The organism is Acinetobacter sp. YH12049 (genome assembly GCF_013419875.1).
Classification (GTDB): Bacteria; Pseudomonadota; Gammaproteobacteria; order Pseudomonadales; family Moraxellaceae; genus Acinetobacter; species Acinetobacter amyesii.
On the sequence record NZ_VOZH01000004.1, the window covers coordinates 1 to 57,671 of the forward strand.

Consider the following 57,671-nt stretch of genomic DNA (forward strand, 5'->3'; position numbering starts at 1 on the left):
TGTTCAAATGGCTATTCTACGTTTGATTGGTTTTGGAAAAAAAGAAGAATTTAAGAAAGTGCTAGCAATTTTAAGAAAGAAAAAGCCTGATAGGACAAGGATCCTATGAAATTTGTCGTGTACAGAGGTGGAAATATTAGAAATGAATAAAGCGACGTATTCAAAGCAGATCGTCAGTCCTTAAAGCCTTTATTCAATGCGTTGAGTAATGCAACTCTATTCACAAATTCAGCATGATGAAAGAATGATGAAATCCGACTTCGGTCGGATTATTTTTTATTGGAATTATTTATTGAAAATCATTTTCTTAGTGATTAAATTTTAAGCCTTTACACTGATCAAAAAAGACATTGAAAAATGTGACCGAGTTCATTTATATTCTGTAGATCAGGTTGAATTTCCAACAACAAATCCTGATCGAATAATAGAGAAAACAATGAAAATGAAGGGGTAACATATGTCGGGATGGTACGAGATCAGTCATTCTAATGATCAGCAGTTTCGTTTTGTATTAAAAGCAGGGAACGGTGAAATCATTTTAACGAGTGAATTATATAAAGCGAAAGCATCAGCCCAAAACGGGATTGAGTCTGTACAAAAGAACAGTGCAGATGACAGCCGTTTTGAACGACTGACGGCCAAAAATGGCAAACCATATTTCAATTTGAAAGCGGCAAACCATCAAATTATTGGGACCAGTCAATTTTATGCCAGTGAGCAATCGCGAGATAAAGGCATTGAATCAGTTAAAACCAATGGTGCAAGTACCCAAATTAAAGATCTAACGGCTTAAATTTGAAACAACCTGATCGAGACAGTCTTAGCAGGATGAACAAAACCTGAAGGCTCGTCAAAATCACTAGGTCAAAAGCAATATGGTTCTCAGATAAGTGCTGTTGGGTTGGACGCTATTCAATCAGATCAGGCTTATTTGACGGTACAAGGAAGTACCACAACTTCACTGGCTAGAGTGGTGAACGATGAATAAGCAGAATCATATTTTGTATTATGGGCTCATTACGATTTTGATCATCGTCATGGGTTGGATGATTGCGTCTCCGTATTGGGTGTTGTATCAAATACGTCAAGCCTATGAGCACAATCAACCTGAAAAAATTGCTCAATATATCGATTTTGCGGCAGTCAAATCGAGTCTAAAACCACAAGTTGAAGACCTCATTCAACAGAAAACTGGGCTACAGCATTTACCCGAATTTGCCCAGTCTTGGGGTGGGCAGCTCAGCACAGTCCTCAGTGCAACGCTAGTCGACAGTCTGGTCAATCCAACCAGTATCATGCTGCTTTTACAAGGCAAAGCATTAAAAGAGTCGATCCAACTACCAGAAATAACCAAACTGACCAATCCGAGCATGATTAGCCCAGGGATTGAACTATTCACGCATGCTGAAAATAAGGTCGCAGAACAACCTTATGCGTCAACACTATCCAAAAATGACGAAACTGCAACCGCTGTTGCTTTAAAGCAAAGCCAGCCACTTGAACCCAAAGCCAGCTATAGCGCTTGGAATCGATTTGATCTGTATGTGCCGCTCCAAGGCCTAAGCGAAGAAAAATATACCGTATTTAGTATGCAACGCCGCGGTTGGAGCTGGAAGATCGTTAAAATTCAACTTCCAAACGCCGCCCAGAACAATGCTTCATAAAAAATAAAATAAATAGGTGCCAGAGATGCAAGATAAAATCAAAATAGTTGGTGACCAACAGGCCGCTGACGAAATTCTGCAATTTTTAGCCAATTGGGATGAGGTCATCTGCCAATTGAAAATTGAAAATATTGCTGAATCCTGCGCAGCAGATGTGTACTTTTTTGATGCCAGTTGTGAAATGCGTGGCTTAATGGCATATCAAAAAATGTGGGAATTTTATCGGGAGTATTTTCGTGAAGGCTTAAAGGTATTTAGGCGGGAATTGGTCATCCATGCAGATCCTGATATTGCCTTTCTGCACTGTTATTCCAAAATTGATGATCAGAGCGGGATACCGACGCCGGGGATCTCGTGGTGTCGTAATACCATTGGGATGAAAAAAACGCAGTCTCAATGGAAGATCGTTCATCAACATATTTCTGTTCCCGTGGATATTGTGACTCATCAAAGTAAAGTAATTATCTTTTAATTCATCTGAAAACACAGTATGAAAACAGAGCCATGTCGCTCTGTTTTTTTTTTGCAAATCATTACATGAAATTCGTATGCAGTTCTAAAACTTCAGCCTAAATTAAAAAATAATGACCATCGTTCAGGATAAGAAAATGGATCATAAAAATAATAAATTAGCGCAAGATTTTGAATCATCACCATCAGGTCAAAAGTAAGGCTTGCAAGATCTGAACGCATCGAAGCAAATGCCCCCTGCAGATTTACATAAAGTGATTCGAATCACGGCAGGATTTATCATCGGTAGTTTGCTGATTGCCGCCTTATATCTTGGCAAAGATATTTTTATTCCATTGGCACTCGCAATTTTATTGGCTTTTTTAGTTGATCCTTTGGTGATGAAACTCCGTGGTTGGGGACTACCACAGATGCCATCTATATTTATTGTGGTCGGTTTGGCTTTGGCGATTTTGTCCGGCGCAGCCTCATATTTGGGTTATCAACTGGGGCAATTAAGCCAAGAATTACCGCAATATCAGGGCACAATTCAAAAGAAAATGGATTCTATTCGTCAATTTGCACGCGGCCCAAGTGTTTGGGATGGCGCAAAAACCACCATAGATACCGTTGAAAACTCGATAGATGATGTGGTGCCTGAAGAGAAAAATCCTAAAGTGCAGCAAGTGAAAGTGGTGGGGCAACAACAAACCACGGCTGAAGCAGTCATGGCTTGGAGTGAGCGGGTACTCAATCCTTTAGCAACTGCGGGTATTGTTTTTTTGTTTGTGATTCTGATTTTGGTTAATCGGAAAGATTTGCATGATCGGTTCCTTAAGCTGCTGGGCGGAAATTTAAATATCGGAACAGACGCCTTAGATGAAGCGGCCAATCGTATAGGTAAATATTTACGTATGCAGCTGATGGTCAATGTGACCTACGGTATTCCGATGGCCTTGGGACTATGGTTTATTGGGGTTCCGGCAGCAATTATGTGGGGAATGGTGGCGATTGTGATGCGCTTCGTTCCCTATGTCGGCCCGATGATTTCCGCGATTTTCCCCATTGCATTGGCTTTTGCGGTAGATCCCACATGGAATATGGTGCTGTGGACAGTCGGCTTAATCCTGCTCTTGGAATTGGTCAGTAATAATATTATTGAGCCTTGGTTATATGGGGGAAGTACTGGACTTTCGACCTTAGTCATTATTATTGCCGCCATGTTTTGGACGGCGGTGTGGGGGCCAATTGGTTTAATTTTATCGACGCCTTTAACCGCGTGTTTATTGGTGCTTTCGAGCTATGTGCCATCCTTAGGTTTAATTAAAACCCTGATCGGTAGTACACCTGCATTGGCGCCGCATGAGCGCTTTTATCAGCGATTGGTCGCTGATGATGTGCAAGATGCCATGGATGTTGCACAGACTTTTATTGCTGAAAAGTTACCGAAAGATGCCATGGATGAAATTAAGGCACGTCGGGTCAATGCGTTTTATGCCAAAGTGGCGATTCCAGCCATACGGATTTTTTCGAGCGGACACAACACCGAGGCTAGTGCAGAGCATCGACTACGCTTACATCAAGGCTTAAAGCTGTTTAATCATAGTTTTTAACGGGCATATCCAGTGGCACAAGAGGATCAGAAAACTGAGGTTTTATGTATCGGCGCACGTTGGGAAATTGATGTTCAAGTATCGGCTATGTTGGCGCATGGGCTAAGTTTAAGTGGTATTCAGGCTCAGGCATTTAGCGACGTATTGATTCAAAATCAGCATCAAAGTATGGATGATATCCAAGAGGATATTCAGATCGTATGTATTTCGATTTTCCATACGGCACCAGAAGCTCAAATTCGCCTACTAAGCCATGTTTTTAAGGCACAGTTTCCGGATAAAAAACTGATTTTTGCACTTTGGAGCTGTGATGAGATATCCCAATTAGATGCGATCAAAGAAAATTTCACCGTCGATGCTGTGGTCAATAATATGAATGACTTGTTATTAACCATTGAAGCTTTTCAATTGAAGCAGGGGGAATCTTGGTTGGATGAGCCTGATCCTAGCGTTGAAGTGCAGCGCTTAAAAGCATTAGAAGAACTGGATGTTTTGGATGAGCGGAATTTGCCGATCTATGAACAATATATTGAAGAAGCCCGACAAGCCTTCGATGTGAAATATGCACAAATCTCTTGGGTCAAGCAAGACTGGGTCTATACCCCAGGTAGCCCTTTGGCTCAGGCTACCGAGCAACCGATGCAGGTGCGCCAGTCCAAGCAAGACTCGATCTGCAGCCATTTGGTGTATCAAAATGAACGCTTGATTATTGAAGACCCACAACGTGACCCACGCTTTGCGCATTTACCTGAATTGATGCATAACCGCATTCGCTTTTATGCAGGCGTTGCACTTAGAGACCGTAATGGGGTCGCGTTGGGAAGTTTTTGTGTTTTAGATCGGCAGCCGAATCAAATGACCGATGATGATATGAGTCTGTTAAAAGGCCTTGCGGCAGATTTGATGAATACGCTCAGTGATGAAAATGTGAAGCGAAAAAAATGTGAGGAGATACAGCAACTGAATGATTCGTCTTCATAATTTCAAATGATGCAGCAGATCTTTTTAGACTGGAGTTTCAGTGAAAAGCATTTTAAGATGGTTCTAATATAATTATTTTGAGCCAAAGACATGAACAAAAATAATGTCATCTGGCAACTTCTATTAGGCTACGTTGCTGCATTGGGTTGTAGTGTGAGCTTAGCTCAAATTCAAGGAAACTATTTTTCACATAAGGATTGGGAAATCGCTTGTGATAATACGGGGACTTGTCGCGTTGCAGGTTATCAAGCGGAGGGCAATCAGCCCGCTATTTCTGTGTTATTACAACGTGCTGCCGGCGCTCAGGCGCAAGTCAGCGCACGAGTAAAACTCGATCCTGAAACGTTAAGTGTGGCAAATAAACCACTTCAACTTTACATTTTAGGTAAAAATCAGGGAACTGTGCAGCTTGATGCCAAAACCGCGGAGGGTCAGTTAAGTGCAGCTCAAACTCAAAAACTGATTCAAGCCTTACAAGCCAACCAACCAATTGTGTGGAAAGGCAACAACAAAACATGGTTATTGTCCGTGCAGGGCGCTAGTGCAGTTTTACTCCGTATGGATGATTTTCAAAAGCGCATAGGGACAAATTCGGCATTATTGCGTAAAGCCAATAACAGTTCGGTCAATGTACTCAAACCGAAAAGTATTCCGAAAGTGAATATTCAAAATTATAGTAAGGGCTTACAAACACGGTATGCCGTCAATGCGCCCACCGCCAAACAATTATTTGGATTGATAAAGAAGAAAACCACAGTAGAAGATTGTCCTCAACTCTTTGATGCAAATTTCTTAGAGGATGATCGGGTCGTGGTGTTTCCAATCAATGGGAAAAATGCCTTGGTCGAAGTGCCATGTTGGCGTGGGGCATATAATAGTGGTAATGGCTATTGGTTGATGGATCGAAATTTAAAGCAAATCAAACAATCCGTGACCTTTTCTGGAAGTGGTTTTAGCGAAGGGCAAATTTTCTCCAACCAACGTGGACGAGGCATTGGCGACTGTCATAGTACAGGTGAGTGGTCGTGGAATGGTCAGCGTTTTATCCAAACCTATATGGCAAAAACCACACAGTGCAAAGGATTTGCTGGCGGTGCGTGGGAAATTCCAACATTGGTCTATCGAGTTCAACTCGACTCTTGATCTGAAAAAGCCCTGATATTCAGGGCTTTAAATGATATAGCGTTTTGTTTATCGGGTTTAAATAAATAACCGAGAACTTTAAAAACGTTTTGGAATTTTCTGTCCGCCCACAACAGGTGATTCAGCGATTTTCAACACACCAAATAGCCATGTTTCGGCATGATGAACAGCCGCTTTGAGCTCATCACCTAAGGCTAAACGCCCAGCTATAAAACTCGCCAATGAGCAGCCTGAGCCGTGATATTCCCCATCTAGTCGTGGACAACGGGTTTCAGAAACTAATTCACCCTGAATGTACAACGAGTTTTGGATATAGTCTGGCGTATTTTCATGGCCACCTTTTACTAATACCGCTTGAGCGCCCATCGCAAAAAGTTTTGCTGTAGCTTTAGATATGTCGTCTTCACCTGTGAGTGCGCGTAATTCTACGGTATTAGGTGTAAGCACAGTGGCAAGCGGAATCAATTCCGCAAAGGCTTTGACCAACGTTGCTTGATCGCCCAAAGAACCACCACTATTGGCAACTAAAACGGGGTCGAGAACATAATGATATTCGGGATGTTCACGTAAAAACTCAGCGAGAGCCGCGATATTTTCAGTCGTTCCTAGCATTCCTGATTTTACACAGCGAATAGGGAGGTCACCGACGACAGCATGTGCTTGAGCCAACAATAACTCACGAGAGGTTGCTTCAAACGAATACACTTGTTGTGAGTTTTGAACGGTTAACGCTGTACACGCAATGGCAGCATGTGCGCTACTTTGACCAATGGCTTCAATGTCCGCTTGCAGTCCTGCACCACCTGAAGGGTCAAGACCTGAAAAGCACAGTACAGTAGGGCGCACAATGATGTCCTTATTACACAAAATTTGCGATAGTATAGGCAACTTTGAGCGAACACTCGATAGTATTTTTGCAGAAGTGATTGGATAAGGTAAAAGCTGTGATTAAGAATATATTGATCGATCTCGATGGAACATTAACAGATCCAAAAGTTGGCATTACCACTTCAGCACGCTATGGACTGGCGAAAATTGGACATCCCATTTCGGATGAGACCAATATCGATTGGATCATTGGACCACCTTTGAAAGCCTCTTTGGCCAAAATCCTCAATGTCGATTTGCATAATGTACTTGCAGATCAGGCTTTACTTGGTTATCGCGAGCGCTTTGCCGTTACGGGCTTATTTGAAAATAAAGTGTATCCTGCGGTTGCCGACACTCTAGCAACTTTACAACAGCAAGGCTTTCACTTGTACGTCGCTACAGCAAAGCCGACGGTCTATGCCCGCCAAATTTTAGAACATTTTGATTTGGCAAAATATTTTACTGTGATCTATGGCAGTGAACTGAACGGTGAGCGAACCAACAAAGGCGATTTAATTGAATACATTTTGCAGCAAGAACAGTTGGATGCGAAGGAATGTGTGATGGTGGGAGACCGTGAGTACGATATTTTAGGCGCGCGCCGTAATGCTGTGCCGAGTATTGCTGTGAGCTATGGTTATGGTAGTACAGAAGAAATTCAAATGGCTGCACCAGCGCTAGTAATTGACGGTTTTAACGATTTGATTTCGAGTATTGAGCAATTGCAGCAGCAGAAAGTGTCGTAGTTGCACCGAACCTAATGAATGATGCTGATTATTTAAAGATAATCAGCAAAATGAGCAAGATCACCCCACAGAAAAGCCATTTGAGCAAAGGAGACTCATCATTTTTGATGGTTTCTGCTTCGAGTGCGATGCCATGTTTATCGTAGACAAATACAAAATGTGCATTTGCGCTTAGAGCCATTTCTTGAATGGCTTGTAGCTCGAGTGCGCTGACTTCTTCACTTAAGCGTTCTTTTAACTGAATAAAAATAACCGGCTGTCCAAACTCATACCACTTGAAGTGGATCTGTTGTATGAGTTGGTTGAAGCACTGTTCTGCAACATGATAGTTTCGGACAAAACTTCCACGTTCTATAAAAGCCAGAGGGCAGTTTTGTTCAGCTACAATTTGATGATCACGCGTTAAAACTTGCATTTGATCATAATGAATCTGTACCCAAACTGCGTCAGGAAAAGACGCTAATTTTTCTTCTAACATTACTTTTAGGTTTCATTATTATTTTAGTGGATAGCAGTATGTCATTAAAATTTAGAGAAAAATATAGCTGAGATATAAAAAACACATCGATCTATCGAGTTTTTATCTTAAAACGTCTTTCGCAGTTTTGTCACTTTGAATTTTTAACTTCTACAATTGAAATATCTAAATCTTAAGTGTGTTTTTAAAGCCATTATCCTTTTTCTAGAAAACTGTTTCTCATCTGATTTATGTAATCGATCTTGTAACTGTTTCAGGCTTTTGAAAAAATTCAGACAGAAAACAATAAAGCTGAATGCTATGTCCAAATCATTTTTATTCCCTAGTCAGTGGCTCAAACCTTTGCACCCACGTGATCCACATGAGCATCATCGTGTCGCGACCTCTTTAGAATTGCTTTTTGACTTGATCTTTGTCGTGGCGATCGCAACAGCAGGGCAGCAACTGCATCATGCCATTGTTGAAAATCATTTAGCTCAGGGTTTAACGCTGTATGGCATGGTGTTTTTTGCCTTGTGGTGGGCGTGGATGAACTTTAGTTGGTTTGCTTCGGCGTATGATAATGATGATGCGCTCTATCGAATCTTAACTTTCGTACAGATCATTGGTTCTTTGGTCATTGCTGCAGGTATTCCAAGCGCTTTTCAAAAGCAGGATTTTGACGTAATTGTGATTGGTTATGCCATTATGCGTCTGGGCTTAGTTACAGCAGTGGTTTCGCGTTGCAAAGCATGATCTGTCCCGTCGGAAAACAGCATTACGCTATGCTTTTGGCATCATACTGGTGCAAGTGGGGTGGCTGTTCTTTCATTTTTCACCGCTGCATTTCACCGTTTATCTTTTCATTTTGCTCGCAATTGCTGAACTGTCTATCCCAGTTTTTGCAGAAGCTGCAAGCCGTACACCTTGGCATGCGCATCATATTGCAGAGCGATATTCACTGCTTACCATTATCGTTTTAGGCGAATCTATTGTCGGATGCTCGATTGCCATAACCGATGCATTAACAAATCAGCGTTTTAGTACTGAACTGATTTTTCTGATGGTGGGCGGTCTGATGATGATGTTCACCATGTGATGGTCTTATTTTGATACCAGTATTGCAGAGCGTTTAAATAGCCGAAAAATGGCATTTACTTGGGGTTATGGACATTTCTTTGTCTTTATTAGTATTGCGGCGATTGGTGCAGGTTTAGCTGCCGCAGTTGATGTGGTTTCGCATGAGGCGCTGATTAGTTCTGAGAAAGAAAGCTACTTTGTGGCGATCAGCCTCGTGATTTATACGACAAGTTTATATTTACTTCATGAATTGCATCATCAAAGTGGTTTTAGAAAACTTTTATATCCTTTAACCGTGGTGATTGTTTTATGTATTCCGTTGTTTATTACTCCTGCGGGTTATGCAATATTTGCGATGGCAGTGGTATATGCATTGAGATTGATGTTTACAAAATGCTATTTGGCAAGATAAGTTAATGATATGATATTCATCAATAATTCGTTATATTGCTGATGAAAATAACGTCCAAGAATCATCAAATAAAGATAAAACATAGAGGATTATATGAAAGGGCAAATACTCGATTTTTCTGTTCAAAATAATACAGGCATCATCAGCGGAGATGATCAGAATCGTTATCAATTTTCTGGAAGCGATTGGAAAGGACAAACTGTTCCTGCTCGTGGACAATTTGTTGATTTTGAGACAAGTGGAATGGGTTACGCAACCGATATTTACTTAGTCGCTGTGCCGAATGCTTTAGGCACGCAATACGGTCAAAAGAGTCGTATTGTTGCTGCACTCTTAGCATTCTTCCTTGGTGGATTTGGTATACATAAATTCTATTTGGGTCGTATTGGATGGGGGATTGTGTATCTGCTATTCTGTTGGACCTTTATTCCATCCATTGTTGCTTTTATTGAATTTATTATTTATCTATGCACTTCAGATGAAGATTTTGCGCGTAAATATGGCTAAAGTTTTTTGTTAAAAGATAAGGCGCATTGTGCGCCTTATTTTATTGTTGCAGATCTCTAGCGGGTTGACCCCATTGGTTGTTCTCGGCTTTGGTGTCTGTAGCCCACCATATAATCAGTGGAATGATTCCAATGATTGTGAGCATTAAAAGTTGCCACCAACCTGAACGTCCTGTGTCATGTAGTCGACGTGCGCCAACAGCTAAGCTAGGAATGAGTAAAACGATATTGGTAATATTTTCTAGCCAAGGTTCACTGCCAATAACGAAATCGCAAACAGAGGCAAGTATAATGACCAATATACAAAATAGCCAAAAGAACCAGAACTCTTTACGTCGAGCACGTCCTTCAAATTCAGCAAACTTTTTCAGTGGTTTGAATGACCACGCGAAAAAGTCATAGTTTTCCTCTTCTTCACTGTAGTTTGTTCGCGTATTCGTGGAAAAACTTTGTTGGCGTAATGCAATATAGACTTGAATTGCTTGCCCACTTTCATCCAAAGCAAAATCAACCTGTTTTCCACGTGTAGGTGGTCTTTGACCTCGCCATTCATGACCAGCAAATTGATAGTGTTTTCCATCTTCAGCACTAATCACCCCAGTATTAGTTTGAATCGAAAAATCTAGTATTTGTCCTTTCATATTTTTCCTGAGTTAATGTGCTGTAGATAGGGTGGCTACATAAATAGTAGCCACGATTTTTTATTTATTTGGCAGGTTGTCCCCATTGGTTTACTTCAGGTTTGGTTTCTGTTGCAAGCCAAATTAGAACCAGAATTGGTCCAACGAGCGGAATCATTTGTATTAACCAATACCAACCAGATTTATTAATATCATGTAAACGACGTACTGCAACGGAAAGGGACGGAATAACCATTGCTAAGATGAAAATACCTGTGAATATTCCTTTGGTTCTAAGCACTGAATCGACAATCAGAGTAATAATCATTGCGATAAGATAGACCAATACAAAAAACCAATATTCTTTACGGCGTGCACGTCCAGTAAAGTTGGCATAATTTTTTAGACATTTGACAAACCAATCAATCATGTTGAATTTTGATTCAGCTTGGTCTTGGTTTGAAATTTTATCGAGTTGCTGTGAAATTTGTTGAATAGGATTACTGCTGCCAAGAGCATTGAATACTTGAACAGCTTGACCTTCTGGACTGATATCGAAATCTACATGATCGCCGCGTTTAGGTGAGTTTTGGCCACGCCATTCTGCACCTGTAAACTCATAACGGTTTTGATCATCTCCACTGATAATGCCTGAATTGGTTTGTACTGAATAATCTAAAATCTGACCTTTCATTCTGTCCTCTTTTATTATGTGATTTTTATTAATTGATGTATTTTTATACCGTTTTATATTAGCAGAATATGAATTAAATTAAATGCATAGATTTGCTTGGGTGAATGAAATTCTTCATAAAAAAAGCGGAACACTTTGTTCCGCTTTTGATATTTCGCTGAAAAATTTATTACCAGCTTAACGCTCCACCAGTTTGGTAGTCAGTTACGCGAGTTTCAAAGAAGTTCTTCTCTTTACGTAAGTCCATCATTTCTGACATCCACTGGAATGGGTTATTCACACCAGCAAATTGTTCAGGTAAGCCTAATTGGCTCAAACGACGGTTACAGATGAACTTCAAGTATTCTTCCATCATGCCTGCATTCATACCCAATACACCGCGTGGCATAGTGTCACGTGCATATTCGATTTCAAGCATTGTACCTTCAAGAATCATTTGAATGATTTCTTCTTGGAACTCAGCAGTCCATAGGTGAGGGTTCTCGATCTTGATTTGGTTGATCATGTCGATACCAAAGTTCAAGTGCATAGATTCATCACGTAAGATGTATTGGAATTGCTCAGCAACACCATTCATCTTGTTACGACGACCCATAGACAAGATTTGGCTGAAACCACAGTAGAAGAAGATTCCTTCAAGTACGCAGTAGAACGCGATCAAGTTGCGAAGCAAGATTTGGTCGTTTTCAGGTGTACCTGTTTTGAACGTAGGATCACTTAAAGATTGTGTATATTTCAGACCCCAAGCTGCTTTACGAGCCACTGAAGGAATCTCACGGTACATGTTGAAGACTTCGCCTTCGTCCATGCCTAAAGATTCGATACAGTATTGGTAAGCGTGCGTGTGAATCGCTTCTTCAAATGATTGACGTAAGATGTACTGACGGCATTCAGGGTTGGTGATGTGACGGTAGATTGCAAGAACCAAGTTGTTTGCAACCAATGAATCCGCAGTCGAGAAGAAACCTAAAGAACGCATAACAATGGTACGTTCATCTTCGGTTAAGCCATTTTCAGACTTCCAAAGTGCGATGTCATGGTTCATGTTCACTTCTTGCGGCATCCAGTGGTTTGCACAACCGTCTAGATATTTTTGCCAAGCCCATTCGTATTTGAATGGTACAAGTTGGTTTAAGTCAGCGCGGCAGTTGATCATCGCTTTATCGTCAACTTGAACACGCTGAGCACCCATTTCTAGCTCCTCTAAGCCAGGTGCAACGTCTAGATTTTCTAGAGCGTTAGATGCTCTTGCCAACGGATCGGTTGGATCTGTTGGTCGATTTGTACTGGTTCGAGCGGGTTGTGCAGCTGCCAAATTCGGCGATGAGTGCTGTGCATTAGATACCACTTGCGAATCAGTCGTTTTTTGCGGTTCGACGGGCGCAGGCTGGTGAGCTTGTGCAGCTTGTTTCGGTTCATCATCTTCGAAATCGTCCCAACTTAGGATAGACATATCAATTCTCACAAATTATACGCTTCACTTATTTACAAAGCATGAATGAGTGTGTGAAAAAACAATCAAGCATTTGTAAAGTTAGGCGATTTAGTTATTTAATAAATTTGGGAGCTATTGTAGTTTTTATTGGCCTAATTTGATAGATGAAATAGTTGTTTAATTAACCATTGAGGTAGTAATTGTCATCTAATTTTTTGATTTTAATAATATTAATATTTGTTAATAATTAATTGAAAAAAACAATAAAAATCATTTGGTTATATATTTTAAATACGATTAAAAACCTCGGAATTAGAGGCCTTGTTTTAAATGTAGACTGTGATGAAATGGTCTGTTTTATCAGTTTTTGGACACTTAGCAGGTTTTTTTAAATTTAAATAAATGGACAAAAATATTATTTATTTTGATTACGCGATTTATATGCCTTGAACCAGAAATAGGCGATCGGGACATAAAAAGTCAAAATAAAGGAAACCACCAAGGCAATTAACCCTAACTGATAGTTATGCGTCATATGTGGCATGGTGGTGTCCTTGATTGTTAAATATTAAATCCTCCCCAAACCCCTCCTTTAATAAAGGAGGGGATTTCCGTGAATTATTTTGTTTTCACGGAAGTCCCCCTTTGGAAAAGGGGGATTTAGGGGGATTAGAAATATAATTTGTTGAATTATATTTCCTTGTGAGATTTAGCAACTTGAGTCACTAATGTCTCTTCAATATCTTGAGCTTGAATATCTGAGGAGTGTCCAGCGCTTCCACTTGTCATTAAGTAACAAACTAGAAGTACTCGGTATATAACTCTTTCAGACTCTTCAATAACTACACGCACTTTCTTCCGAAAATCTTTCAACTTCTTCGACATGTTCGCTCCTAAACGGAATCAATCAATACGAAGTAGCAAGAGTGAGTTCTTATGCTAACCACTCATAAGAATCAACCATTGCTAGATCGCAATGATGAGATAAATCCCGGTTGATTCCTAATTCAGTTAACTTACTGACAAGCCTCACAATCAGGGTTGTCAATTGAACATGCCATTGGGACTGGAGCTGCTTGACCAAAACCTTCTTCTTCAGCAGCAACTTCAGCTTTAGGTTCTTCTTTCGCAACTGCAGTTACAGGTGCTGCAACAGTAGCAGGTTTAACTGCATTTAACGCACCTGTGTTAATTGTAGATTTCTCAGCAGAAGTCGCACCTAATGCACGTAGGTAGTAAGTCGTTTTTAGACCACGTAACCATGCCATTTTGTACGTCATGTCGAGTTTCTTACCGTTTGCACCAGAGATGTAAAGGTTAAGAGACTGAGCTTGGTCGATCCATTTTTGACGACGTGATGCAGCATCCACAATCCAACGTGGCTCAACTTCGAACGCAGTCGCGAAGATTGCTTTAAGCTCTTCAGGAATACGTGCAATTTTTTGAACCGAACCTTCGAAGTGTTTCAGGTCGTTCACCATTACAGAATCCCAAAGACCGCGATCTTTTAACGCACGTACTAGGTACGGGTTGATCACTGTAAATTCACCAGAAAGGTTAGATTTCACATACAAGTTTTGGAAAGTTGGTTCGATTGACTGTGATACGCCACAAATGTTCGAAATGGTTGCAGTTGGTGCAATCGCCATCACGTTTGAGTTGCGCATACCATCTTTTTGAACTTTAGTACGTAAAGTATCCCAGTCCAAACGTGTTGTACGGTCAACTTCGAACATACGGTCAGGACGTGCTTTTTGTACGATATCTAAAGAGTCAATTGGCAAGATACCTTGATCCCAAAGTGAACCTTTAAATGTCTCGTAAGTACCACGTTCAAGTGCCAAGTCGCTAGACGTTTGGATCGCGTAGTAAGAAATCACTTCCATCGATTCATCAGCGAACTCAACCGCAGCATCAGAACCATAAGCCAATTTCATTTCGTATAAAGCATCTTGGAAGCCCATGATACCCATACCCACTGGACGGTGTTTCAAGTTCGAGTTACGTGCTTGTGGAACAGCGTAGTAGTTGATGTCAATTACGTTATCAAGCATACGAACAGCAGTTTTAACTGTACGAGCAAGCTTTTCACGATCTAACACACCGCCTTGAACGTGTTGTACAAGGTTAATTGAACCTAAGTTACATACTGCGATTTCATCTTCGTTCGTGTTCAGCGTAATTTCTGTACACAAGTTAGAAGAGTGAACTACACCAACGTGTTGTTGTGGTGAACGTAAGTTACATACGTCTTTGAATGTGATCCAAGGGTGGCCAGTTTCAAACAACATTGACAACATTTTGCGCCATAAGTCTTTCGCACGGACTTTCTTATGTAGCATGTTGGTTTCTTTCGCAATGCCTTCATAGTAAGCATAGCGTTCAGCAAATTCTGCACCTGTTAGGTCATGCAAATCAGGTGTTTCAGATGGTGTGAATAGAGTCCATTCAGCATCTTCGAATACACGTTGCATAAACAAGTCAGGAACCCAGTTCGCTGTGTTCATGTCATGGGTACGACGACGGTCATCACCGGTGTTCTTACGAAGTTCTAGGAATTCTTCGATGTCCAAGTGCCAAGTTTCAAGGTATGCACATACTGCACCTTTACGTTTACCACCTTGGTTGACTGCAACAGCAGTATCGTTGGCAACTTTAAGGAACGGTACAACACCTTGTGACTTACCATTCGTACCTTTGATATACGAGTTAAGCGCACGAACAGGCGTCCAGTCATTACCTAAACCACCCGCCCATTTAGACAACATTGCGTTATCACGCATTGCGCCATAAATGTTGTAAAGGTCATCTGAAATCGTTGTTAAGTAACAGCTAGATAACTGTGGACGTAAAGTACCAGAGTTAAATAGAGTAGGCGTAGACGCCATGTAATCGAAGCTAGACAATAAGTTATAGAATTCGATTGCACGTTCTTCACGGTTGTCTTCGTTCAATGAAAGACCCATTGAAACACGCATGAAGAATAATTGTGGTAATTCGAAACGTACGCCATCTGAGTGGATGAAGTAACGGTCAAATAAGGTTTGTAGACCTAAATAAGTAAATTGGTTTGAGCGTTCTGGTTGAATCGCAGCAGCCAATTTTGCCAAGTCAAAGTTAAGTAGTTCTGGAGAAAGAAGATCAAGCTCGATACCTTTCTTCAAGAAAGTTTCTAAAGCGTCGCCTTCATTCGTGTCAGTATCTAAACCTAAGAACTCTAAACCTGTAGCAACAAGGTCATTACGCAATAAACGCGCAGTCACATATGTATAGTTTGGTTCTTGTTCGATACGTGTACGAGTAGCCATCATCATGGTCGTTGAGATGTCTGACTCTTTTACGCCGTTATAAAGGTTTTTTACAGTCTCATCGATAATCGCTCGAACATCGATGCCTTCTAAACCTTCAGCTGCTTTAACAATATTTGCCTCAAGCGCGCCAAGATCAAGCGGTTTAAGCTGACCGTTTGAACCTGTCACTTGTAAAGTAGGGTGATGGTGAGCACCAGTTTGTTTACGAGCTTCGGCACGTTGTTCGCGGTAAATCACGTAAGAGCGAGCAACTTTTTGCTCACCTGTACGCATAAGCGCAAGTTCAACCTGATCCTGAATTTCTTCAATATGAATGGTACCGCCAGAAGGTAAACGACGGTTAAAGGTATTCAATACCATCTCAGTTAATTGAGAGATACGGTCATGAATACGGCTGGAGTCAGCGCTTTGCTGGCCTTCAACGGCCAAGAACGCTTTACCAATCGCCACAGAGATTTTTTCTGCATCAAAAGGTGCAACGTCACCGGTGCGTTTAATCACCTGAATTTGACCAGGGGTTGAATTCGTTACGCTCATGCTAGCATAGCTCCATTTGTCATCTATTTTTATGTTAGGACCGTTTGAACTGGGCAATTTTTATGCCACAGTGTTTGAGGTTTAAACACAAGACCTAGTGGTTTAAAAATTTATTGAACACAAGATACGGGAAAATTCAGGGTATATCAATATTGACATTTTACTAAATACTTTGAACATTTCTGGCAGAAATCCATCTCAAAAAATCCCTATTTTTTATCTTTGTTATATATGCCTTATCCGACAAGGGCATAGCATAGCAAAGTCGAAAAAGAGTGCTTATAGATAACATTGTGGATAACTTTAGAAAGCGTAAAAAGTTGTGAATCAACCAGTCAGTTTTTATCCGATGAAAATGTATCCAAATTTATAATTGTTGCTATTGTGAGCAATAGGTCATGGAAATGATCGGTAAATAAAATTGCAGAAATATGGCAGGTTAAAATTTATTACAAAATACGATATTGATGTATCAGTTTCGTGAATGCCATCTTGTTTACAATGTAAACGTGTGTATATTGCAAACTATGTTTAAGCGTATCTATCGGATTTCAAATAGGATACGCCCAATCAAATAAGGGGCAATCAATGAGCCAAGAAGAAAAGTTACCTAAAATTTTAATTGTTGAAGACGATGAGCGTCTTGCTCGTTTAACTCAAGAATACTTAATCCGTAACGGACTTGAAGTTGGGGTAGAACCAGACGGTAATCGTGCGATTCGCCGTATTATCGCTGAACAACCAGATATGGTATTACTCGACGTGATGCTTCCGGGTGCAGATGGTTTAACCATTTGTCGTGAAGTTCGTCCACACTACCATCAACCAATTTTAATGTTGACTGCACGTACCGAAGACATGGACCAAGTGTTGGGTCTAGAAATGGGTGCAGATGACTATGTTGCAAAACCTGTTCAACCTCGCGTTTTACTTGCGCGTATTCGTGCATTATTACGTCGTACAGACAAAGCACCAGAAGATGAAGTTGCACAGCGCATCGAATTTGATGATCTTGTAATTGATAATGGTGGTCGTTCTGTCACACTCAATAATGAGTTGGTTGACTTTACCAGTGCAGAATATGACCTTTTATGGTTGTTGGCATCTAATGCGGGTCGCATTCTTTCTCGTGAAGATATTTTTGAGCGTCTGCGTGGTATTGAATACGATGGTCAAGACCGTTCAATTGACGTGCGTATCTCGCGAATTCGTCCAAAAATTGGTGATGATCCAGAAAACCCGAAACGCATTAAGACCGTACGTAGTAAAGGTTATTTATTCGTAAAAGAAACCAACGGCATTTAATGTAAAATACCGTCCCTTAGTTTGGCAAAGTAGGACACTTTTACGTGTTTAAACACAGTATATTTTTGCGCGTTTATGCGGGGCTACTGATTTTAGTCTTTTTAGTCGCTACATTTGGCTATTTGCTGGTGCAAATCATAAACTACCAGCGCGCGCAAGAATATCGTGAATCGCTTACTGACGGTTTGGCTTTCATTATAAGTGAAGGTATTGCACGTCAGCCAAATGAACAACAAAAGTCAGATTGGGTGTCAGATGCATCTGATCTACTTGAGTTGCCTATTTATTATGTAAAAGCTAATCAGGTTGATTTAACCCGAGCGGAAACAAAACGTATAGAAGAGCGTAAAGCTGTAGTGCGTTGGGATGCACAAACTACGGCAGCCTATATTATTATTGGCTTAAAAGATGACCCTGCGCATCTGCTGTATATCAAAGCCGATAATATTTCAGAACGCCAAATGAAGGCGTTGCCTGTCTTTATACTGGATTATTTGGTTTATTACCCAGGTCAAGAAAAACAATATCTTGAAAAAATTCAGCATCATTTTTCATATCCAATTTCAATTCAAAATGTTCAGAGTTTACCTTTAGATTCTGAGCAAATCGGCCGATTACGCTTAGATCACAGCATTATTTTGTATCGTGACAGTGCGACGGAGCGCGGCACGACCATTTCGATTGTATCGCCAATTCCAAGTTCAACTTCAGAAGTCTTGGTCATGGGGCCGGTACCATTATTTAATTGGATGCCTTTCCAGTTGGCAGCCGGTATTACGCTACTAAGCTTATTTGTCTTGAGCTTGGGTGTTTATGGTCTATTGGTGCCGATGCAACGTAAGTTACGTGCTGTAAATTATGCGTTAAATAAAATGAAGGGCGGGGACTTATCTGTACGTCTGCCTGTCGAAAGTACCGATGAATTTGGTACCTTGGCATCGAGCTATAACTCAATGTCAGATCATATTGAACGTTTAATTGAAGCACAGCGTGAGTTGATGCGCGCGGTATCGCATGAACTGCGAACACCTGTGGCGCGGATTCGCTTTGGTGTAGAAATGATGGCGGATGAAGATGACTATGACTACCGTCAGCAGCAAGTTGAACAAATCGACAAAGATATCGAAGCCCTCAATACCTTAATTGATGAAATCATGACTTATGCCAAGCTCGAACAAGGCATGCCATCTTTAGAGTTTGAAGATGTCAGCTTGTTTGAAGTTTTAGATCAGGTCTTGATTGAAACCGAAGCCTTAAAGACAGGGAAAACCTTGGAATTGCAAGCACCACCGATTGGGGTGATTGTGGAAACCGAGCGTCGCTATTTACATCGCGTTGTACAAAACTTGGTGGGTAATGCAGTGCGTTATTGTGATGATAAAGTGCTGATCAGTGGTGGTGTGAATGATGAAGGCATGGCCTATATCTGTGTTGAAGATGATGGCCCCGGCATTCCAGAAGAAGATCGTAAGCGTATTTTTGATGCCTTTGCACGCTTAGATGATAGTCGTACCCGTGCTTCAGGGGGCTATGGTTTAGGTTTATCGATTGTTAGCCGTATTGCTTATTGGTTTGGTGGAACAGTTGGTATTGATGGAAGTCCAACATTGGGTGGGGCGCGTTTTACCATGACATGGCCTGCGACACGTTTTAAGAAGAATAAGCCGAAGCTAGATGGTAAAGAGCTTAGTGCCAATGAAAGCTAAACAGCCTAAGAAATCTAACTCAGCTGTATTTAGCGAGTGGTACATATAAAAAGCCATTCAATTTGAATGGCTTTTTTACATCAGGTTTTTATTTATTCGGTAATCGTTGCATCAGGTTCAATAATGGGTTTGCCATTTTTCAGAGCAGCAAGGGCATCTGCATTGAAATCGATGAGTAAAGAGTTGTTTTTAGCATCGATAGAATAATTGCTAATGAGTTTTTGGTCGCCGTTTAGAGTCTCAATTTTATATTCATCTGCAATATTCATAATCCCGCTAAGGTTGGTGGTTGCAGAAGCTAAATCTTGACGTAATAACTCATAGATATCACGTAAATCAAAAATGGCATTTTGAGCATCAGGATGCTTATCTAAGTAGTTTTTAATATGGTGAATCACCAATTGCGCAGATAGAAAATAATCAGGTTTATGCGTAAATTCTAAAGTCATTATTGTCTCTCCGTTGTGATTGCTTTTTGTGTTTTAACTACAAATATCACACTCTTTATAGGTCGTGTCAAAGAATTGCAAAAAAGCCACAAGAAGCTAAAAAAATGTCTTTTTACATAGAACCAATACAGCTGGCTTTTCATTTGAAGAAAAGATCAAAAGCAAAAGAAGTGAATAAAGAAACAACAAAGTTGAGGTGGGGGAGTATTTATTTAATAAATGACACAGTTGATAAAAATACGCCAATTTGAACGTGTATACTGAGAAATGAAGGGTTTGTTGATGAAACTGAACAATCATAATTTTCTGATAAAATCACATAAATGTAATAATTAATAAAAAAATGCAATCTAATCTAATTAAGCGATTAATCCTAATTTTAAGGGAGTAAACCCAATTTAAATGCTGAAATGATTAAAAAATCATCCTAAAGACGAATACCGATAAGCTAGCAAGAAGCCTCCTCAATCAGGTACAATTGGCGGGATTAATTTTGTGTTTGGTGTATTTGAAGGCCAATACATACATTCTTTGTTAATAAATAGGCCTGCCAGGAGTTATCCCCGCATGAGTGCCATTACTCCATACGATTGGGCAATTATTGCCTTCGTGATCGGCGTTACATTCCTTTGCGTCTTTATGCTGACCGTCCCTTTACTCCTTGGGGGTAAATCATGGGGTCGTGCTAAGCAAGAGCAGTTTGAGTCAGGTGTAGTAGGTGCTGGTGGTGCACGTATTCGCTTGTCTGCGAAATTCTATTTAGTTGCAATTTTCTTCGTCGTGTTTGATATCGAAGCACTTTATCTTTATGCATGGTCTACTTCTGTTCGTGAAGCAGGCTGGTTTGGTTTTACAACCGTGGTTATTTTTGTGGTCGATTTATTGATTGCTTTAATTTACGCGGTAAAAGTAGGTGCATTAGATTGGGCGCCTTCTGATAAGCGTAAAGCTGCAGGTAAAGCGTTGAAAATTGGTTCACCAAATATGGACATCGCAGAAATCACACGCTTTAACTCTATTGAAGAGTTGGTTATGGACCCTACAGGTCAAATTCCAGCGCAATCATCTGGTCGTGTGAAATCTAAGTCACCGACTGCATCATCTGACAAGGAGTAAGACGGGATGAAATATACATTAACCCGTGCGAATCCGGATGCTGATCAATATCCACTTCAAGAGCGTCAAATCGTTACCGATCCGCTTGAAGAAGAAGTGAATAAAAATGTGTTCATGACTCGTTTAGAGGATGTTGCACATACAGCAGTAAACTGGGGTCGTAAAAACTCAGTTTGGCCGTTCAACTTTGGTACATCTTGCTGCTACGTAGAGTATGCAACGACTTTAACAGGCGTGCATGACTTGTCACGTTTCGGTGCCGAGGTTATTCGTGCTTCACCACGTCAGGCTGACTTGATGATTGTTGCAGGTACATGCTTCATGAAAATGGCGCCTGTAATTCAACGTTTGTACGAGCAAATGCTTGAGCCTAAATGGGTAATCTCAATGGGCGCATGTGCAAACTCTGGTGGTATGTACGACATTTATTCAGTTGTACAAGGTGTGGATAAAATCATCCCTGTCGATGTGTATATCCCGGGTTGCCCACCACGTCCTGAAGCTTTAATTCAGGCATTGATGTTATTGCAAGACCAGATTCAACTTGAGCGCCGTCCTTTATCGGCCGTGATTGGTGATGATCTTAAGCCAGTGTATAAGCCAAAGATGATGCCAGAACGTGACCGTAAGAACGCACAGCGTATTGCAGTGAAAAACTTACGCTCAATGGATGAAATTAAATAATCACTGCGACGAAATATTGATACACCCGGACTGGGTGTAATTGTCGTTTTGATTGACTGAATTTGTATTAAATAGGAAGCCAAGCCAATGGCTGAAACTGACATTGCTATGCCAGAATCAACTCCAGTTGATTCCCGCCCTGCATTTGCAATTGTAGAAGAGCTCAAAACCAAATTTGGTGAGAACTTCTACGTGCAAACGACTTTTGAAGACTTTCCAACAGTCTGGGTTGAGCGCGCACGTGTACAAGAAGTTTTAATGTTCTTGCGTACGGTGTCACGTCCATACGTGATGCTGTTTGACTTGTCTGCGGTTGATGAGCGTTTACGTACACACCGCGATGGTCTGCCTGCATCTGACTTCACTGTGTTCTATCACTTGTTATCGTTAGAGCGTAACAGTGATATTCGTATCAAGGTTGCATTAGCTGAGAATGATGTAAACATTCCAACGGCAACGAATATTTGGCCTAATGCCAACTGGTACGAACGTGAAGCTTACGACATGTTCGGTATCAACTTCGAAGGGCATCCAATGCTCCGTCGTATCTTGTTGCCAACATATTGGGAAGGTCACCCGTTACGTAAAGAATATTCTGCGCGTGCGACTGAATACACGCCTTATCGCCAAAACCAAGCGAAACAGGATTACGAACAAGAACATCTTCGTTTCGTACCTGAAGATTGGGGTATGAAGCGTGGGAACGATGATGAAGACTTCATGTTCCTAAACTTGGGTCCTAACCATCCATCTGCGCACGGTGCCTTCCGTGTGATCTTGCAGTTGGACGGTGAAGAAGTGAAAGACTGTGTACCTGACATTGGCTATCACCACCGTGGTGTGGAAAAAATGGCTGAGCGTCAAACATGGCACTCATTCATTCCGTATACAGACCGTGTTGACTACTTAGGTGGTTGTGCGCAAAACATGCCTTACGTTCTTGGCGTAGAGCAAATGGCAGGGATTACCGTTCCTGATCGTGCACAATGTATCCGTGTCATGATGTCTGAATTGTTCCGTATCAATAACCACTTATTGTTCATTGGTACTGCGATTCAGGATGCCGGCGGTATGACCCCAGTATTCTATATGTTCGCTGACCGTCAAAAAATCTATGACGCGATCGAAGCGATCACGGGTTACCGTATGCACCCAGCATGGTTCCGTATCGGTGGTACCGCACACGACTTACCAAACAACTGGCAGCACCTCATTCGCGAAATCCTAGATTGGATGCCGAAGCGTATGAACGAGTACTACACTGCAGCACTGAAAAACTCAGTGTTTATCGGTCGTACCCGTAATGTTGCTCAGTATGATGCAAAATCAGCATTGGCTTGGGGTGTAACGGGTACTGGTCTACGTGCTACAGGTATTGATTTCGACGTTCGTAAATACCGTCCTTATAGCGGCTACGAAAACTACGACTTTGATGTGCCTTTAGAGTACGAAGGCGATGCTTATGCACGTGTTCTTGTTCACTTCCGTGAAATTGAAGAATCGCTGAAAATCATCAAGCAATGTTTAGACAACATGCCTTCTGGTGCATACAAAGCAGACCATCCACTGGCTGTTCCACCACCAAAAGATAAAACTTTACAAGACATCGAAACATTGATTACGCACTTCTTGAGCGTGTCATGGGGTCCTGTAATGCCAGCAGGCGAAAGCTCTGTAATGGCGGAAGTGGTAAAAGGTGCGTCGAACTACTACTTGACTTCAGATAAGTCAACGATGAGTTACCGTACACGTATCCGTACACCAACCTTCACGCACTTACAGCAAATGCCTTCTGTGATTAACGGCAGCTTAATGTCTGACTTAATCATTTATTTAGCGACAATTGACGTCGTAATGGCTGACGTGGATCGCTAAGGGGTAATCGCATTATGATGATTTTGACTGACAAAAAACCACGTGTGAACGTTGAAGGGATTTTAACTGCGGAAGAAATCCACGATATCGAACATCACATTGGTCACTATCCGTACCCACGCGCAGCATGTCTTGATGCGTTGAAGTGTGTACAACGCCGTAATGGCTGGGTAGATGATGCACAGATGAATGCTATTGCTCAATTGCTTAGCATGAGCCTTGCAGACCTAGAAGGTGTTGCAACTTTCTATAACCGTATTTACCGTCAACCAGTTGGTCGCCACGTAATTTTATTATGTGACTCGATTGCTTGTTTCTTGATGGGTGCGGAAACACTTGCTGAAGCATTCCAGCGTGAATTAGGCATTTCATTTGGTCAAACGACTGCAGATGGTCGCTTTACTTTATTGCCAATTTGCTGCCTAGGTAACTGTGACAAAGGTCCGACGTTAATGATTGACGAAGACACTCACGGTCTAGTTGAAGTGACTTCAATTAAACAGTTATTGGAGAAGTATGTATGAATACTGAACCAAAACCAATTTATGGCGACGGTAACCCAGAAACGCATCCATTAACTTGGCGTTTGAGCAAACAGGAACACGTTCGCAGTGCAGATGATTACGAAGCACTTGAAGGTTATGCAGGCTTTAAGAAAGCTGTTGGCATGCAACCGAAAGAAGTGCTTGAAGTGATCAAAGCTGCGACTGTAAAAGGTCGTGGTGGTGCGGGCTTCCCTGCAGGGATCAAATGGTCACTGATGGCGCCAAATGATAACTCAGGCCCTCGTTACCTCATCTGTAATGCCGATGAAATGGAACCAGGTACCTTTAAAGACCGTCTGTTGATGGAAAAACTTCCTCATCAGTTGATCGAAGGTATGTTGATTGCTGCTTATACATTAGAAGCAACACAAGGTTATATCTTCATCCGTGGTGAATACATCGAAGCGGCTCAATACTTAAATGAAGCATTGGACCAAATTCGTGCCAAAGGTTACTTAGGTGAAAACATCCTAGGTACTGGTTGGAACTTTGAGTTACACGTGCATACCGGTGCGGGTCGTTATATCTGTGGTGAAGAAACTGCATTGATTAACTCGCTTGAAGGTCGCCGTGCGAACCCACGTACTAAACCGCCATTCCCACAAGTTGCAGGTGCTTGGGGTCGTCCTACGATTGTTAACAACGTAGAGACTTACAACAACTTACCCGCAATTATGCTTCGTGGCCCTGAATGGTATATCGGTTTATCTGAAGGTAAGTCGAAAGATCCAGGTACTAAAATCTACGGTGCATCAGGTAAGGTAACTTTCCCAGGTCTTTGGGAACTTCCATTTGGTACAACTGCGCGTGAAGTGATTGAAGATCATGCTGGTGGTATGCGTGATGGTTTAAAACTCAAAGCATGGTTACCGGGTGGTGCTTCTACAGACTTCCTTGCTGCTGAACATATTGACCTTCCTATGGATGCTGAAAGCATCATGAAAGCAGGTTCACGTTTAGGTACGTGTTTGCTCATGGTGGTTGATGAAACTCAGTGTATGGTTTCTGCGACACGTAACTTAGAAGAATTCTTTGCGCGTGAATCTTGCGGTTGGTGTACACCATGCCGTGATGGCTTACCTTGGGCGGTTAAAGCGCTTAAAGCCTTGGAAGATGGCACAGGTAAGAAAGAAGATATCGATCACTTACAAGAACTTACTCGTAAGCTTTGGATTGGTAAAACTTTCTGTGCGCATGCTCCAGGTGCGATGGAACCGTTAATGGGCGCACTCAAACATTTCCGTGGCGAGTTTGAAGCTAAAGTCGTAAATGCGGCAGCTCAAACTAGCAACGTTGAACAAGCTTAAGGAATTCGACTATGGCTACAATTCATGTCGATGGAAAATCGTATGAAGTCAACGGCTCAGAGAACTTGCTACAAGCATGTCTTAGCCTTGGCATCGACATCCCATACTTTTGTTGGCATCCATCCTTAGGTTCTGTCGGTTCTTGCCGTCAATGTGCTGTGACTCAATACGCGAATCCTGAAGATACTCGCGGTCGTTTAGTTATGTCATGTATGACGCCTGCATCTGACAATACCTACATCTCGATTGAAGATAACGAAGCAAAGAATTTCCGCGCTTCTGTTGTTGAATTCTTGATGACCAACCACCCACACGACTGTCCAGTCTGTGAAGAGGGTGGTCACTGTCATTTACAAGATATGACTGTAATGACTCAGCATGATCGTCGTCGTTACCGCTTCACAAAACGTACGCATTACAACCAAGAGCTAGGCTCTTTCATTTCTCATGAAATGAACCGTTGTATCGCGTGCTACCGTTGTGTGCGTTACTACAAAGATTATGCAGGTGGTACAGACTTTGGTGTGTATGCAAACGCTTCGCGTGTTTACTTTGGTCGTCCAGAATCAGGTACTTTAGAATCTGAATTCTCTGGTAACTTGACTGAAGTGTGCCCAACAGGTGTATTCACAGATAAAACTCATTCTGAACGCTATAACCGTAAATGGGACATGCAGTATGCGCCAAGCGTATGCCAAGGCTGTTCTTCAGGTTGTAACATCTCTCCGGGTGAACGTTATGGCGAACTACGTCGTGTAGAAAACCGCTTTAACGGTGACGTGAACCAATACTTCCTTTGCGATAAAGGTCGTTTCGGTACAGGTTATGTGAACCGTGAAGATCGTCCACGTCAACCACAATTCCGCTCTGGTGCAAATGTAACTACAGTTTCTGTAGACCAAGCATTGGATACCGTAATTGAAAATATCCAAGGCAAAAAAGTATTGGGTATCGGTTCACCACGTGCGTCACTTGAATCAAACTTCGCACTTCGCGAACTTGTAGGTCAAGACAACTTCTCAACGGGTATGTCTCAAAAAGAGCAAAAACTTGTTGAACTTGCAGCTTCTATTATGCAAACCGAAGGTGTTTATAACCCTGGTATGCGTGAAATCGAAAGCTACGATGCTGTGTTGATTTTGGGTGAAGATCTGACTCAAACTGCGCCACGTATGGCTCTATCTGTTCGCCAAGCTGCGAAAAATAAAGCTAAAGAAATGGCTGCAGAGCGCCGTACGCAAGAGTGGTTGGCTGAACCTGTACAACGTATTGCTCAAGATGCGAAATCTCCGATTTACATCCTTGCTGCAACTCAAACACGTTTAGCTGATGTTGCAACGGGTGAAGTTGTTGCATCACCTAACGACATTGCACGTTTAGGTTTTGCGGTCGCTGCTGCTGTGAAAGGTGAAGTGATCTTAGGTTTGGATGACGATGCGAAAGCATTTGCACAAACTATTGCGGACACTTTAAAAGCTGCGAAAAAACCATTAATCATCTCTGGTACGAGCTTACAAGACGCATCAATCATGGAAGCTGCTGCACAAGTTGCACAGAACCTTGGTAATGCGGGCTTAACATTGACTGTTCCTGAAGTGAACTCAATGGGCTTAGCGATCTTTGGTGGTCAAAGCTTAGAACAAGCATTCGCACAAGATTACGATACCGTGATCGTGGTGGAAAATGACCTTTATCGTCGTTTACCAGACGCTCAGGTGAATGCTGCACTTTCAGCGAAAGAAGTGATCGTACTTGATCATTCTGAAACTGAAACTGTGAAAAAAGCCAACATCGTACTTTCTGCTGCTTCATTTGCTGAAGGTGACGGTACTGTTGTCTCTCAAGAAGGCCGTGCACAACGTTTCTACCAAGTGTATGACCCAAGCTACTACAAACCTGAACTTGCGATCAAAGAATCTTGGCGCTGGTTACATGCCATTGAAACTGGCGTGAAAGGCAAAGCGATTTCTTGGACACTTCTTGATGATGTTATCGAGTCAGTAGCGAAAAACGTTCCTGCACTTGAAGCAATTCAAGACGTAGCACCAGATGCTGGCTTCCGTGTACATGGTCTGAAAGTGGCACGTGAACCACGTCGTTACTCAGGTCGTACTGCGATGCGCGCACCACTTTCTATTCATGAACCAAAACAACCAGTCGATAAAGACTCTGCGTTGACGTTCTCTATGGAAGGTTATGTAGGTAACCAAACTCCAGCTTCACTTGTACCATTTGCTTGGTCTGCAGGTTGGAACTCTCCACAAGCTTGGAACAAATTCCAAGACAACGTGGGTGGTCACTTAAAAGGTGGTGATGCAGGCGTTCGTTTATTCGATCGTTTAGCGAAACGTCCAGCACGTACTTTCGTTGCACCTGCACCTGTTGCGGTTAATGGTGAAAGCTTCCGTCTTGTACCGATGCATCACATCTTCGCTTCTGGTGAATTTACAGTGAAAACACCTGCGATGGAATCACGTATTCCTGAAGCAATGTTTGCTGTGGGTGAACAAGATGCAGCACGCTTAAATGTTCAAGATGGTCAACGTATCGCTGTGAAAGCAGGGGATGCTGAAATCGTCCTTCCAGTTCAAGTGATTGAATACTTACCTACAGGTTATATCGGTTATCCAGTGGGTCTAGCACCTACAGTATCGCTTGCAGAACCTGTTTCAGTCGCGGTAGGAGTGTAATTCATGGAACAAGAATTAATCCGTCAAACGCCGCTGTGGGCTGAAAACTGGCCAATCGCCTATTCAGTTCTTCAAGCAATTGTGATCTTACTGATTGTGGTATTGATCGCTGCGTTGATGTCTTTTATTGAACGTCGTTTACTCGGCTTGTGGCAAGACCGTTACGGTCCGAACCGTGTAGGTCCGGGCGGTATGTTCCAGATTGTTGCCGACATGCTGAAAATCATGTTCAAAGAAGACTGGACACCAAAATTTGCTGACAAATTGACTTTCCGTATGGCTCCAGCAGTTGCGATGGCAACTGCGGTGCTATCGTTCATGGTTATTCCTGTTTCACCTTATCTAGGTGTTTCAGACATGAGCATCGGTCTATTGTTCTTTATGGCAATGGCTGGTATTGCGGTATACGCAGTATTGTTCGGTGGTTGGTCATCAAATAACAAATATGCATTACTTGGTGGTTTACGTTCTGCTGCTCAAACCATTTCTTATGAAGTGTTCTTGGGTATTTCACTAATGGGTGTGGTTGCGATTGCAGGCTCATTCAACATGCGTGAAATTGTTGAAGCTCAACGTGATGTTTGGTTTGTTATTCCTCAGTTCTTAGGTTTCTTGATCTTCGTGGTTGCGGGTGTTGCGGTAACTCACCGTCATCCATTTGACCAACCAGAAGCAGAACAAGAATTGGCGGAAGGTTACCATGTCGAATACGGCGGTATGAAATGGGGTATGTTCTTCGTTGCGGAATACGTCAACGTAGTACTGATCTCTGCATTAATCGTGACTTTATTCTTCGGTGGTTGGTTAGCGCCTTTCAACCTAGATATTCCATTCATTCCAGCTGCGTTCTGGTTCATTATTAAAACAGCATTCTTTGTAATGATGTTTGTCTTGGCTCGTGGTTCTTTAATGCGTCCACGTTATGACCAAGTGATGAACTTTGGTTGGAAAATTTGCTTGCCATTGGCGTTGGTTAACCTTCTGGTAACTGGTGCTGTGATTCTGATGAATCAGGCCTAAGACAGCAGGGAGAATAAAATGTTTAAATTTCTAGCTGGATTTGGGTCAATTGTACGTTCGTTGTGGATGGTATTCTCACACGCGACACGTAAACGTGACACCATTTTATATCCAGAGGTTAAAGCGGAAGACATCGTACCACCACGTTTCCGTGGTCGTATCGTGTTAACGCGTGACCCTGATGGTGAAGAGCGCTGCGTTGCATGTAACCTTTGTGCGGTTGCATGTCCAGTCGGCTGTATTTCACTACAAAAAGCTGAAAAAGAAGATGGTCGTTGGTATCCGGAATTTTTCCGTATCAACTTCTCACGTTGTATTTTCTGCGGTATGTGTGAAGAAGCATGTCCTACGACTGCGATTCAAATGACACCTGACTTTGAGTTAGGTGAGTATGTTCGTCAGGACTTAGTATATGAGAAAGAAAACCTTCTTATCTCAGGTCCTGGTAAATACCCAGACTATAACTTCTACCGCGTAACAGGTATGGCTGTTGCCGGTAAAGATAAAGGTCAGGCTCAACGCGAAAGCACACCAGTTGATGTACGGAGTCTATTACCATGATGTGGCCATTTTATTTGATGGCGCTTGTGGCCATCGTCTCTACCGTTCGTGTTGTAACTAACACGAACCCAGTACACGCTTTATTAAGCTTGATTATCTCTTTACTTGCAGTTGCAGGTATCTTCATGATCGTGGGTGCGCCGTTTGCCGGTGCCCTCGAAATTATCGTTTACGCTGGCGCAATCATGGTGCTATTCGTATTCGTCGTGATGATGCTGAATCTTGGTCAAAATACTGTTGAACAAGAAAGCAAATGGCTGACTTCTTCAGCGTGGGCATATCCTGCGTTGATGAGCTTCCTGATGGGTCTAATCCTTGTTTGGATGTTGAAGTCAGACTACACAACTGCTGGCACTGTCATGGGTGCTCAAGTTGTCGGTCCGAAAGAAGTGGGTACTTCACTCTTTACTCAGTACTTATTGCTGGTTGAAGTTGCTGCGATGTTATTGCTTGGCGCACTTGTCGCTGCATTCCATCTTGGCAAACGTGAGCCAGGTGCAGAAGAGGACAAAGAATAATGGGCAACATCCCTTTAGAACATGGTTTGATCGTTGCAACCATTCTTTTTGCACTGGGTTTTTACGGTGTGATGGTTCGACGCAACCTACTATTTATTTTAATGAGCCTTGAAATCATGATGAACGCTGCTGCTTTAGCGTTCGTTTTGGCAGGAAGCGCATGGGCACAGCCAGATGGTCAAGTGATGTTTATCTTGATCTTAACGCTTGCTGCAGCAGAGGCTTGTATCGGTCTTGCGATCGTCCTTCAGTTCTATCATCGCTTCCATCATCTGGATGTGGATGCTGCTAGTGAGATGCGCGGATGAGTTATTTATATTTAACAGTACTTTTCCCGCTAATTGGTTTTATCCTGTTGGCGGCAGGTCGTAAAAACCTTCCTGAATCAGTTGCTGCAATTATTGGTGCAGGTTCAGTTGGTCTTTCAGCTTTATTTGCATTAATTGCCGGTATCGACTTTGTTAATAATGGTTCAGTTGCAACAACTCAGCATCTTTGGACTTGGTTCAGTGCAGGTAACTTAGCACCGGGCTTCACGCTTCATTTAGATGGCTTATCATTATTGATGATGGGCATGATCACAGGTGTGGGTTTCTTAATTCACATCTTTGCAACATGGTACATGCGTGGCGAAGAAGACTTTGCACGTTTCTTCTCATACTTCAACCTATTCGTAGCAAGCATGCTGCTTTTAGTGTTGGGTGACAACTTAGCGTTGTTATTCCTCGGTTGGGAAGGTGTAGGTCTATGTTCATACCTATTGATTGGTTACTACTACCAAACACCTGCAAACGGTTTTGCTGCAATTAAAGCATTCACTGTGACACGTGTGGGTGACGTATTCCTACTGATCGCATTGTTCTTGATCTACCAACAATTCGGCACTTTAAACATTGCAGAAGTTGTAGCTGCTGCGCCAACAGTTTTGGCTCAGAGTTCTTCGATTGCGATTTGGACTGCATTGATGTTGTTCTTGGGTGCTGCAGGTAAATCTGCTCAGATCCCATTACAAACATGGTTGGCAGATGCGATGGCTGGTCCTACACCAGTATCTGCATTGATCCACGCAGCAACAATGGTAACAGCGGGTGTTTACCTATGTAGCCGTATGTTCAGCGTGTTTGAACAAGCGCCAGAAGTGATGATGTTCATCTCAATCACGGGTGCAGTGACATTGTTAGTAGCAGGCTTTGCTGCATTGGTACAAACAGACATCAAACGTATTCTTGCTTACTCTACTATGAGTCAGTTGGGTTATATGTTTATGGCTGTAGGTGCTGAAGCTTACCAAGCTGGTCTATTCCACATGCTGACTCACGCATTCTTCAAGGCATTATTATTCTTGTCTTCTGGTGCTGTGATTTTGGCTTACCATCATGAACAAAACATCTTCAAGATGGGTGGTCTATTCCACAAAAACAAATTCTTGTTTGCTTGTTTCGCGATTGGTGGCGGTGCATTGGCTGCGATTCCATTCATCACGATCGGCTTCTTCTCGAAAGATGCGATTCTTGGTGCGGTATGGGTGAAAGGTCAAGCGATTGCAGTTTATGACTGCTTGTACTGGACTGGCGTAGCAGGTGCGTTCTTAACTTCAATTTATACATTCCGTCTTATTTGGGTTGTATTCTTTGGTAAAGAAAACACGCCTTACCATGAAATCAAAGGTGTTACTTACTGGGGTCCATTGGCGATTCTTGCAGTGCTTTCAACTGGTTTAGCTTATGTCTTAAAAGCACCAGTAACGAATATTTTAAATGCTGCACAAATCCCAGCATTTAATATTCCAGAAGCACTAGAACACGGTATGCATAGCGCTGAATACACAGCTGTTGGTATTGCACTTGCGGGTCTTGTAGTCGGTGTGGTGTTATTTGCCTTTGCTTATGGTGCAGTGAAATCGTTCGCGAAAACTTCACTGGGCGCGGGTCTTGCAAATATCTGTCGTAATGCACTTGGTTTCGATGCTTTGTACAACATTGTTTTCGTTAAGCCTTATTTGCTACTGGCTAAAATCTTTGGTCGTGATCCAATTGACGGCTTATGGCTTGTATTGCCTGCACTTGTTAAAGGCGGTAATAGCTTTACAAGTTCACGTCAAACAGGTTCATTGCGTGAATACGCATCTAGTATGGCATTCGGTACGTTTGCATTACTATTGATCCTGGTCGTGATTCAGGTCGTGGGGAAATAAAATGGAAACTCCAAACAATTTAATTCTACCCGCTCTGATCCTTATTCCGTTCATTGCAGGTTTTGTATGCTGGCTTGTCGATAAACTCGACAAGCACTTACCACGCTATATTGCCTTAATTGGTATGCTATTAACGTTGGTGTTAACCGTCGTTTTATGGCAAAGCGGTACTTATAACTACGAGTTGGGTACACAAGCTCCACAGTGGGCCGCTCAATTTAACCTACCGTGGATTACCACTTTAGGGATTAACATTCACCTTGCGGTGGATGGTCTTTCACTGCTTATGGTAGGTTTAACTGCATTACTGGGTGTACTTGCGGTCGGCTGTTCATGGGGTGAGATTCAAAAGAACGTTGGTTTCTTCCACTTAAACCTACTGTGGTCTTTAGGTGGTGTGATCGGTGTATTCTTAGCGATTGACATGTTCCTATTCTTCTTCTTCTGGGAGATGATGCTGGTACCAATCTACTTCTTGATCGCACTTTGGGGTCATAAAGGGGCAGAAGGTAAGTCACGCGTTTACGCTGCAACTAAATTCTTTATCTATACTCAGGTTGCGGGTCTGATCATGTTGATCGGTATCTTGGGTCTAGTGGTTGTTGGCTTCCAACTTCACGGTCAAATCAGCTTTAACTATGACTTCTTGATGAGTGTTGCACACACTGTTGAGGCGAAAGCTCCAGCACTTGCCTATGCATTCATGATCTGTATGTTCATTGGTTTTGCGGTAAAACTTCCAGTTTTCCCATTACACGGCTGGTTACCAGATGCACATGCGCAAGCACCTACAGCGGGTTCTGTCGACCTTGCAGGTATCTTGATTAAAACTGCGGCTTATGGTCTTTTACGTTTCGTAATACCATTCTTCCCAGTAGCATCTGCTCAGTTTGCTGACATCGCGATCATTCTTGGTCTAATCGGTATTTTCTACGGTGCATGGTGTGCATTCCGACAAACAGACATGAAACGTCTGCTTGCGTACACATCTATTTCGCACATGGGCTTCGTACTTCTTGCCTTGTATGCAGGTAACATCCTGACATTCCAAGGCTTGATGATTATGATGCTGGCTCACGGTCTATCTTCTGCTGCATTGTTCATTATGTGTGGTCAGGTTTACGAACGTCTGCATACACGTGACATGCGTTTGATGGGCGGTATTCGTGGTCAGTTCCAATACCTTTCATTCTTCTTAATGTTCTTTGTTGCGGCACTTGTAGGTATTCCGGGTCTAGGTAACTTCATCGGTGAATTCCTGATCTTGATGGGTTCTTATGACAAGTTCCCTGTGTATACAATCCTTGCTGCAGTAAGCTTAGTATTTGCCGGTCTTTACGGTTTAATCCTGATCCACAAAGCGTTGTTTGGTACACCAAACGAAGAACAAAAACAGCATTACGCAAATCCGTTGAAAGACTTAAATGCGCGTGAAGTTGTGATTCTTTTAATCTGTGCTCTTGGTCTAGTATGGCTTGGTCTATTCCCACAAAGCTTCCTTGATATTTCAAATTCAAGCATGGCGTGGATTGCAAATAGCTATATCCCAGTTCAAGAAGTCGTTGATGTTGTGCAGCAGATTGCTGTACAACCTGAAAATGTGGAGATGCAATAAGCCATGGACTTCACAATGTCATTTTCTGAGCTTATGCCATTAGCTCCTGTGATGATCGTGGCTTTAACTGCGATCGTCGTGATGTTGCTAATTGCAATCAAGCGTAACCACAATTTAGTTGCAACGACTTCCGTTATCGGTCTGAACCTTGCAGCCTTTTATATTATTTTTGTTTTCGTTGCAGGGCAGTATGCACCTGCAAACGTAATGAATTTGTTCATCGTAGATCCATTTACGATGTTGTACCAATTCGTGATTTTGATTGCAGCACTTGCTTGCTGCACATTGTCACATGCGTATATCGAAACCTATAAAGATAACCGTGAAGAACTTTATATCTTGATGCTGTGCTCTGTAACGGGTGCATTGTTAATGGTTGCAAGTTCGCACTATGCGTCTTTCTTTATCAGCCTTGAACTAATGTCGATTCCTGTATACGGCCTATTGGCTTATACACACCAACGTTCACAGTCCCTTGAAGCGGGTGTGAAATACTTGGTACTTTCAGCAACTGCTTCTGCGATGTTGTTGATGGGTATGGCTTATGTATATGCGTACACAGGTACAATGGCATTCGTTGCTGAACCAGGCAAAATGTTCACAACATTCAGCCAACCGGGTGTAGTCCTTGGTCTTGCACTGATTGTCTTTGCTGTTGCATTTAAATTGTCTCTTGCGCCATTCCATAAATGGACACCGGACGTGTATGCAGGTGCGCCAGCGCCAATCGCGACATTCTTAGCGACTGTGGCTAAAGTGGCAATGATCGGTCTATTCGTTCGTTACTTCTTGGCTTCTGGTTTAATCCTTTCTGATAGCTTCATCACGATCGTGACCATCATTGCAGTATTGTCTATCCTTGCGGGTAACTTGCTAGCAGTACGTCAAGTGAACTTGAAACGTATCCTTGCATACTCTTCAATCGCTCACTTTGGTTACTTACTTGTTGCGATCGTTAGTGCACGTAATACTGACTTTGTTCAAGTACAAGGCTTTGCAACATTCAGCAGCGTCAACGTGTATGTGATTACTTATGTATTAACAACGATTGGTGCGTTCGGTGTTGTGACACTGATGTCTAGCCCTTACAACAACAAAGACGAAGCAGGTAGCCTTGCTGAGTACCGTGGTTTGTTCTGGCGTCGTCCAGTGTTGACTGCAACACTGACTGTCATGATGTTATCTCTTGCAGGTATCCCATTAACAGCTGGCTTTATTGGTAAGTTCCTTGTGATCAAAACAGCGGTTGCTGGTGGTTCATGGTTCTTAGCTGCGATGGTGATCCTTGGTTCAGGTATCGGTTTGTACTACTACCTACGTGTGATGATTGTGATGTACATGACTCCACCAGAAAACCCACGTATCGACGCTGTCGATCATTGGGGTCAAAAAGTGGGTGGTATTATGGTGCTTGGCGCAGCTGCACTTGTGTTGTTGATCGGTGTATATCCAGATCCAATCATTGCAGTATCTCAAGTGGCATACTTTGCGATCTCACCTGAATTACAACAGTTCATTTTTAGCTTAATTCAGAGTGGTTTTAACTAATGAATTAAGCAATTAATTTGCTTATTACAAAAAAGCCTCCTGTAAAGGGGGCTTTTTTATTTTTATCATTTGTTAAATAGCTTTATAATGGTTGAAATTTTATCTTAACCTTTTAGGTGTTCTCCCGTGGCTATCCATGAAATCCGTCATCCTTTAATCCGACATAAACTCGGCTTACTTCGTCGTGCAGATATTAGTACTAAAAACTTCCGTGAGCTTGCTCAAGAAGTGACTATGCTTCTGACTTATGAAGCAACGAAAGATTTACCAATGGTCGATCATGAAATTGATGGTTGGAATGGTAAAGTAATTGTAGATCGTATTGCCGGTAAAAAAATAACAGTCGTACCGATTTTACGTGCAGGTATTGGTATGTTGGATGGTTTCTTAAACCTGATTCCAAGTGCGAAAGTATCTGTATTGGGTTTAGAGCGTGATGAAGAAACTTTAGAAGCGCGTACTTACTACAAAAAATTAGTACCAGACGTACAAAACCGTTTAGCGATGATTATTGACCCAATGCTTGCAACAGGTTCATCGCTCGTTGCTGCTATTGACGTTCTAAAAGCCAGTGGTTGTAAAGATATTCGTGTCATGGTGCTTGTAGCAGCTCCAGAAGGCATTAAACGTGTGAATGAAGCTCACCCAGATGTGACCATTTATACAGCATCTGTAGACCAAGGTTTAAATGAAAACGGTTATATCGTTCCTGGTCTTGGCGATGCAGGCGATAAAATTTTCGGTTCAGTTCAAAAAGAATAATTTTTGCATCATGAACAGAAAAGAGGCTTTTATAGCCTCTTTTTTATATACTAAAGACATTGGAATAAATGGAATAGGGTACTTTATGAAGTCCGAACAATATAAAGGTAAAGTGAAGCAGTACAATCCTGAAAAGGGCTTTGGCTTTCTTTCATGTGAAGAAGGTGATGTATTTTTCCATATCTCTGACTTTCCAGCAGATGGTGTCGAACCAAAACGTAATGATCGCGTGAAATTTAATGTGGTGGAAAATGGTGATCGTTATAAGGCCATTAACATTGAGCGTGAAGAAGACAAATCTGCAAAAGCTAAAAAATCTAAAGTCGTGGCAAATAACCAGTCGATTACTTCAGCATTGCTTTCAAATTTGCGTAAATAATGTGATTTTAAGATTTCGTGGAAATCATTGAAATCGAAAAAGAGGTCTATAGGGCCTCTTTTTTTATTATCATAAGAGTATTAAAAGAAAAGATGAGAGACAATTTTTATGTTTAAAGAGGGGAAAATCAAAAGCTATAACGTTGAGCGCGGCTTTGGATTTATACAACAAGATCAAGCAAAGGATTTATTTTTTCATATTCGTGATTTTCCTAGCCGACACATCGAACCACGTGTTGGAGAAAATCTCAAATACAGGATTGAAGAAGATCAAGGTAAATTTAAAGCGGTAAATATCATCCGTTTAGATTTGAAAAAAGAGCAGTCCACTCATGAACAGATAAATCCGTCATTTGGATCAATGTCAGATCGAGTAAACGATCAAGTTACTCCTCACGATATAGCCAAAGGCACAGTTTGGGGCAGTAAAATCTTCAGCATGATTGGACTCATTGTAATTGTAGTATTAGCTGTGGCTGTATATGGGAAATATCAGCAGTACCAAGAACAGAAGCAACTACATTTACAACAGCTCATGCAAGAAAATGAAAACATCGTAAAAGAACAACGTAAAGCACAGGGGGATTTGCCCGATCGGGTGCTGTCTGAGCAAGGTGAAAAAAATCTATATGGCACAGGTTCTAGTGAATTACGTAAAGACCCAATTGTGATTCAGGCAGATGAACAACCTACTGTTGTAGCGCCCACAAAAACAGAGCAGGCTAAATATAAATGTGATGGGCGTACACATTGTAGTCAGATGCGTTCTTATGATGAAGCTGTGTTTTTCATTCGTAATTGTCCAGGTACAAAAATGGACGGAAACAACGACGGAATACCTTGCGAACGACAATTTAATAAATAAGAAAAAGCGCCATTAGGCGCTTTTTTATTTAGACAGATTTTTCACAAAATTGCATAAAGGCTTTGAGACCCGGTCCTTGGTATTTCTGACGATGTACCAACATGAATAATGGACGGGCAAGTTGCCAAAACGGCGTATCTAAAACCACCAATTGACCTTTTTCACGTAAAGGCTCAATTGCCAGTTTAGAAATACATGACATACCAAGACCACCTGCCACGATTTTTAGAATGGCTTCGTTATGACCCAAGGTTAAACGAATATTGGCATCTGGCAGGTCTTTTAAAATTGCGTTATCAAATACTTCACGTGTGCCTGAACCTTCTTCACGTAAGATCCATTCTACGTTATCAAAGTCAGCTGCAGTGAGTGCACGATCCAACTTCGCTAAAGGGTGCTCAGGTGAACAGCACACAGCAAGTTCATCGTCACGCCAGTGAATACATTGCAGCTGTGGCAGATGACATGAACCTTCAATTAAGGCCAAATCCAACTGAAATTGGTTTACCGCTTCAATCATTTGGCGGGTATTGCCGACTTGAAGTTGTAAATGTGCTTGAGGCTGAATTTGTAAGAAATCTGCCATGAGGTCTGGCATCAAGTAGTCACTGATGGTTAGGGTCGCACCCAAACGCAGATCAATACTTTGTAGTTCGCCTTTCGCTGCTTGTTCAAAAGCTTCACAGCGCCCTAAAATTTCCAAAGCTTGTGGCAATAAAAAACGACCCAAGTCATTCAATTGCAAGCGTTTACCAAGTCGGTCAAACAGTGGAGCACCGAGACCATCTTCGAGGTCTGCCAATGCCATACTTGCTGCACTTTGAGTAAGTTTGACAGCATCACTGGCTTTGGTAACGGTACCTTCTTGAGCGACTGCTACAAAAACAGCCAACTGGCGTAAAGTCATGCGCATGAATCAGGCCTTAACATTTAAAAAATATTAATAAATTATGCTGTCATGCTAACATGAGCACAGTCTGTCACGCCACGTTCAAATCATGTCAATTGAAAAATTTAGCTTAGAAAAGGTTTTATCTGTACACCGTTGGACCAATACTTTGTTCAGTTTTACCATGACACGCCCTGCGCATTTTAAATTTACCGCTGGTCAGTTTGCACGAATTGGCTTGAAAGTGGGCGATGAATTGGTGGTTCGTGCCTATTCTGTGGTGTCGTCACCCTTTGATGAAACTTTAGAGTTTTTCTCTATCGTCGTTCCAGATGGTGCATTTACCTCGAATTTGCAGCATCTACAAGTTGGCGATGAGCTGTATTTAGAAAAAGTCCCTTATGGCTTCCTCACCTTGGCGCGTTATCAGTTGCCATTGCCTAAGGACTTATGGCTGTTGGGGACAGGGACAGGTCTGGCACCATTTTTATCGATGCTACAAGACTTTGAAACATGGTCTAAATACGAAAAAATTAATCTAGTCTACAGTGCGCGCACCGTATCAGAACTGGCTTATGTCGAGCGGATTCAAGAAATCGCCGAGACCTTTGGTGAAGGGCATACGGGTTTTAAATTTATACCTATTGTGACACGTGATCCAAATGCACCGCTGCATGATCGTTTACCAGTTTTAATTGAAAATGGCGAGCTAGAACAGGCGGCGGGCTTAGCGTTTAATGTGGAAACGACGCATGTCATGTTGTGTGGTAATCCACAAATGGTTGATGACACCAAGGCAGCATTAAAGGCGCGTGGTTTGACTATGAACCGTCGTGGTGAAGGAAATATTGCTGTAGAAAATTATTGGTAATCTGCCATGAAAAAAAGCTCATCGATGGATGAGCTTTTTTATTTTCGGAAATTAAATAACTGATGTTATGCATGCAAAAGTAATTTTGCATTTTTAAAATGATTTTTAAGCCAATTCGACGGAGTCTTACATCAAGGGAATGAATAAAGTGATTAGCCTTCGGCTGGAGGTACTCTTACGAAGCACGCTTCTCATTAGGCAAAATGAGAAGCGTGCTTCGCAAGGAAACCATCTTGCGGTGCAATGCACCTCACCGACAAAACTCGTTCACTAGCGTCTAATTATCTAAAGTATCGCAAAAACATTTTTGATTAGAAGAAGTCCTATCTCAAATACTTGCGGATGACGTTACCGCGTATCGTACTTTTATTTCAATCAAATTGCGCTTCTGATGTTACTGCGTAACATCAGTTAAATAAACGTTTTGATGTTAATGCAGAATTTTATTTAAGAACTGCTGCGCTCGTTCACCACGAGGGGCATTAAAGAAATCATCTTTACTGCAGTCTTCCACAATTTTTCCTTGATCCATAAAGATCACACGGTCCGCAACCTGACGCGCAAAGCCCATCTCATGGGTTACACACATCATGGTCATACCTTCTTTGGCAAGACCCACCATTACATCAAGCACTTCGTTAATCATCTCTGGATCAAGTGCCGAAGTCGGCTCATCAAACAACATGGCAATCGGGTCCATACTGAGCGCACGTGCAATCGCAACACGTTGTTGCTGTCCACCTGATAACTGTGCCGGGAATTTAGCGGCATGCGCACTCAAACCCACACGATCTAAATAAGCCAAGCCTTTTTTCTTGGCTTCGGCTTCTGATCGGCCCAAGACTTTAACCTGCGCAATGGTCAGGTTTTCGGTAATGGATAAATGTGGAAAAAGTTCAAAGTGCTGGAACACCATGCCGACACGACTACGCAATTTATTTAAATCGGTTTTTGGGTCATTAATGGAAATACCGTCGACCAAAATCGTACCGGCTTGAAAAGGCTCAAGCCCATTAACGGTTTTAATGAGTGTTGATTTACCAGAACCTGAAGGCCCACACACCACAACCACTTCACCTTGTTTAATTTGAGTCGTGCAATCGGTAAGCACTTGAAAATCTTTATACCATTTACTGACATTTTGGAGGTCAATCATCGTTTTTTGATCGGTCATACACTTAACCTCCGTTGTAATTTTTTAACTGCATAGGTGGCGATCATACTAATAGTGAAATACACCAAACCGGCAAACAGAATGTATTGAGTTAACAATGACATGAGGTCGCCTCGAACATAGTTGGTGCGGAAAAAGTCTAACAGTCCGATGGCATAAACCATGGTTGAATCTTGGAACAGAATGATGGTTTGCTGTAAAAGCAGTGGCGTCATTTTGCGAAAAGATTGCGGCAAAATAATTAAGCGCATCGCTTGGCTATAGCTCATACCGAGAGCATAAGCTGCAGAGGTTTGACCTTTAGGAATCGATTGAATCCCGGCACGGACAATCTCTGAAAAGTAAGCAGCTTCAAATAGCATGAAGGCCACGATACTCGAAACGAGGGCAGTATCAATCGTTAGATAGTTACCTGTGATCCCTGTGTAGATAAAGGGTACTGCAAAGTAGAACCACATCAGCACCAAGAGCAAAGGAATAGAACGAAAGAGGTTCACATAGCCTTTAGCAAAAATATTAAAAGCTTTAATCGAGGACAGGCGCATCAGCGCCAGTAAGGTCCCAATAAAGACACCACCAATAGTTGCCGTGATCACCACTTTGAGTGTGATGCTGAAACCATGCCATAGTGCAGGGCCAGACGCTTGGAGGTCTTGAATAAAAGAACTGAGCCATTCCATTATTTATCTCCTGCAATTAAGCCAGGAACGCGTAGGCGTTTTTCCAGAAAATTCATGAAACCAATTAAACAGATGTTGATCACGATGAAAATAATGGTGACGTAGGTATAAATTTCGATGGTGTTTTGCGTGTATTCACTGATGGTTTTCATCTGTGAAATGATTTCTGTAACACCGACCAAAGACGCAACTGAGGTGTTTTTGACACAGTTGGTCAACTCAGAGCTGAGAGGTGGCAAAATCGTGCGGAATGACTGCGGTAAGATCACATAGCGGTATAGTTGAGCCGTGCTAAATCCCATGGCATAACCTGCATTGGTTTGCCCCAAAGGAAGCGCTTCAATACCAGTCCTGACTTGTTCACAGACCCGTGCAGCTGTAAAAAGACCCAAACCGACACTTGCGGAAATTAAGGCGGTCGTATTTGCCCCAAGGTCATTCATCCACCAGCTTTTAATCGCAGCAGGGAGGAAGTTAGGTACAACATAGAACCAAATAAACAGTTGAATCAATAAGGGTACATTTCGGAAAATAGTCACGTAGGCCGTACCAATACCTCGTGCTACAGGACTCGGTAGGGTACGCATAATACCCAAGATGCTGCCAAGCACCATCGCAATGCTCCATGCCACCAAAGCGATGACAAACAGCCAGCCGATCCCAATTAAAATCCAATTCAGGTAGGTCGAATCACCTACACCTGTAGATTGGAACAGCACACCCCAATTCCAGCTATAATTCATAGGAACTCCCTATAATGAGCTTAAGCCAAAATCCGTTTGGCTTAAGCATCTTTAGAATGTTTAGGGAAAGTTATTCGTCACGGTCATGTGGATTACTAATCAATACTTTTAATTGATCAGACATCGGGAAATTCAAATTGATATTTTTTGGTGGAATTGGCGTTTGGAACCATTTTTTATACATGTCATTGATTTCACCAGAGCTATAGGTCGCTTTGATTGCATCATCAACCACTTGTTTAAAGCCAGTATCGCCTTTACGTAGCATACAACCATAAATTTCTTGAATCGGTGCTGTACCCACGATTTCCCATTTATTAGGATCTTTGGCTTTCGATTTTTCACCCGCCAGCAAAATATCATCCATCATAAATGCCGCTGCACGACCATTTTGTAGCATGAGGAAAGACTCAGCGTGGTCTTTGGCAGAAATGACTTCACCAATACCTAACTCTTTTTCATGTTGACGAATATAACGCTCAGATGTAGTTCCTGCCGTGGTGACTAATTTTTTACCTTTAAGGTCAGCGAAGTCTTTAATCCCAGAGTCTTTTGCAGTAAGTAAGCGTGAACCCACTTCAAAGAAACCTGTTGAGAAATCAACTTGTTGTTGGCGTTCTTTATTGTTGGTGGTTGAACCACACTCTAAGTCGACGGTGCCATTAGAAACTAATGGAATTCGGTTTTGGCTGGTCACTAAGTTATAACGGATTTTTAAATCGGGAAGATTTAATTGTTTTTTTACTGCTTCAACTACTTTTAATTGAAGATCATGCGCATAACCCACAGGTTGGTTTGGATTATCTGCGATATATGAAAATGGAATCGATGAATCGCGATAGCCTAAAACAATCGTGCCCGATTTTTTGATCTTATCTAAAGTCCCTGAGTCAGAAACAGCAGCTTCACTTCCTGCAGCTTTATCCGTTGTAGGTGCTTTATTGTCACTACATGCGCTAAGCCCTAAAGTGAGCGCACTTGCACAGAACAAAGTTGCTAAATGTTTTTTTGACGTCATCGTTAAAACTCCTTTTACCCTGATTTAATATCCACTTTTTATGATCTTGTTACGTATTTAGTTTTATTGCTTTGTTTTTAAGAATGTTTCAACAATAAAAAAGAGATCATTTTCTACATCTTAGGTGATAAATCGAACAAGGCTCAAGCAAAATTTATTGCCGAATTGTTACTAAGAAATGGGATAAGTTATGAAGATTTTTTATAAGTAAATTTGTTATAAGCTATTGAATATTAAATGAATTATATTTATTGTGAAATAGATAATGAAAATAAAAGGGCATAAAAAAACCTCCAAATGGAGGTTTTCGGGATTAAACTTTAGTTTAATCTCCGTGTTAATGCACAAACATATCCATAAATTCACGAATTTCTTGAATCGCTGTGTCTACGTCGGAAGTCAACCAAGTCGGTTCAAAAAAGCCAGCATAATGCTCCAGTCGATCTTGGGGAACAACTAAGCGAATCGGGCATTCTTCTTCGAGCAAGCGCCAAGGAATAATAGGCACTTCATTATCTAAAAAAGCCGCAATATTTCGAATATCAATCACCATCGCATTGATGCATTCAGGGAATGGCATCACTGAAAACTCTTCAGTACGTCGGCGGAAATATTCCAAATCACCCCATTTCAACACATAACTTGGCTTACTAAATTCAATAATGCCAATAAGATGCTGATCACGAGTGTAATGAAGGGAACATTGATGAGTGACGTCAGTGTCAAGATCAAGCGTTACACCTTGTTGATGGTACGCCATAGATTTGATAACAGGTGAAAAATAAGGTGCATGATTATAGCTCATTTCATTCATCAAAAGCAGAGAATTCCATCTAGCTCAAAAAAGCATTTATTTTTGCAACACTTGATACTCTGAAAATGAATACGATTGAAATGGTACATTCATTTCATGCTCCGATATTTTTACCTTAGCGATTGATTTTAAATCTAAAATTAAGGGAACTATCTAAACAGAAAAACGGATGTAAATTGAACTGATCTTTTAAGTTACATGTTTTCACGGATTGTAATTGTTCTTCACACAACAATGGATATTGTATTGCTAGTATAAAAAGTGAACGACGAACAACAAAATAGCGAGGGGAATATGACACACGATTTTAATAAACCACCCCATACCACCAGTACGGAAGAAACAACACAAAAAAAACGTATCCCTGTGTACATACTGATCTTAGTGGGTATCTTTTTAATCGCATTATTATTTTATATGTTTGCAGATATGAAACCTTCTGCTTCGGATGCACCGCCTGATCATCCTGCACCCAATGCACAAACTGCAACAGCCAATGATACGACTAGCGGTACACCGGGGGATGAAGCTGTTGCTAATGATTCAAATACTGCAACTGCGACAGATCGTTGATAATAATTGATGATAAATACATGAGTCAGTGTTACATGAGCGCAAGATCTGAACCTTAATTTTCTCATCAGACTGACATAAATAAAGCCTTGGTTGTCCCAAGGCTTTTTTACATTCAATTGTGAGCTTTTGTTGGAGTTATGCATACTTTGGTTGATTAAAAAATACGCAAAAACTAAGGTGGAAAAGAAAGCTTAAGTTCAAAGCATTAATGCTGTGTGATACGCGGCATACGTAAAAATGCACATAACAACAGATCATGTATAACAATGAGGGCGAACGTATGAATGATTATCTGGGTGGTCCGCGTGGCCGTTTTGATGCCATGTATTATTGGGAACAGTTTCACCCCATTTTAAGTGCAGTAGCAATTCTCCTGATAGGTTGGGTCATTGCTTTATTGGTTGCTGCTGGCGTCAAAAAAGTTCTGCAAAAATTAGGTACAAATCAAAAACTTTCAAATGCAACTGGGCACCGTTCCAATGTTGAAAATATAGTCTCCAGAGTTGTGTTCTGGATTATTTTGATCATTGCCGTCATTGGTGCACTCAATGTGCTGAATTTGACCAGTGTCAGCGGCCCATTCAGTAATATGATTCAGCAGTTCTTGTTATTTATTCCACAGCTCTTGGCTGCGGTAGCTGTAGGTTTTATTGGTTGGATCGTGGCAAGTTTGGTCAAAGTCGGTTCAAAGAAACTGCTGGATAAAACCCAACTCGATGAAAAACTCAGTTCTGAGGTTGGCGTCAGCCCAATCAGTCAAAATATCAGTGAAATAGTGTATTGGCTAATCTTGTTACTTTTCCTACCGATTGTTTTATCGATCTTGGGTTTGAACGGTCTATTGTTCCCAATCCAAAATATGGTCACTGAAGTTGTTTCTTATCTTCCCAATATCTTTATTGCTGGTGTCATCGTCTTTGTGGGTTATATCTTAGCGAAGATTGTACGAGGCATCGTGGAAGGCTTGGTGAACAGTTTAAGTCTGCAGCAGCAAGTCGAAAAAGTGGGCATGTTTAAAAACGCAAAACTTGCTCAAGTTTTGGGTAATTTTGTCTTTGCTATAGTCATTATCACTGCATTAATTGTGGCTTTCGAAGCACTTGGTATCGAGGCGATTTCTCAGCCTGCAACAGCCATGTTACATGAGATCATGTATGCGATACCGAACATCATTGCCGCAGGTTTAATCTTAATCTTGGCCTATGTGGTGTCACGCTTTGTAGCGCGTCTAGTGGTGGATGTGATCTCGGGTACAGGTGTTGATACTGTGCCAGAAAAATTAGACATTCAACGCTTTTTGGGCAAAACCAAAGTGTCGGATGTTGTCGGTTGCCTGATCGTATTTTTCACCATGTTGTTTGCGGTATCTGAAGCAGCTAACCGTTTAGGCTTTGAACAAATCAGTGCCTTAATTGCGATGTTTATCCAGTTCGGTGCAAGTATTTTGCTTGGTGCCGTGATCTTGGTGGTGGGCTTCTGGCTTGCCAATATTGTGGCAAATGTGGTGCAACGAGGGGAATACAACAGTTCACGTTGGTTAGGTAATTTGGTTCGTGTGCTGATTATGGGCTTGGTTGTTGCCATGGGCTTACGTGCCATGGGTATTGCCGACTCGATCGTGAATTTGGCCTTTGGTTTAACGCTTGGTGCGGTTGCTGTTGCATTTGCTTTGGCCTTTGGTTTAGGCGGTCGCAATCCGGCGGAACGATTGTTATCAGATCTTATTGATAAAGCAAAACGTGAAGCCAACGAACCGAATCCAGTACAGGAACAGGCGAAGGCAAAAACCACCTTTAATACGCCTACATCGTCTACAGCGAGTCCAACGCCATCAACATCTGTGATGACTTCTGAAGTGAAAACCGATGATGGCTATCCAAACATTCAACAGGCTGCTCCCGGTGTCAGTGAAAAAGAAACCGCGACGCCAGATCAGTTGGATGTAAACCCAAGTGATCAACCACAAAATAATCCATTTGGATCGACAGGCGAGGCTGAAAAACAGGTCGATGCACCTTCGGCACCTTTAACCCCGCCAAAACCAGATGATCCAAATTAAACTATTCTGTCTTTAAAAAAATCGGCCACGCTTAAGTGGTCGATTTTAATGCTTTATAAGGAATATTGTATGGCAAAAGCACCGAATAAATTTTTAGCCCCAGTGATTATTGCAGGGATCACGGTAGGTTTTTTGGCAAGCGCACGACGCTTTATTTTTGCAAAACCAAAACGCACTAATTTGGAGCAGGCAGAACAATCACCGCCAAAAAGTGAAAAAAATTATACCAATCAGTCCAAAAATAATGATTGAAATTTACTCGAAAATTGGTATTTTAAGTAATAGTGATATATGGAATATTACTTAAAATATAAAAACTTAGGATTCATATTGCTGTCATGAATGACACTTATGATCCGTACAAAGGAATGGCAAAATGGGGGTAATTTCAATGCTCAATACTTTAGTATCGACACTCAAACAAACCGCAAGCGTGCAACCACAACATATTTCAGTTGCCGTTGAAAAAATGGATATGACAATTCAACGAACTTCGTCGTCGTCAGTATCATTATTTAAAACCGACTATCTTGAATAAGTCAGATCGGGCAAGAAAAAGGGCTGAATGAATCAGCCCTTTTTTTATGCAGAGATCTTCTGCAGGTTATATTTAATTCATTCTATGTCGAGATCAGACGTATTCAGAAGCTGCATGCGCAGAAGCCCATGCCCATTGGAAGTTGTATCCACCTAAATGACCCGTTACATCGAGCACTTCGCCAATAAAGTACAAACCTTTCTGTTTTTTACTTTCCATGGTTTTTGATGAGACTTCAGTGGTATCGACACCACCCAGTGTAACTTCAGCAGTACGGTAACCTTCAGTGCCTGATGGCTTCACTTCAAAGCTTTCCAGACGGCTTGCAATGAGTTCTAGTTTTTCATCACTGATATTGCCAATGGCTAATTCAGCTTGTTCAGGCCAAATCAGATTTTGTAATTCCACAACCACGCTTTTCGGTAAGTGTTCATTAAACAATGTACGCAGTAACACTTTGGGTTGACTAGATTTCTTAGATTTGAGGAAATCTAAAACATCTAAAGCTGGAAGGAAATTGATATTAAAGCGTTGACCGACATCCCAGTAGTTTGAAAGCTGCAATGAGCTTGGGCCACTTAAACCACGGTGAGTAAAGAGTAAAGCCTCAGTAAAACTATTTAACTCATTTGATAATGTGGCTTCAACAGCATTACCGCTCAAGCGAGTGGTTACTTCTTTAAAACTATCGGAGAAAGTGAAAGGTACTAAGCCTGCACGAGTAGGGTAGACAGAATGACCAAATTGTTTGGCAATCTCATAGCCAATTCCTGAACCGCCTAAAGTAGGAATGGAAAGACCGCCACTGGCAATAACCACCGATTCTGCTTCAAAATAGCCTAGATTGGTTGCCACTTGAAAGCCTTGTTCTGGCAAGGCATTGACTGCTTTCACTTCACAGTTGGTTTTAATATCCACCAAACCTGTTTTGTCACATTCTGCCAATAGCATGGCTAAAATTTCTTTTGCACCATTTTGGGTAAATAACTGCCCATGTTTGCGCTCTTCATACTCAATTCCATATTCGCAGACCATACCAATGAAGTCCCAGTTGGTATAGCGAGTTAATGCTGAAATAACAAAGTGTGGATTATGTGAAATATAATTTTCTGGTTCGACATACAAATTGGTGAAATTGCATTTACCACCGCCAGACATCAGGATCTTTTTGCCAACTTTATTGGCTTTTTCAGCCACCAAAACTTTGCGTCCACGCTGCGCCGCTTTATATGCCGTCATTAAGCCTGATGCACCAGCACCTAAAACAAGGACATCATATTGATTTTGCGACATGGTAAGTTTCCGCGTGGAAGAAAGGACGCAGGATTATACGCTTTTTAGCGCTTCGGTTGAACCTTTCAGGCGACCTTGTAGGCCACCAGTATGAATCACTAAAACACGTTGATGGCTTGTAATCTGACCCCGCTCAATCATGCTGAAAATACCTCGCAACATTTTAGCAGTATAAACCTGTTCTAATGGGATCGCATAGCGATGTTCAAAGTCTTGCATAAACTGTAAAAGTTCCGGCGTTGTTTTGGCATAGCCGCCACAGCAAAATTCATCACTGATGTTCCAATTGATTTTCTGCGTCAACTGAGCAACATCGTCGCAAAGAAAATTACCTTTGAGCGCAGAAAAGCCAAGAACATGTTGGTGTTCAGCACTGGCATCGATCAAGCCTGTTATGGTTCCACCTGTACCGACTGCACAGCAGATGAGATCAAAATTTTGTTGATTTTCATGGCTTAAGATTTCCGTACAGCCACGGATTGCCAATGCATTGGTTCCACCTTCAGGAATGACATAATGTTCGGGAAATTCCTGTCGTAATTGCGCTAAAGCGTCAACTTGTTTCATTTCCCGATACTGTTGGCGTGTGACAAAACTGAGCTGCATACCAAACTGTTCGGCGGTGGCTAAAGTAGGATTTCGGGCTTGATGTTGTAGTTCTTCCCCACGGATGATGCCTAGACTGCCTAAACCAAATAAATGTGCAGCATATGCAGTGGCTGCAATGTGATTTGAATAAGCACCACCAAAGCTAAGCACCTGTTTAAACCCTAATTTCTGCGCCTCAATAAAATTGTATTTAAGTTTATAAAATTTATTACCCGATATTTGCAGGTGTACCAAGTCCAAACGCTTAATACACAAATCAACCCCTTGATATTGAATAGTCTGCTCAGGAATGGCGTGGGCGATAGATTCAAACATGTTGGTGATCGTTATCTTGGTGGTTAGAGTTCAAATAGGTAGGCATTGTAAAACGGCAGGTGCAGAAGATGAAATCCTGTTGAGTATATTTAGTTTACCAAGAGAACGATTCCGTTTATATCAGCACATATCATATGATCCTATGATTAGTATAGGAAACGACATAGAGACATCATTCCTGACAATTGACCCTAAATCGGCAGATAAATAAGGTGAATATCTGCACAAAAATGCTATGCTGAATTTATAAACAAGATAATTATAAAAATGGAGGGCATTCAATGAGCAAATTAAGTCGGGCTGTGCTGCCTATGCTGTGCCTGTGCAGTTTTTGGATGGTTGGCTGTGATACGACAGACGAATTGCATCGTCCTCAAAATGAACATCGCACCATGATCATTGGCGGTGTCCCTGTGAATGACCATGACTATAAATTACCGCGTGAAGATGTTGCATTCAATGAAGCCGCTGCAGATGACGATTAGCAGATGGATCCGTAAAAAAATTAGGGTGGACATACTGTCAGTACACGGTAGTGAGACGTGACATGTAAAGAGTCACAGATGCAGTGTGCTACGTCAGATGTGTGAACATTTTGAAGTAGACGTCTTACTTCTGCAGTTTAGTTTGTTGGATTAAAGCCTTACAAACATTTAAAAAGGCTCTGTACTCGCCCAGTATGCCCGAACTGGAATGAACCGTGGTTCAAATGACTAAATCAGGTCAATCTATCAGGTCAATTTGCCAATTGGATGCCTGAATTTCTAAATTATTTTGTCTAAGTTGCTGACTAATGCTATCAGCCTGTTTCTGTAAATCTGCCACTGCAATGGTTTTAATCCAACGGATTTCACTCGAGCTATAACGACCATTTTCACGGCGTGAGCTGTCGATTGCTTGTTGCAAGATTCGATGCTGTTGGGTCAATAAATCACGTTCATTGAGCACTGAAAGCATGCAGCGTCCTGAACTGGTTTTAGCCTGTGCGTTGGTGGCGTGAATCTTTTCAATTAAGCCATAAAGTTCTGTATTTACGGCAAATGCTTCTTGAATTAAAGCATTCGGTTCTTCGCTAGGTGCATCACCTTCTTGAATGAGCACGTTGTTATTGATTCGTTGTTGCAGCGAGGCCAATTTAGTTTGTAAGTCACTGCGTAAAAGTAGGGCTTCGGCTAATTTCATTGTCTTGATATTAATTTGTACTTTTAGCGATCATGCGATGGATTAATGCGGTATTCAAGTTATTTATAGCGAAAAATTTGGTCAATTAAAATAAACACTGCAAATTATAGGGAGAAATTCAGAGATTCTATCTGTAAAATTGCCACGAATTTAAGTGAAAACGGTGTAACTGTGGAATCATTTTGGATATTAGGCTCGATTGCGGCAGCACTATTACTTGGTGCAATGAGCCCGGGGCCAACGTCAATTTATGTGGCGAAGAATTCCATTGCGATTTCACGTAAACACGGTTTATTTACCGCCCTTGGTACAGGTTTGGGTGCTGCAATATTTGGGCTTTTAGCGGTATTGGGTTTGCAGGCATTTTTATTGGCTGTACCTTCTGCTTATTTAGCTTTAAAAATTTGTGGTGGTTTATATCTGCTTTGGATGGCATTTAAAATTATAAAACATGCCAAAGAACCGATTGAAGCTGGTGATGCCAGCAGCTCGCAGATGTCACTCCGTCGTGCCTTTACGACTGGTTTAATTACCCAGTTGTCGAATCCGAAAATTGCAATTGTGTTAGCCAGTATTTTTACGGCACTTCTACCGAAAGAGATTCCGACGTATTTTTACTTTGTACTGCCAGTTTTGTGTTTCTTTATCGATGCAGGGTGGTGTTCATTGGTCGCTGTGGCTTTGTCAGCAGAAAAACCACGTAAAGTCTATTTGAAGTTTAAAGCGGGTTTTGATCGGGCAGCAGGGGCAGTGATGACAGTGCTTGGGTTAAAGCTGATTTTTGGGATGAAGTGATTATAATAAGCAAGTATGTTTTTTAAAAATCCTATATAGTTTAGGACTCATGTAGAATTCTTAAAAGTTGCTCACTGTTTAAGATGGTTTTTATTTGAGCAAATTAAATAGGTCTTTATGTAAATTTCATTTGTTAAAACAAAAAATAAATCTTATTAAAATATAGGTAAAGTTTAAAATGATAATAAAATCAATAATATTTATGGGAATTATATTTTTGAGCTGTATTGTCTATTCAAAGCCAACAGTATTGGCACAGGCCGGAGATGTTAAAATTATTCAAACAAATTGTAATGATAAAAATTATCAATGTGACTATATTAAAACCTATCAGAATAAAACTGAGAAATTGATAAGCGAATGGAGTAAAACTGCAATTGCTTATCAATTTAGTCCTGATCTGATTGGGTTTAAAATTGGTGCGACAAATATTCCACACTTACTTATGGTCTATAATGAATCAAATCATAAGCAAGATTTTTTTGAAGCTTTAATGGTAGATAATAAAAACAAATGTTTCATTACCCATGAAAAAGTTAAAAAAGGCCAGTACGAGATTAAATTTTACCGAATACCGAGTTTAAAAACGTATTTTGTTATAAGTCATAAAACAAAAGGTTTAGAAGATTTTACTAGGCTTGCAACATATTATAGATTTGAGGAAGATGGTTCTTTTCATTTTAATTATGAATTAATCGAAGATGATGAGAGTTACTATAAAGAAATTAAAATTATGAATCCGTGTAGTGAGAAACCAAAGGTAACTTTAGTGACATAGGGGGATAATAGGGGCTAACCTCATTATATTTTAATTCTAAGTTTAAAAGAGAATAGTAATGACATGATCCTTTTTTTAATATTTAGCATTAATATTCAAGAAATGTCAGTAAAATAATATTGTATCGTAGAAGTTCAAGAGTACTAATAATGATTTATAAAGCTTTATTCTTAAGTTTACTAAGTGGATTTGTATGTCAAGCATACGCACATGAGCATTTTCATAAAACACGTTATGGTAAGTTTCAAATAAAAGAATCAGATGATTATCCACGTGGTGCGTTGTATTTTAATAACAAACTGGTTAACCCTATGGTAGAAGGAAATACTAGTTTAGATGTTAGAGGGATATACCAGTTAAATAGTGATGATATCCTACTTGTTGAGGAGATTGGTGGAAGCGGTTGCCCTGTTACATTGTATTTCGTAAAAATTTCTTCAACTAAGAAATTGACAGTTTCACCTGCCTTTGGATCATGTTCTGATTTAATTAAAGTCAATGCTTCGGCCAGTAAAATTGTAGTGAAAATGCCTGATTTTATGGGTGTACCTGACAATGAAGCTCAACAAATTGCAGGTGCAAAGTATAAAATTACCTATATTTATGACGGTCAAGTACTTAAAGAAAATGGAAAAATAATACGCTAAAATAATATAGATTATATTTAAGTTTAATAAGAAAAAGCCCCTACAACGTAGAGGCTTTTCTTATCTTAATCTAAAAAATTAAGAAACTTTATCACCAGCTTTAGCACCAGTTTCAGGTGAAATAACCCAAACACCTTCGCCATTACCCGCAGCTAAAACCATACCGTTAGAAATACCAAAACGCATCTTACGTGGTGCAAGGTTAGCCACCATCACCACTAATTTGCCTTTTAAGTCTTCAGGTTGGTAGAACTCACGAATACCGCTAAACACGTTACGTGGCTCAGCTTCGCCGACATTTAAAGTCAATTGAAGCAGTTTGTCAGAACCTTCAACGTGAGCAGCTTCTAAAACTTCCGCTACACGTAAGTCAACTTTCATAAAGTCTTCAATGCCAATAATTTCAGCTTCACCTACTTTAGGCTCAGGCTTCTTCTCGACAGCTTTTTTCTCTTTTTTCTTTTCCGCTTTTGGTGCTTCCGCAGGTGCCGCTAAAGAATCTTTAGATGCATCGACCATTGCAGCAACAGCTTTTGGATCTACACGTTGCATCAATGGTTGGAATTGAGCAATTTCATGATCCACCAAAATCGTTTTACCAGAAGCAAAGTCGAAAGATTCTAATTTTAAGAAGCTCTGAACTTCTGCTGCCAATGTAGGAAGTACTGGTGCAAGGTAAACCGCCAATTGACGGAACAAGTTAATACCAACAGAACATACATCATGAACTTGCTGTTCCTCGCCTTCAATTTTCGCAAGTGCCCAAGGCTTTTTCTCGTCGATGTATTGGTTGGCTTTATCTGCAAGCGCCATGATTTCACGGATGGCTGCAGAGAATTCACGTGCTTCGTATTGCGCTGCGATTGAAGCACCTGCATCAATAAAGCTTTGTACCAATTCAGGCTCAGCACACGTTGCAGAAAGTTTGTTATCAAACTTAGTATTGATGAATTTCGCACAACGGCTTGCGATGTTCACAACTTTACCAACAAGGTCTGAATTCACTTTCTGAACGAAATCATCAAGGTTCAAGTCAGAGTCTTCAACTTTGTCAGAAAGTTTAGATGCGAAGTAGTAACGTAAGTATTCAGGGTTCAAATGCTCAAGATACGTTTCCGCTTTAATGAACGTACCGCGAGATTTAGACATCTTTTGACCGTTTACAGTCAAGAAACCGTTGACGAATAAACTTGTTGGGGTGCGGTAGTTTGCACCTTCAAGCATTGCAGGCCAGAACAACGCATGGAAGTAAACGATGTCTTTACCAATGAAGTGATAGACTTCATTTTTAGAATCTTTTTTCCAGTAGTCGTCAAAGCTCAAATCTGGACGCTTGGTTTTGATGTAGTTTTCAAAGCTCGACATATAACCGATTGGTGCATCGACCCAAACGTAGAAATATTTGTTTGGTGCATCAGGAATTTCAAAACCGAAATAAGGCGCATCACGTGAGATGTCCCAATCAGACAGACCTGCTTCAAACCATTCATCGAGTTTGTTGGCAATTGACACAGGCAGACGGCCTTCGTCTCGTGTCCATTTTTGCAGGTATTCACCAAAGTTTGGCAGTTTAAAGAAGTAGTGATCTGAAGATTTTTCTACAGGTGTCGCACCGCTCAAAGTCGATTTTGGATTGAGTAATTCAGTTGCGTTGTATGTTGTACCACACACTTCACATGAGTCGCCGTATTGGTCTTCCGCTTTACATTTCGGGCATGTGCCTTTAATGAAACGATCCGACAAGAACATTGCTTTTTCAGGGTCAAACAATTGCGTCACAGGGCGTACAGCAATGTTGTTTGCTTCACGGTTCTTAATATAAATCTCAGAAGCGCGTGCTTGGTTTTCAGGGCTGTTGGTTGAGTCGTAATGGTCAAAGTCAACTTTAAAGCCAGCAAAATCACGTTCATGTTCTTTTTGCACATTGGCAATTTGCTGTTCAGGCGAAATACCATTGGCTTCCGCACGTAGCATGATCGCTGTGCCGTGAGCATCATCCGCACATACATAAGTCACGTTATGACCCATTGCACGCATGGCACGAACCCAAATATCAGCTTGGATATAACCGAGTAAATGACCCATATGAATTGGGCCATTCGCGTATGGAAGGGCGTTAGTAACTAAAATATTACGCACGGATATGACTCTCTCATTCGTATTTATGCAATGGGCTGTAATTTTACATGAGATAGCCAGTACTTGCACAAGGGAATAGGTGAAATCTTTGCAAAAGTAAAAAATTCTATATTGCTGACACAATTACAGTGATAATAGGGCATAACTGTGATGCCTAAGAGTAACAAGCCCATGTATGAAGATGACTATGAAGACGATCAGCCAATCACTCGTATTCCTCAAAATGAACAGCGTCATAAATTGGGGCATCACATTATTAAAGATGCGCAGCAATATTTAGAACAGATTTCAGCAGATGAGCATGCCTTACTGATTCAAACTCTGCGTCATTTGGCACAAGATGAGCCTTATTTCGATATTTTGGCCGATGAATTAGATCAGCCGGTAGAAATGAAAGTAGCGAATGATGCTTTAAATTTATTGTATTTTTGGCAACTGCTTCATCAACATGAAAATGATGCAGACTTTGATTTTCTGAATGTCATCAATAGCGAGTTTTTCCAAACTGAAATGTTGAAAGCCTTTGATGCTTTGAATATTGGTGAACATAAAGCAGCGCGCCGTCAGGTACTTTTAGATGCGTTTAAAGTGTATAAATTAGACATTCATGCAGGCTGTATCCCAGTGTTATATGCACAGCTTGAAGGCATCTTGACAGACGTGCTGATTCAAACGGGTTTCTTAAGTCAAAATGGCACTAAATTTGTCGATGTCTATAAAATTGTACCGGGGCTTAAAGGCAGTGAAATTAAAAGCCTTTGGCACAAATCTAAAATTGCCAATGAGTTAAATCCGTATTTTGCCGAATTGGCGGCCTATCAAATGGATAACAGCTCTACCGTAGCGATGACCCGTCATAATATTTTGCATGGTACCGATGTCGCGCATTTTAATCAGGGACGGAGTTTTATCCTGTTTATTTGGCTGTTTTCCGCAGTGAGCTTTATGAGTACGGTCAGCAAATAAGTTTAATTTCAAGAGATCAATGCATAGGAGTGGCATTGATCTCTTTGCATTACATCATCCTTTAAAATTAAAAGCATAGAGTAAAATCGACCATGCATATTTGCATCAAGCCATTGTGAAAATAGGCAATCACATGGCGTTTTCCTGTGGTTGATTTGTTTCTAAATGCGTCTATTTCAGGTATCTGCTTCAAATCGCGTTATAACTATTGTTAGGCAATAACTGAGAATAGGGTGAGCGAGATGACAACAGAAAGCACATTAAATGATTTAAAAAATAAAGCATCAGAACTCGGTGATGACATACAACTCAAGGCCAAAGAGGCGCAACTAGAAGGCGAAAAAGCACTCGATGGTGCAAAGCATAAAGTTGAAGAGCTCAAGCTTGAGGGTGAAAAAGCCTTAAATGAGGCCAAACATGAACATGCAGAACAGCATGCAGAAACCAAAGACCGTCTAGAGCAGTTAAAAGCAGAAGCGAGTCATAAATTTGATGAAGCCAAAGTCAAAGCAGCTGAACTTAAACATGAGGCTGTCGAAAAATTTGATGAACTGAAGGTGCAGGCGACAGAGAAATTTGACGAGTTAAAAAAGAAAGCCTCTGACACACTGCATAAGTTTAAAAAAGATGACCAAGCTTAATTGGGTCTAATGAAAAAAGCCGCTCTATCTTGAGCGGCTTTTTTAGGTTTCATTGCTTTAATCCATCTAAATTTTCAGTCTTAATATTTTTGACTTGATCATCGACTACGGTAATCACGTAGCGCATATTGGCAATTTCATAGGTGTAATCTACCGCCAATTTTGCAGGCTGATTTTTCTCTTGCAGCGGATAAGACACCATTTTCATCGGAGAAGCTTGCATACGCGAGCGCATGAGATCGAGGCTATCACCAATCGCCACAGTTTGTCGGTCAGGTGTTTGAATGGCTTCAGTCGCAATTTCTGCATAGGCTGCTGAAGTCAGGAGCATCAAGGCGCATAAAGTCGTTTTATACACAGACTTCTTATACATAGTCTTCCCCATTTTTAAAATTAAAAGTACAAAATGTGCCTTTAGATTGCACATCCATCGCTTTGATTATTCTGTTGAAACGACTGAAATATAAACTGAAATTACGCTGTAAAAGTATGGTTGATATGTAATCAATTTAAAATTTAATGGCTTTGGTTTAGCCGCATAGATCAACTATAAGGGCATTTTAAGTGGCACACGCTTGAAAACTTGCTTGAAAGCTGACTAAATTACTCACTGATGTTACGCAGTAACATCAGACGCACCGTTTGCTTCAAATAAAAGAATGATACGCGGTAAGGTCATCCGCAAGTGTTTGAGACAGGACTCCTTCTAATCAAAAATGGTTTTGCGATACTTTGAATAATTTGACGCTAGTGAACGAGTTTTGCGGATGACAATGGTTTTGGGTACTTTTGCCAAAACAAAAGTACCTCCAGCCGAAGGCTAATCTCTTTATTCAAACCCTAGATATAAGACTCCGTTGAATAGACTTAAAAATCATTTTTAAAATGCGAAATTACTTTTAGGTGCGTAACATCAGTTACTCAACTTTATAAGCTTATAGGGATAAGTCATTCATCTCCCTCTTACTCTGTGGCAGATGAACAGGTAAACTATCGCTATTATCTTTTGATGTTCCTGTTTGGAGACAACATAATGTCGTGGCTTTCTTCTCTAAAATCTGTGTTTTCACCCTCCCAAGAGGTGAAAGAGGAGGAAATCCAACAGGTTTTACAAAACTACGTACTTCCCAATTCAAATAATGCTTTAAAAGACCGTATTACACAGGTAAATGTGCAAGGTCAGATCTTGCAGATCACGATTAATACCTTTCCTTCAGAAGCAGATGACTTACAAAAAATCCATGATGATTTGGCTGATGCGTTAGAAAAATGCGGTATTAACGAGCT

The 57,671-nt window shown here is 41.2% G+C and carries 58 protein-coding genes and 1 pseudogene (1 of these 59 running past the window's edge); 39 read left to right on the forward strand and 20 right to left on the reverse strand.

The window, feature by feature from the left end:
* Positions 1-457: 457 nt before the first annotated feature.
* The 6 genes from FTU05_RS02280 (at position 458) to FTU05_RS02300 (ending at position 5,851) form a co-directional block, all read left to right on the forward strand.
* Positions 458-793 carry a YegP family protein gene (locus FTU05_RS02280; RefSeq protein ID WP_078191118.1) on the forward strand — a complete coding sequence of 112 codons (336 nt, stop codon included), beginning with the start codon at positions 458-460 and terminating at the stop codon, positions 791-793.
* Positions 794-980: 187 nt separating this feature from the next.
* Entirely contained in the window at positions 981-1,664 is a 684-nt protein-coding gene (locus FTU05_RS02285; RefSeq protein WP_180004734.1) for a DUF2939 domain-containing protein, read from the forward strand.
* A gap of 25 nt (positions 1,665-1,689) precedes the next feature.
* A complete protein-coding gene (locus FTU05_RS02290; protein WP_218948513.1) occupies positions 1,690-2,136 on the forward strand; it encodes a nuclear transport factor 2 family protein in 447 nt (148 codons plus the stop codon).
* A 202-nt stretch (positions 2,137-2,338) separates the two neighbouring features.
* Positions 2,339-3,727, forward strand: coding sequence for an AI-2E family transporter (locus FTU05_RS17830; RefSeq protein ID WP_257230075.1), 1,389 nt, complete (start codon positions 2,339-2,341; stop codon positions 3,725-3,727).
* A 12-nt stretch (positions 3,728-3,739) separates the two neighbouring features.
* A complete protein-coding gene (locus FTU05_RS18075; RefSeq protein WP_373685254.1) occupies positions 3,740-4,708 on the forward strand; it encodes a GAF domain-containing protein in 969 nt (322 codons plus the stop codon).
* A gap of 90 nt (positions 4,709-4,798) precedes the next feature.
* Positions 4,799-5,851 (forward strand): DUF1176 domain-containing protein, encoded by a 1,053-nt coding sequence (locus FTU05_RS02300; RefSeq protein ID WP_180164129.1) that lies wholly within the window; start codon positions 4,799-4,801, stop codon positions 5,849-5,851.
* A gap of 78 nt (positions 5,852-5,929) precedes the next feature.
* On the opposite strand, the gene FTU05_RS02305 is transcribed toward FTU05_RS02300, so the two are convergent.
* On the reverse strand, positions 5,930-6,697 hold the full coding sequence (locus tag FTU05_RS02305; protein WP_180164131.1) for a hydroxymethylpyrimidine/phosphomethylpyrimidine kinase: 768 nt from the start codon (positions 6,695-6,697) through the stop codon (positions 5,930-5,932).
* A 98-nt stretch (positions 6,698-6,795) separates the two neighbouring features.
* Between FTU05_RS02305 and FTU05_RS02310 the strand changes: the two genes are divergently transcribed.
* Positions 6,796-7,467, forward strand: coding sequence for an HAD-IA family hydrolase (locus FTU05_RS02310; protein WP_180164133.1), 672 nt, complete (start codon positions 6,796-6,798; stop codon positions 7,465-7,467).
* A 28-nt stretch (positions 7,468-7,495) separates the two neighbouring features.
* On the opposite strand, the gene FTU05_RS02315 is transcribed toward FTU05_RS02310, so the two are convergent.
* Positions 7,496-7,945 carry a hypothetical protein gene (locus FTU05_RS02315; RefSeq protein ID WP_180004736.1) on the reverse strand — a complete coding sequence of 150 codons (450 nt, stop codon included), beginning with the start codon at positions 7,943-7,945 and terminating at the stop codon, positions 7,496-7,498.
* Between the two features lie 300 nt (positions 7,946-8,245).
* Between FTU05_RS02315 and FTU05_RS02320 the strand changes: the two are divergent.
* Both FTU05_RS02320 and FTU05_RS17840 read left to right on the forward strand, forming a co-directional pair.
* Positions 8,246-9,416, forward strand: a pseudogene (locus tag FTU05_RS02320) (low temperature requirement protein A).
* Positions 9,417-9,509: 93 nt separating this feature from the next.
* Complete coding sequence (locus tag FTU05_RS17840; protein WP_228144741.1) at positions 9,510-9,923, forward strand: TM2 domain-containing protein; 414 nt, start codon at positions 9,510-9,512, stop codon at positions 9,921-9,923.
* A 40-nt stretch (positions 9,924-9,963) separates the two neighbouring features.
* Here the strand turns inward: FTU05_RS17840 and FTU05_RS02330 are convergent, their stop codons facing one another.
* The 6 genes from FTU05_RS02330 to FTU05_RS02350 form a co-directional block, all read right to left on the reverse strand.
* Positions 9,964-10,563 (reverse strand): DUF805 domain-containing protein, encoded by a 600-nt coding sequence (locus FTU05_RS02330; RefSeq protein WP_180164135.1) that lies wholly within the window; start codon positions 10,561-10,563, stop codon positions 9,964-9,966.
* Between the two features lie 64 nt (positions 10,564-10,627).
* Complete coding sequence (locus tag FTU05_RS02335; protein ID WP_168378561.1) at positions 10,628-11,236, reverse strand: DUF805 domain-containing protein; 609 nt, start codon at positions 11,234-11,236, stop codon at positions 10,628-10,630.
* Positions 11,237-11,405: 169 nt separating this feature from the next.
* Positions 11,406-12,689, reverse strand: coding sequence for a ribonucleotide-diphosphate reductase subunit beta (locus tag FTU05_RS02340; RefSeq protein WP_078191110.1), 1,284 nt, complete (start codon positions 12,687-12,689; stop codon positions 11,406-11,408).
* Between the two features lie 397 nt (positions 12,690-13,086).
* Positions 13,087-13,215 (reverse strand): hypothetical protein, encoded by a 129-nt coding sequence (locus FTU05_RS17845; protein ID WP_257220656.1) that lies wholly within the window; start codon positions 13,213-13,215, stop codon positions 13,087-13,089.
* Positions 13,216-13,361: 146 nt separating this feature from the next.
* Positions 13,362-13,556, reverse strand: coding sequence for a hypothetical protein (locus tag FTU05_RS02345; protein ID WP_180004740.1), 195 nt, complete (start codon positions 13,554-13,556; stop codon positions 13,362-13,364).
* Positions 13,557-13,687: 131 nt separating this feature from the next.
* The gene (locus FTU05_RS02350; RefSeq protein ID WP_180164137.1) at positions 13,688-16,519 is read right to left on the reverse strand and encodes a ribonucleoside-diphosphate reductase subunit alpha; all 2,832 of its coding nucleotides are present in this window, start codon (positions 16,517-16,519) and stop codon (positions 13,688-13,690) included.
* A gap of 588 nt (positions 16,520-17,107) precedes the next feature.
* Here FTU05_RS02350 and bfmR point away from each other — a divergent pair.
* Positions 17,108-17,824, forward strand: a complete 717-nt coding sequence (gene bfmR, locus FTU05_RS02355) for a response regulator transcription factor BfmR (RefSeq protein WP_067764711.1) — start codon at positions 17,108-17,110, stop codon at positions 17,822-17,824.
* 44 nt (positions 17,825-17,868) lie between these two features.
* Positions 17,869-19,530: a sensor histidine kinase BfmS gene (bfmS, locus tag FTU05_RS02360; RefSeq protein ID WP_180039654.1), complete on the forward strand. Its 1,662-nt coding sequence runs from the start codon at positions 17,869-17,871 to the stop codon at positions 19,528-19,530.
* A 92-nt stretch (positions 19,531-19,622) separates the two neighbouring features.
* Here bfmS and FTU05_RS02365 read toward each other — a convergent pair whose 3' ends face one another.
* On the reverse strand, positions 19,623-19,979 hold the full coding sequence (locus FTU05_RS02365; RefSeq protein ID WP_180164139.1) for a hypothetical protein: 357 nt from the start codon (positions 19,977-19,979) through the stop codon (positions 19,623-19,625).
* A gap of 567 nt (positions 19,980-20,546) precedes the next feature.
* Between FTU05_RS02365 and ndhC the strand changes: the two genes are divergently transcribed.
* The 16 genes from ndhC to FTU05_RS02445 all read left to right on the forward strand — a co-directional run bounded on the left by ndhC (position 20,547) and on the right by FTU05_RS02445 (position 37,657).
* Positions 20,547-21,095 (forward strand): NADH-quinone oxidoreductase subunit A, encoded by a 549-nt coding sequence (ndhC, locus tag FTU05_RS02370; protein WP_078191106.1) that lies wholly within the window; start codon positions 20,547-20,549, stop codon positions 21,093-21,095.
* A gap of 6 nt (positions 21,096-21,101) precedes the next feature.
* Complete coding sequence (locus tag FTU05_RS02375; RefSeq protein WP_078191105.1) at positions 21,102-21,779, forward strand: NADH-quinone oxidoreductase subunit B family protein; 678 nt, start codon at positions 21,102-21,104, stop codon at positions 21,777-21,779.
* Positions 21,780-21,866: 87 nt separating this feature from the next.
* On the forward strand, positions 21,867-23,654 hold the full coding sequence (nuoC, locus tag FTU05_RS02380) for an NADH-quinone oxidoreductase subunit C/D (protein WP_078191104.1): 1,788 nt from the start codon (positions 21,867-21,869) through the stop codon (positions 23,652-23,654).
* 14 nt (positions 23,655-23,668) lie between these two features.
* Complete coding sequence (nuoE, locus tag FTU05_RS02385; RefSeq protein WP_078191103.1) at positions 23,669-24,178, forward strand: NADH-quinone oxidoreductase subunit NuoE; 510 nt, start codon at positions 23,669-23,671, stop codon at positions 24,176-24,178.
* Positions 24,175-25,506: an NADH-quinone oxidoreductase subunit NuoF gene (gene nuoF, locus FTU05_RS02390; protein ID WP_168378564.1), complete on the forward strand. Its 1,332-nt coding sequence runs from the start codon at positions 24,175-24,177 to the stop codon at positions 25,504-25,506. Before nuoE ends, nuoF begins: the two co-directional genes overlap by 4 nt.
* Positions 25,507-25,517: 11 nt before the next feature.
* Positions 25,518-28,196, forward strand: a complete 2,679-nt coding sequence (nuoG, locus tag FTU05_RS02395) for an NADH-quinone oxidoreductase subunit NuoG (RefSeq protein ID WP_180164141.1) — start codon at positions 25,518-25,520, stop codon at positions 28,194-28,196.
* Between the two features lie 3 nt (positions 28,197-28,199).
* Positions 28,200-29,216, forward strand: a complete 1,017-nt coding sequence (gene nuoH, locus FTU05_RS02400) for an NADH-quinone oxidoreductase subunit NuoH (RefSeq protein ID WP_180109094.1) — start codon at positions 28,200-28,202, stop codon at positions 29,214-29,216.
* A gap of 18 nt (positions 29,217-29,234) precedes the next feature.
* Positions 29,235-29,777: an NADH-quinone oxidoreductase subunit NuoI gene (nuoI, locus tag FTU05_RS02405; protein WP_078191099.1), complete on the forward strand. Its 543-nt coding sequence runs from the start codon at positions 29,235-29,237 to the stop codon at positions 29,775-29,777.
* On the forward strand, positions 29,777-30,295 hold the full coding sequence (nuoJ, locus tag FTU05_RS02410) for an NADH-quinone oxidoreductase subunit J (protein WP_171262661.1): 519 nt from the start codon (positions 29,777-29,779) through the stop codon (positions 30,293-30,295). The genes nuoI and nuoJ overlap by 1 nt, the downstream gene beginning before the upstream one ends.
* A complete protein-coding gene (gene nuoK, locus FTU05_RS02415; RefSeq protein WP_067665227.1) occupies positions 30,295-30,603 on the forward strand; it encodes an NADH-quinone oxidoreductase subunit NuoK in 309 nt (102 codons plus the stop codon). The genes nuoJ and nuoK overlap by 1 nt, the downstream gene beginning before the upstream one ends.
* Entirely contained in the window at positions 30,600-32,489 is a 1,890-nt protein-coding gene (nuoL, locus tag FTU05_RS02420; protein WP_180059312.1) for an NADH-quinone oxidoreductase subunit L, read from the forward strand. Before nuoK ends, nuoL begins: the two co-directional genes overlap by 4 nt.
* A 1-nt stretch (position 32,490) precedes the next feature.
* Positions 32,491-34,104, forward strand: a complete 1,614-nt coding sequence (nuoM, locus tag FTU05_RS02425) for an NADH-quinone oxidoreductase subunit M (RefSeq protein WP_180164143.1) — start codon at positions 32,491-32,493, stop codon at positions 34,102-34,104.
* A gap of 3 nt (positions 34,105-34,107) precedes the next feature.
* A complete protein-coding gene (nuoN, locus tag FTU05_RS02430) occupies positions 34,108-35,652 on the forward strand; it encodes an NADH-quinone oxidoreductase subunit NuoN (RefSeq protein ID WP_078191095.1) in 1,545 nt (514 codons plus the stop codon).
* 126 nt (positions 35,653-35,778) lie between these two features.
* Positions 35,779-36,414 (forward strand): uracil phosphoribosyltransferase, encoded by a 636-nt coding sequence (gene upp, locus FTU05_RS02435; protein ID WP_180117025.1) that lies wholly within the window; start codon positions 35,779-35,781, stop codon positions 36,412-36,414.
* 85 nt (positions 36,415-36,499) lie between these two features.
* Positions 36,500-36,793 carry a cold shock domain-containing protein gene (locus FTU05_RS02440; protein WP_168378567.1) on the forward strand — a complete coding sequence of 98 codons (294 nt, stop codon included), beginning with the start codon at positions 36,500-36,502 and terminating at the stop codon, positions 36,791-36,793.
* Positions 36,794-36,901: 108 nt separating this feature from the next.
* Positions 36,902-37,657 (forward strand): cold shock domain-containing protein, encoded by a 756-nt coding sequence (locus tag FTU05_RS02445; protein ID WP_180164145.1) that lies wholly within the window; start codon positions 36,902-36,904, stop codon positions 37,655-37,657.
* A gap of 28 nt (positions 37,658-37,685) precedes the next feature.
* On the opposite strand, the gene gigC is transcribed toward FTU05_RS02445, so the two are convergent.
* Complete coding sequence (gene gigC / locus FTU05_RS02450; protein ID WP_078191091.1) at positions 37,686-38,570, reverse strand: LysR family transcriptional regulator GigC; 885 nt, start codon at positions 38,568-38,570, stop codon at positions 37,686-37,688.
* An 85-nt stretch (positions 38,571-38,655) separates the two neighbouring features.
* Between gigC and FTU05_RS02455 the strand changes: the two genes are divergently transcribed.
* On the forward strand, positions 38,656-39,417 hold the full coding sequence (locus tag FTU05_RS02455; RefSeq protein ID WP_180164147.1) for a ferredoxin--NADP reductase: 762 nt from the start codon (positions 38,656-38,658) through the stop codon (positions 39,415-39,417).
* A gap of 430 nt (positions 39,418-39,847) precedes the next feature.
* Here FTU05_RS02455 and FTU05_RS02460 read toward each other — a convergent pair whose 3' ends face one another.
* From FTU05_RS02460 to FTU05_RS02480, 5 genes are all read right to left on the reverse strand, one after another.
* Positions 39,848-40,591, reverse strand: a complete 744-nt coding sequence (locus FTU05_RS02460; RefSeq protein ID WP_078191089.1) for an amino acid ABC transporter ATP-binding protein — start codon at positions 40,589-40,591, stop codon at positions 39,848-39,850.
* Positions 40,588-41,271 carry an ABC transporter permease subunit gene (locus tag FTU05_RS02465; RefSeq protein ID WP_078191088.1) on the reverse strand — a complete coding sequence of 228 codons (684 nt, stop codon included), beginning with the start codon at positions 41,269-41,271 and terminating at the stop codon, positions 40,588-40,590. Before FTU05_RS02465 ends, FTU05_RS02460 begins: the two co-directional genes overlap by 4 nt.
* Complete coding sequence (locus tag FTU05_RS02470) at positions 41,271-42,014, reverse strand: amino acid ABC transporter permease (protein WP_180164149.1); 744 nt, start codon at positions 42,012-42,014, stop codon at positions 41,271-41,273. The genes FTU05_RS02465 and FTU05_RS02470 overlap by 1 nt, the downstream gene beginning before the upstream one ends.
* A gap of 70 nt (positions 42,015-42,084) precedes the next feature.
* A complete protein-coding gene (locus FTU05_RS02475) occupies positions 42,085-43,032 on the reverse strand; it encodes a transporter substrate-binding domain-containing protein (protein ID WP_180164151.1) in 948 nt (315 codons plus the stop codon).
* Between the two features lie 337 nt (positions 43,033-43,369).
* A complete protein-coding gene (locus FTU05_RS02480) occupies positions 43,370-43,792 on the reverse strand; it encodes a hypothetical protein (RefSeq protein WP_078191199.1) in 423 nt (140 codons plus the stop codon).
* Between the two features lie 348 nt (positions 43,793-44,140).
* Here FTU05_RS02480 and FTU05_RS02485 point away from each other — a divergent pair, with 348 nt between their 5' ends.
* From FTU05_RS02485 to FTU05_RS02500, 4 genes are all read left to right on the forward strand, one after another.
* Entirely contained in the window at positions 44,141-44,419 is a 279-nt protein-coding gene (locus tag FTU05_RS02485) for a hypothetical protein (RefSeq protein ID WP_078192282.1), read from the forward strand.
* 283 nt (positions 44,420-44,702) lie between these two features.
* The gene (locus FTU05_RS02490; RefSeq protein WP_180164153.1) at positions 44,703-46,481 is read left to right on the forward strand and encodes a mechanosensitive ion channel; all 1,779 of its coding nucleotides are present in this window, start codon (positions 44,703-44,705) and stop codon (positions 46,479-46,481) included.
* A gap of 69 nt (positions 46,482-46,550) precedes the next feature.
* A complete protein-coding gene (locus FTU05_RS02495; RefSeq protein WP_168378574.1) occupies positions 46,551-46,733 on the forward strand; it encodes a hypothetical protein in 183 nt (60 codons plus the stop codon).
* A gap of 124 nt (positions 46,734-46,857) precedes the next feature.
* The gene (locus tag FTU05_RS02500; protein WP_180059308.1) at positions 46,858-47,019 is read left to right on the forward strand and encodes a hypothetical protein; all 162 of its coding nucleotides are present in this window, start codon (positions 46,858-46,860) and stop codon (positions 47,017-47,019) included.
* Between the two features lie 93 nt (positions 47,020-47,112).
* Here FTU05_RS02500 and FTU05_RS02505 read toward each other — a convergent pair whose 3' ends face one another.
* Together FTU05_RS02505 and FTU05_RS02510 are read right to left on the reverse strand one after the other, a co-directional pair.
* Positions 47,113-48,312, reverse strand: a complete 1,200-nt coding sequence (locus tag FTU05_RS02505; RefSeq protein ID WP_180164155.1) for an NAD(P)/FAD-dependent oxidoreductase — start codon at positions 48,310-48,312, stop codon at positions 47,113-47,115.
* Positions 48,313-48,345: 33 nt separating this feature from the next.
* Positions 48,346-49,236, reverse strand: a complete 891-nt coding sequence (locus tag FTU05_RS02510; RefSeq protein WP_180164157.1) for a 1-aminocyclopropane-1-carboxylate deaminase/D-cysteine desulfhydrase — start codon at positions 49,234-49,236, stop codon at positions 48,346-48,348.
* A 281-nt stretch (positions 49,237-49,517) separates the two neighbouring features.
* On the opposite strand from FTU05_RS02510, the gene FTU05_RS02515 reads away from it, so the two are divergent.
* Entirely contained in the window at positions 49,518-49,721 is a 204-nt protein-coding gene (locus tag FTU05_RS02515) for an NF038215 family lipoprotein (protein WP_180064033.1), read from the forward strand.
* 238 nt (positions 49,722-49,959) lie between these two features.
* On the opposite strand, the gene FTU05_RS02520 is transcribed toward FTU05_RS02515, so the two are convergent.
* Entirely contained in the window at positions 49,960-50,418 is a 459-nt protein-coding gene (locus tag FTU05_RS02520) for a DIP1984 family protein (protein WP_168378581.1), read from the reverse strand.
* A gap of 171 nt (positions 50,419-50,589) precedes the next feature.
* Here FTU05_RS02520 and FTU05_RS02525 point away from each other — a divergent pair, with 171 nt between their 5' ends.
* From FTU05_RS02525 to FTU05_RS02535, 3 genes are all read left to right on the forward strand, one after another.
* Positions 50,590-51,213 (forward strand): LysE family translocator, encoded by a 624-nt coding sequence (locus tag FTU05_RS02525; RefSeq protein ID WP_078191198.1) that lies wholly within the window; start codon positions 50,590-50,592, stop codon positions 51,211-51,213.
* Positions 51,214-51,430: 217 nt separating this feature from the next.
* Entirely contained in the window at positions 51,431-51,991 is a 561-nt protein-coding gene (locus tag FTU05_RS02530; RefSeq protein ID WP_180164159.1) for a hypothetical protein, read from the forward strand.
* Between the two features lie 149 nt (positions 51,992-52,140).
* Complete coding sequence (locus FTU05_RS02535) at positions 52,141-52,638, forward strand: hypothetical protein (protein ID WP_180162505.1); 498 nt, start codon at positions 52,141-52,143, stop codon at positions 52,636-52,638.
* Positions 52,639-52,716: 78 nt separating this feature from the next.
* Here FTU05_RS02535 and metG read toward each other — a convergent pair whose 3' ends face one another.
* A complete protein-coding gene (gene metG / locus FTU05_RS02540; RefSeq protein WP_180164161.1) occupies positions 52,717-54,777 on the reverse strand; it encodes a methionine--tRNA ligase in 2,061 nt (686 codons plus the stop codon).
* A gap of 171 nt (positions 54,778-54,948) precedes the next feature.
* Between metG and FTU05_RS02545 the strand changes: the two genes are divergently transcribed.
* Both FTU05_RS02545 and FTU05_RS02550 read left to right on the forward strand, forming a co-directional pair.
* Positions 54,949-55,743 carry a hypothetical protein gene (locus FTU05_RS02545; protein WP_180164216.1) on the forward strand — a complete coding sequence of 265 codons (795 nt, stop codon included), beginning with the start codon at positions 54,949-54,951 and terminating at the stop codon, positions 55,741-55,743.
* Between the two features lie 242 nt (positions 55,744-55,985).
* Positions 55,986-56,384, forward strand: a complete 399-nt coding sequence (locus FTU05_RS02550; protein WP_168379312.1) for a hypothetical protein — start codon at positions 55,986-55,988, stop codon at positions 56,382-56,384.
* Positions 56,385-56,433: 49 nt separating this feature from the next.
* On the opposite strand, the gene FTU05_RS02555 is transcribed toward FTU05_RS02550, so the two are convergent.
* Positions 56,434-56,757, reverse strand: coding sequence for a hypothetical protein (locus FTU05_RS02555; RefSeq protein WP_180039686.1), 324 nt, complete (start codon positions 56,755-56,757; stop codon positions 56,434-56,436).
* Positions 56,758-57,417: 660 nt separating this feature from the next.
* Between FTU05_RS02555 and apbC the strand changes: the two genes are divergently transcribed.
* A protein-coding gene (gene apbC, locus FTU05_RS02560) for an iron-sulfur cluster carrier protein ApbC (protein ID WP_180164163.1) crosses the window boundary here: on the forward strand, positions 57,418-57,671 show its start. 1,018 nt of this gene lie beyond the right edge of the window; the window shows 254 of its 1,272 coding nt (coding positions 1-254); the start codon lies at positions 57,418-57,420; its stop codon lies off the right edge, out of view.

Coding starts and splice junctions, on each gene's coding strand:
- FTU05_RS02535 (WP_180162505.1), top strand. CDS start 52,141: ATGATTTATAAAGCTTTATTCTTAAGTTTACTAAGTGGATTTGTATGT.
- FTU05_RS02460 (WP_078191089.1), bottom strand. CDS start 40,591: ATGACCGATCAAAAAACGATGATTGACCTCCAAAATGTCAGTAAATGG.
- FTU05_RS02365 (WP_180164139.1), bottom strand. CDS start 19,979: ATGACTTTAGAATTTACGCATAAACCTGATTATTTTCTATCTGCGCAA.
- gigC (WP_078191091.1), bottom strand. CDS start 38,570: ATGCGCATGACTTTACGCCAGTTGGCTGTTTTTGTAGCAGTCGCTCAA.
- FTU05_RS02475 (WP_180164151.1), bottom strand. CDS start 43,032: ATGACGTCAAAAAAACATTTAGCAACTTTGTTCTGTGCAAGTGCGCTC.
- FTU05_RS02300 (WP_180164129.1), top strand. CDS start 4,799: ATGAACAAAAATAATGTCATCTGGCAACTTCTATTAGGCTACGTTGCT.
- FTU05_RS02515 (WP_180064033.1), top strand. CDS start 49,518: ATGAGCAAATTAAGTCGGGCTGTGCTGCCTATGCTGTGCCTGTGCAGT.
- FTU05_RS02500 (WP_180059308.1), top strand. CDS start 46,858: ATGGGGGTAATTTCAATGCTCAATACTTTAGTATCGACACTCAAACAA.
- FTU05_RS02480 (WP_078191199.1), bottom strand. CDS start 43,792: ATGGCGTACCATCAACAAGGTGTAACGCTTGATCTTGACACTGACGTC.
- FTU05_RS02505 (WP_180164155.1), bottom strand. CDS start 48,312: ATGTCGCAAAATCAATATGATGTCCTTGTTTTAGGTGCTGGTGCATCA.
- FTU05_RS02550 (WP_168379312.1), top strand. CDS start 55,986: ATGACAACAGAAAGCACATTAAATGATTTAAAAAATAAAGCATCAGAA.
- FTU05_RS02315 (WP_180004736.1), bottom strand. CDS start 7,945: ATGTTAGAAGAAAAATTAGCGTCTTTTCCTGACGCAGTTTGGGTACAG.
- FTU05_RS02440 (WP_168378567.1), top strand. CDS start 36,500: ATGAAGTCCGAACAATATAAAGGTAAAGTGAAGCAGTACAATCCTGAA.
- nuoL (WP_180059312.1), top strand. CDS start 30,600: ATGAGTTATTTATATTTAACAGTACTTTTCCCGCTAATTGGTTTTATC.
- FTU05_RS02445 (WP_180164145.1), top strand. CDS start 36,902: ATGTTTAAAGAGGGGAAAATCAAAAGCTATAACGTTGAGCGCGGCTTT.
- FTU05_RS17845 (WP_257220656.1), bottom strand. CDS start 13,215: ATGCCACATATGACGCATAACTATCAGTTAGGGTTAATTGCCTTGGTG.
- nuoH (WP_180109094.1), top strand. CDS start 28,200: ATGGAACAAGAATTAATCCGTCAAACGCCGCTGTGGGCTGAAAACTGG.
- FTU05_RS02520 (WP_168378581.1), bottom strand. CDS start 50,418: ATGAAATTAGCCGAAGCCCTACTTTTACGCAGTGACTTACAAACTAAA.
- bfmR (WP_067764711.1), top strand. CDS start 17,108: ATGAGCCAAGAAGAAAAGTTACCTAAAATTTTAATTGTTGAAGACGAT.
- FTU05_RS02455 (WP_180164147.1), top strand. CDS start 38,656: ATGTCAATTGAAAAATTTAGCTTAGAAAAGGTTTTATCTGTACACCGT.
- nuoG (WP_180164141.1), top strand. CDS start 25,518: ATGGCTACAATTCATGTCGATGGAAAATCGTATGAAGTCAACGGCTCA.
- FTU05_RS02290 (WP_218948513.1), top strand. CDS start 1,690: ATGCAAGATAAAATCAAAATAGTTGGTGACCAACAGGCCGCTGACGAA.
- nuoI (WP_078191099.1), top strand. CDS start 29,235: ATGTTTAAATTTCTAGCTGGATTTGGGTCAATTGTACGTTCGTTGTGG.
- FTU05_RS02345 (WP_180004740.1), bottom strand. CDS start 13,556: ATGTCGAAGAAGTTGAAAGATTTTCGGAAGAAAGTGCGTGTAGTTATT.
- FTU05_RS02495 (WP_168378574.1), top strand. CDS start 46,551: ATGGCAAAAGCACCGAATAAATTTTTAGCCCCAGTGATTATTGCAGGG.
- FTU05_RS02335 (WP_168378561.1), bottom strand. CDS start 11,236: ATGAAAGGTCAGATTTTAGATTATTCAGTACAAACCAATTCAGGCATT.
- FTU05_RS02555 (WP_180039686.1), bottom strand. CDS start 56,757: ATGTATAAGAAGTCTGTGTATAAAACGACTTTATGCGCCTTGATGCTC.
- FTU05_RS02280 (WP_078191118.1), top strand. CDS start 458: ATGTCGGGATGGTACGAGATCAGTCATTCTAATGATCAGCAGTTTCGT.
- FTU05_RS02490 (WP_180164153.1), top strand. CDS start 44,703: ATGAATGATTATCTGGGTGGTCCGCGTGGCCGTTTTGATGCCATGTAT.
- ndhC (WP_078191106.1), top strand. CDS start 20,547: ATGAGTGCCATTACTCCATACGATTGGGCAATTATTGCCTTCGTGATC.
- FTU05_RS02510 (WP_180164157.1), bottom strand. CDS start 49,236: ATGTTTGAATCTATCGCCCACGCCATTCCTGAGCAGACTATTCAATAT.
- FTU05_RS02465 (WP_078191088.1), bottom strand. CDS start 41,271: ATGGAATGGCTCAGTTCTTTTATTCAAGACCTCCAAGCGTCTGGCCCT.
- FTU05_RS02485 (WP_078192282.1), top strand. CDS start 44,141: ATGACACACGATTTTAATAAACCACCCCATACCACCAGTACGGAAGAA.
- FTU05_RS02350 (WP_180164137.1), bottom strand. CDS start 16,519: ATGAGCGTAACGAATTCAACCCCTGGTCAAATTCAGGTGATTAAACGC.
- nuoJ (WP_171262661.1), top strand. CDS start 29,777: ATGTGGCCATTTTATTTGATGGCGCTTGTGGCCATCGTCTCTACCGTT.
- FTU05_RS02340 (WP_078191110.1), bottom strand. CDS start 12,689: ATGTCTATCCTAAGTTGGGACGATTTCGAAGATGATGAACCGAAACAA.
- nuoN (WP_078191095.1), top strand. CDS start 34,108: ATGGACTTCACAATGTCATTTTCTGAGCTTATGCCATTAGCTCCTGTG.
- FTU05_RS17840 (WP_228144741.1), top strand. CDS start 9,510: ATGAAAGGGCAAATACTCGATTTTTCTGTTCAAAATAATACAGGCATC.
- nuoC (WP_078191104.1), top strand. CDS start 21,867: ATGGCTGAAACTGACATTGCTATGCCAGAATCAACTCCAGTTGATTCC.
- FTU05_RS02375 (WP_078191105.1), top strand. CDS start 21,102: ATGAAATATACATTAACCCGTGCGAATCCGGATGCTGATCAATATCCA.
- nuoM (WP_180164143.1), top strand. CDS start 32,491: ATGGAAACTCCAAACAATTTAATTCTACCCGCTCTGATCCTTATTCCG.
- nuoF (WP_168378564.1), top strand. CDS start 24,175: ATGAATACTGAACCAAAACCAATTTATGGCGACGGTAACCCAGAAACG.
- FTU05_RS02330 (WP_180164135.1), bottom strand. CDS start 10,563: ATGAAAGGACAAATACTAGATTTTTCGATTCAAACTAATACTGGGGTG.
- FTU05_RS02470 (WP_180164149.1), bottom strand. CDS start 42,014: ATGAATTATAGCTGGAATTGGGGTGTGCTGTTCCAATCTACAGGTGTA.
- FTU05_RS02545 (WP_180164216.1), top strand. CDS start 54,949: ATGTATGAAGATGACTATGAAGACGATCAGCCAATCACTCGTATTCCT.
- nuoK (WP_067665227.1), top strand. CDS start 30,295: ATGGGCAACATCCCTTTAGAACATGGTTTGATCGTTGCAACCATTCTT.
- FTU05_RS02285 (WP_180004734.1), top strand. CDS start 981: ATGAATAAGCAGAATCATATTTTGTATTATGGGCTCATTACGATTTTG.
- nuoE (WP_078191103.1), top strand. CDS start 23,669: ATGATGATTTTGACTGACAAAAAACCACGTGTGAACGTTGAAGGGATT.